This is a genomic window from Bradyrhizobium sp. HKCCYLRH3059 (assembly GCF_051168035.1).
In the GTDB taxonomy this organism is placed as follows: Bacteria; Pseudomonadota; Alphaproteobacteria; order Rhizobiales; family Xanthobacteraceae; genus Bradyrhizobium.
Genome location: NZ_JBNPUF010000002.1, coordinates 224,797 through 282,467, shown reverse-complemented (window position 1 = coordinate 282,467; position 57,671 = coordinate 224,797). Strand labels below are relative to the sequence as shown.

Sequence of the window (57,671 nt, the reverse complement as noted above, 5' to 3'; positions counted from 1 at the left end):
GCGCGGTGGCCGGCGAGAGCCGGGTGCAGACGGTGTGGGAGCGTTCGGTGGCGGCGCAGGCGCGCTCCAGCGAGGACGTCCAGTTCTGGGCCTCGATGGCGATGACAGCGGCGAGCGTCGCGAGCCAGTTCTGCAGCCTGCTGCTGGTCGTCGTCGGCGTGTTCCTGATCCTCGACGGCAAGCTCTCGGTCGGCGCGCTGGTGGCGGCCAACATGCTGTCGGGTCGCGTGCTCGGTCCGATCGCAGGCATCGCCGGCCTGATGACGCGCTTCACCCAGACGACGTCGGCGTTGCGCTCGATCGACCGGCTGATGTCGCTGGACCGTGAGCGTCCGCCGGAGAAGATCTACGTCGCGCGCGAGATCAACCAGGGCCGCATCCAGTTCAAGAACGTCAGCTTCTCCTATCCGGGAAGCCAGACCAAGGCGCTCGACAACGTCTCCTTCGACATCAAGCCCGGCGAGAAGATCGGCATCATCGGTCGCGTCGGCTCGGGCAAGACCACGGTCGGTCGCCTCGCCACCGCGTTCTATCCGCCGACGGAAGGCAGCATCCTGATCGATGGGATCGACATCCAGCAATACGACCCGGCCGATCTGCGCGCCGGCATCGGCTTCGTGCTGCAGGATACCGACCTGTTCTACGGCAAGCTGCGCGACAACATCACGCTCGGCCGTCCGGCGGCGACCGATGAGGAGGTGCTGGAGGCCGCGCGGCTCGCCGGCGTCGAGACCTTCATCGCCGGTCATCCGCAGGGCTACGAGATGATGATCGCCGAAGGCGGCCGCAGCCTGTCGGGCGGGCAGAAGCAGGCGATCGGGCTCGCGCGCGTCCTGATCCGCAAGCCGCGCGTGCTGTTCCTCGACGAGCCGACCGCACATTTCGACGTCCGCAGCGAGGGCGAATTCCTCGAGCGCCTGAAGTCGCTGGCCAAAGGCGAGATGTCCATCATCGTCTCGACCCACCGACCGTCGTTGTTGTCGCTGGTCGACCGCATCCTGGTATTCGACTCCGGCAAGATCGTCGCCGACGGGCCGACCGCGCAGATCCTCACCATGCTGCGTCCGCAGCAGCCCGCGGCGGCGCCGGCCGCGAGCCACGCGGTGAAGCCGGTCCAGGGGACGAGGTGACATGGCGCACAGCGATTTCGCGTTCTCCAACGACATCAGGGCTGCCGTCGAGCTGCGCACGCCGAAGACGGCGCGGATGCTGCTGCTCGCCTCGCTCGGCCTGTTCTTCACCTTCCTGATCTGGGCGCATTTCGCCGTGCTCGACGAGGTCAAGCGCGGCAACGGCAAGGTCGTGCCGTCGCGCCAGACCCAGGTGGTGCAGTCGCTGGAAGGCGGCATCATCGCCGACCTCCTGGTGCAGGAAGGCGCGATCGTCGAGAAGGATCAGCCGCTGGCGCGCATCGAGGACACCAATTTCGCCTCGCAGTTCGGCGAGATCCGCGAGCGCCGCGGCGCGATGGCGGCCCGGGTGATCCGGCTCGCGGCGGAGACCGAGGGCCGCAGCCCGGTCGAGTTTCCCGACGACCTCGTCGCCGACGCCCCGCGCGCGGTGCAGACCGAGCGCGCGGTGTTCGACGCCCATGCACGCAAGCTCGCGCAGGACATCGACGTGGTGCAGCAGCAGGAACAGCAGAAGAGCAAGGAGATCGACGAGCTCAGGGCCACCGAGAAGCGCTTCTCGGAGACGCTGGCGCTGCTCAATCGCGAGCTGGGACTGACCCGCAAGCTGTTCGACCAGAAGGTGGTGCCGGAGATCGAGATGCTGCGCGCCGACCGCCAGGCGACCGACATGCGCGGCCAGCTCGCGGTGGTGCAGGCGAGCATCGTGAAGACCGAGGCGGCGGTGCAGGAGGCGCGCTCGCGCCGGCTCAACATCGTCACCGCCTTCCGCGCGCAGGCCGAAGACGATCTCGCGAAATCCCGCGGTGATCTCGCCGTGCTCGACGAGAACATCAAGTCGGCCCAGGACCGGGTGCGACGCACCGAGCTGCGCTCGCCGGTGCGCGGCATCGTCAACAAGCTCAACGTCACCACCATCGGCGCGGTGGTCGCGCCGGGCGCCAGCCTGATGGAGATCACGCCGCTCGACGATACGCTGCTGGTCGAGGGCCGCATCCGTCCGCAGGACATCGCCTTCATCCGTCCCAACCACGAGGCGGTGGTCAAGCTCAGCGCCTATGATTCATCTGTGTACGGCTCGTTGCACGGGCGCGTCGAGCGCATCAGTGCCGACACGATCACCGATGAGAAGGGCGACAAGAACGAGCGCGGCGAGACCTTCTATCGCGTGATGGTGCGCACCGAGAAGAACCATCTCGGCACCGCCCAGCAGCCGCTTCCGATCCTCCCAGGCATGGTCGCGACCGTGGAGATCCTGACGGGCAAGAAATCGGTGCTGGACTATCTCGTCAAGCCTGCCCGCATGCTGCGTGACGAGGCGCTGCGCGAGCGCTGAGCAGGCGTCCGCGCGAGCGCACCGAAACCCGGGTTCTCCACGAAAGCGCGTGTGACCCAGAATGCCGCTGCGCTCATCCGGGGCGCCCCGTGCGGCGGACAGCGTTGCCAAAATCTGAATCGTTCAAATGCGACGCGATTTGGTCGGCCGTGATTAGTCGCGTTCGCAGCTTGGCGGCGAACATCACCGCGGTTTAACCGGCCCGCAGCAGCGCCGGCCCTATCCCTGATCCGATAACAACCGGGACAGGGATCGACGCGATGACGTCGGCCGATGCCCCGGAGCATACGGGGCGTCACTGATGTTGCGGATCGATCGGGCGCGGGTTCTCCCGCGCGCGCTGGGGCTTGCGCTTGTGTTGTCGGTCGTAGCCGGTTGTGCCGGCGCTGCGTTTGCCGAGACTTCAAATCGTAGATCTCCGCAAGGCACTGCGGATGGCGCGCTGCCGGTACCACCGCCCGTCCGTTTCTTCACCATCAATGCCGTGCTTGCCAAGCATGACGGCCTGCGTCGCTCCGCCTCCGCTGCTGTGGAAGTCGCATCGACCGACCCGGCCGGGCCTGCGGGATCAGTCAGCGACGCTCCGCAGGGACCCGCGGTCGCGACTCCCAGCGACGAGCCGTTCGGCCTGATGACGTTCCGCGCACCCGAGGGTGTGCTGTGGGTGAAGTGGCGCGGCATTCAGGGGGCGATGGCGAGCGAGCGGATCTCGGTCGAACGTTGCAACCGCGATGACGCGCGCTGCTCGGCCTCGGAGCGCCTCTTCGTCGCGCTGACCCGGTCGGCGTCTGCGGCGAGCGACGGCCGCACGCGCGCGGAAATGATCAATCGTGGCGTCAACCACGCGGTGCGCTACGTCAGCGACGATCAGCAACACGGCCTGCCGGACGTCTGGAGTTCGCCACTGCAGACCTTGCGCAGTGGACTCGGTGACTGCGAAGACTACTCGATTGCCAAATACGCGCTGCTGCTAGCGGCGGGGACGCCCGAATCGGATCTCAAGCTGCTGCTGGTCCGAGACCTCGCCGTGCGGCAGGATCACGCCGTCGTCGCCGTGCGGCTCGACGGCAAATGGTCCGTGCTCGACAACCGGCGGGCCGCTCTGATGGAAGGCCGCGATCTGCAGTCCTTCATGCCGTTGTTTGCCATCGATCACCGCGGCGTCAGCCTGTTCGCTGCGCCCTATGCCGAGCGGCTGCACCACGAAAGCGAGAGCGACGTCACGCCGGCGGCGGAGGCCGACATCGGCGGCGGGAATCCGGGGCGGCCGCTGCTGCTCTGAATGTCGCAGGTGAACGGCTTGTAGCCGAGGTCATTTGCGGTCTTAATGCGCGCAGGGAAGCTGGCGAGCAGGGGGCTGCGGTGAATATCAAGCAAGTCATGGTTTGCGGGGCATTGGCCTTGTCGGCGATCGGTGGATTCATCGGCGGTGCACAGGCTCACGCGGTGATGCTGCCGGGCGCTGCGTTTTCGATCGCCTGCGAGAATGGCGGCAGCTACGTGCTGCGCTCTCGTCCCGTGCTCGCGCCGGGCGAGATCGTTACCGCGCAACTCTACCTCCATCCTCACCGTGCGATTCCGGTCCGTCTCGTCCCGATGGGCGACGGCTATCGCTATGCGGGCCGCGGCGTGTGGCTCGATGGCATCGGTGACCAGGCATTGTTGTATTTCCGCAAATACGAACCGGTGGCCTGCGTGGTCAGTCGCATCTGAGGCAATCTGCCGCGACTTCGACGCTCCTCAAGAATAGTTCCTGCCTTTCGCAAATAATTCGCGAGAGGCCGGTTCCATTTCGGCCGTTTCATGGCGGCAAGCTTTTATTCCCAACAGCGTGCGTGTTGTTCCCCAAGTATTGTGTGATCGAATAACTGCCAATTAGCAGTAATTCTCCCGGCCCTGCCTCCATTTATTCTTGTCGTTCCGCCCCTGCCGCGCGGGGGACGGAAGCATAGGCACAGCCTTGTTTCCCTTCATAAATGCCGCTGCACTTGACTGCATTTACCCAAAGTCCCTAAAGTCCGATTAACAAGAACCGGTAATATTGACCCGTATTCTCGTTTAATAATAGTTTAACGATTAGAAATGGGGCGCCACCAAAACGCCCCATATTTGGAGGTTTTGGCGCATGAATGCTCCTGTCCTGCTGGCCCAGTTGACCGGCACGTCCACGCAGCCATCCAGCGCCTCGGCCAAGCACCTCAAGATCGGGAAACCGCCGGGCAACCAAGCCGTTACGATTCATCTCGACGGCCAGAGCCAGATCGATTTCAGCGATATCGCCAGCGAGCGGCTGACCTTCGTCAAGATCGGCGACCGCCTGATCATCCTGTTCGACAATCAGTCGACGGTCTCGATCGACCCGGTTTTCGACGCCAACGGCGCCCCGCTGAAGGACGTCAGCTTCGAAGTCGGCCCCGACCGAATCATCAATGGCGATCAGTTCGCCGAGTTGTTTCCGATCACCACCGACCAGTCGGTGCTGCCCGCCGCGGGTACGCCCGGTGCGCCCGGCGTGCCTGCCGGCGCGAATTTCGGGACGTTCAAGGTCGACCCGCTGACCGTCGGCACGCCGCTCGGGCTGCTGGGACCCGAGGACTCCACCACCAAATTCGGCGACAACCCGGTCACGCCGAATCCGACGCCAATCGCCGGCGTTGCCGACAGCGTGGTGCTCAACGAGGACGGCCTGTCCGAAGGCCGGCCCGGCGGCAGCGGCGACATTGGCGGCGCGGTGACGAGCTTCACCGGTTCGCTGAACGTCGACTTCGGCACCGACGTGATCGGCCGCGCCTTTGCGTTCGCGGCGTCACAGCCTGGTCTTGCCGGGCTGACGTCCGGCGGCCAGGAGGTGCATTTTGCGATCACCACCGTCAACGGCCAGCCGGAGCTGATCGGTTATATCGGCAGCGATCCCTCGATCGTCGCCAACCAGGTCTTCACCGTCACGCTCGACGCCAACTCGACGATCGCGGGGACCTACACGGTCACGCTGCTGCAGCCGCTCGATCATCCGGTCTTCGGCACCGAAGACACGCTGAATCTCACCATCAACGTCATCGCCATCGACGGCAGCGGCGACACCGCGCCGGTGACGATCGTGATCGGCGTCAACGACGATTCGCCGGTCGCCGGCACCGTCGAGGCGATCAATGTCGCCGAGCACACCGGCGGCGGAAGCGAAGGCGGCGGCGAGAGCGAGCTCTTCGGCAAGGTCGTGGGCGGCGACGGCTTCGAGCCGACCACCGCGAGCGTGGACCTCAACATCGGCTGGGGCGCCGACAACGGCAACAGCAAGGTCGATGGCGGCTCCAACGGCACCGTGGTCGACGGCGACCGCTCGCTGGTGTTCGATGCGTCCGAGATCGCGACCTTGCAGGCGCTGGGCCTGACCTCGAACGGCGAGGCCATCTCCTACACGCTGTCGGCCAACGGCACCGAGATCATCGCGACCGCAGGCGAGGGTGAGGGCGCACGCACCATCTTCACCGTGTCGCTGTCCGACACCGGCTCCGGCAGCGCCACCTTCACGCTGTCCGACAATATCGACCACAACGGCGCCAACGACGCCTCGCTGCCGCTGACCTTCAAGGTGGTTGCGACCGACGCCGACGGCGACCCCGTCAACAGCGCCTTCACCGTCAACGTCGCGGATGACGGCCCGAGCTTCGGCGAGAAGCCGAGCTATTCGGTGGTCGACGAAGACGGGCTCGGCAATGCCGGCAACAGCTACGCCGACGGCCATGATGCCTATGGCGAAGACCTGACGGTCACGGATACGCTCGGAATCCGCTGGGGCTCCGACGACGCCAACAACAATGTCGACGGCGGCATCAACGGAACGCCGGTCAATGGCGACCGCGCCGTCACCTTCGCCGCGAACGTGGCGGCCTCGCTCGAGGCAAAGGATCTGACCTCAGACGGCTTTGCCCTGCGCTACGAGGTGTCGGGGAACGGCACCGTGCTGACCGCCTATCGCTATGATGCCGCGCACGAGACCTATGTCGACGCCAACGGCAAGCCGCTGGAAGGCGAGGGCCTGTCGGGCGCCGTGGTGTTCACGGTGTCGCTGTCAGACCAGGGCCATGGCTCCTATACCTTCGCGCTGTCGGGCAACCTGGATCACCCGGTGCACGGCACCGAGGATGACATCACCCTCAACATCGGCTTCGTCGCGACCGATTCCGATGGCGATGCCATCACTGATACCTTCACGGTGAAGGTCAATGACGACGCACCGAGCTTCGGCGAGAAGCCGAGCTATTCGGTGGTCGACGAGGACGGCCTCGGCAACGCCGGCAACAGCTACAAGGACGACGGCGACGCCTATGGCGAAGACCTGAAGGTCACCGATACGCTCGGCATTCGCTGGGGCGCCGACAGCGCCAACAGCCATGTCGATGGCGGCATCGATGGCGCGCCGGTCAACGGCGACCGCGCCGTGACCTTCGCGGCCGACGTGGTGGCGACGCTCGACGCCCAGAATCTCACCTCGAACGGCTTCGGTCTCACCTACGTCGTGTCCGAGAACGGCACGCTGCTGACCGCCTATCGCTATGACGCCGAGCACGAGACCTATGTCGGCGCAGACGGCAAGCCGACGGATTCGGCCCACGCGACGGTGTTCACCGTGGCGCTGTCCGATCAGGATCACGGCTCCTATACGTTCGAGCTGAAAGGCAATCTCGATCACCCGGTGCACGGCACCGAGGACGACATCACGCTCAACATCGGCTTCGTCGCCACCGATTCCGACGGTGACGCAGTCACCGACAGCTTCACCCTGAAGGTCAACGACGACGCGCCGGTGTTCGGCGATGCGCCGAGCGCTGGCGTGGTCGACGAGGACGGACTCGGCAATGCCGGCGACAGCTATGCGCAAGGCAGCGACGTCGCCGGCGCCGATCTCACGGTGACCAAGACGCTCGCGATCCTGTGGGGTGCCGATAGCGCCAACAGCCATGTCGACGGCGGCATCGATGGCGCCCCGGTCAAGGGTGATCGCGCCGTCACTTTCGCCGCCGACACCGTTCCCTCGCTCGAGGAACTGGGGCTGACGTCGAACGGGATTGCGCTGAGCTATCAGGTCTCCGAGAACGGCACGCTGCTGACCGCCTATCGCTACGACGCCGCCCACGAGACCTATGTCGACGCGAACGGCAAGCCGACGGAGGACCTCGCCAGCGCCACGGTGTTCACCGTCTCGCTGTCGGATCAGGACCAGGGCTCCTACACGTTCAATCTCACCGGCAATCTCGATCATTCGGTCCACGGCAGCGAGGATAATCAAGGGCTGTATTTCGGCTTCGTCGCCACCGATTCCGACGGCGACGCAATCCACGGCAGCTTCAATGTCGAGGTCAACGACGACGCTCCGGTGTTTGGAGAGCGCGTCAGCTACTCCGTGGTCGACGAGGATGGTCTCGGCAATCCCGGCAACTCCTATTCGGACGGCAAGGACGCAGCCGGCGCCAATCTGACGGTGACCGATTTCCTCGGCATCCGTTGGGGCGCCGACAGTGCCAACAGCCATGTCGACGGCGGCATCAACGGTACGCCGGTCAATGGCGACCGCGCCGTCACCTTTGCCTCCGACGTGATCTCGACGCTCACCGGCCAGCATCTGACGTCGAACGGCGTCGCGCTGACCTACACCGTGTCCCCCGACGGCACGCTGCTGACCGCTTACCGCTACGATGAAGCGCATCACACCTACGTCGACGGCGAGGGCCATGCCACCGGTGATCCGGCCAAGGCTGCGGTGTTCACGGTGTCGCTGTCCGACCAGGGGCAGGGGTCCTACAGCTTCACGCTGATCGACAATATCGATCATCCGGCCCACAACACCGAGGACGACGTCACGCTCACCCTCGGCTTCGTCGCCACGGATTCGGATGGCGATGCGGTCTCCGACACCTTCACGGTCAAGATCAACGACGACGCGCCGGTGCTGAACCGGGAGATTGCGACCGGCGTGGTCGATGAGGACGGGCTCCCGACCGGGCTCGCGGGCGGGTCTGGCGACGTCCCCGGCCAGAACACCGTCGCAACGGGCGATCTCGGCATCTCCTGGGGCAGCGACAGCGCCAACAATCTCGGCAATGTCGGGATCACCGGTGCGTCCCCGGTGAACGGCGACCGCGCCGTCACCTTCGCGTCCGACGCCACCACCACGCTCGCCGCGCAGCACCTGACCTCGAACGGCGTCGCGTTGACCTACGACGTCAGCGAAGGCGGCACGTTGATCACGGCCTACCGCTTCGATGGACAGCATTACATCGACGGCAACGGCAACTGGACCGGCAACAAGGCCAATGCCGCCGTGTTCACAGTGAAGCTGTCCGACCTCGATTCCGGATCCTACAGCTTCACGCTGCTCGACAATCTCGACCACCCGGTGCCCAACACCGAGGACAGCATCGCGCTGACATTGAAATACGTCGCCACGGATTCCGACGGCGACCAGGTCAGCGGCACGTTCAAGGTCAGCGTCAACGACGACAGCCCGGAGGCGCATACCGGGACGGCCAAGAGCATCAGCGAAGCTGATCTCAACGCTGGCGGTGGCGATTGCGGCCCCGATTTCGGCGGTCACGATGGCGGCAGCCGCGATCCCCAGGTGACCGGCGCGCTCAACATCAAATGGGGTGCCGACAACAACGACAGCGGCGCCGCCGATCGCTCGGTTCGCTTCGCCAATACGTCCAACGCCGCCGACGACGTCCATGTGACCAACGGCAGCGACGTCGGCCTCAGTGGCCTGACGTCGGACGGTCAGCAGGTGAAATACGCCTTCGATCATGGCGCGCTGGTCGGCTACACCGGCAACAGCCTCAATTCCGGTCAGCGCGTGTTCGAGGTTTCGCTCGATGACGACGGCACCGGCACCTACACCTTCAAGCTGCTCGGCAATCTCGATCATCCGGCCGGGCAGGAGAGCAACGTCGTCAAGCTGACCTTCGATTACACCGCGACCGATTCCGACGGCGATTCGAGCAGCAGCACGTTCACCGTCACCGTGGTCGACGACGTCCCGACGATCGGACACGCCGAGAGCGAGACCGTCAGCGAAGCCAACCTGCCGACCGATCTCTATGACGTCCTGTTCCCGGATTCGCCGTACTCGACGGTGCAGACCGGCCGTCTCGCGATTTCCTGGGGCGCCGACGACAATGATTCCGGCGCGACCAACAACCGCTCGGTGGCGTTCTTCAACACGACCGCACCGGACGGGCTGACGTCGAACGGCTATGCGGTCAGCTATGTGGTCTCGTCCGACGGCACCACGCTGAGCGCGGTCACCACCGATCACCGCACCGTTTTCACCGTCACGCTGAGCGATGACGGCGACGGCAGCTACAAGTTCACGCTGCTCGACAACCTCGATCATGGCAAGTCGGGCACCGACAGCCTGGCGCTGAGCTTCGGCTTCAAGGCCACCGATTCCGACGGCGACAGCGCCGCGAGCAGCTTCACGGTGGCGGTGACGGACGACGTGCCGACCGTCGGCTGCGCCGAGGACGAGACCGTCAGCGAGGCCAGCCTGCCGACCGACGGCTACGACACCAGCCATCCGGATGCATCGAACTCGACGGTCCAGACCGGCCGCCTCGACATCTCCTGGGGCGCCGACGACAACAATACGGGTGTCGGGCACAACCGCGCGGTGGCCTTCACGACCGCCGCCGGCGCCACGGGCCTGACCTCCGACGGCTCGGCGATCAGCTACACGATCTCCGGCGACGGCACCTTGCTGACGGCGGTCACCGCGGATCACCGCACCGTCTTCACCATCCAGTTGTCCGACAGCGGCGATGGAAGCTACAAGTTCACGCTGTACGACAACATCGACCACCCGGCGTCCGGCCAGAACGATGACAGCCTGCCGCTGACGTTCGGCTTCAAGGCCACCGATTCCGACGGCGACAGCGTCACCAGCAGCTTCAAGGTCACGGTGCTCGACACCGCGCCGGTGGCGGCGGCCGGCGATGCCAGGACCGTCGACGAGGACGATCTGCCGGGCGGCACCGATGTCTCCAAGGAGCCGACCGCGATCAGCGGCGACCTCAACATCAGCTGGGGCTCCGACGACAGCAACAAGACCTCGGGCGGCGGGCTCGGCGACCGCTCGGTCAGCTTCCGCTACACGAGCGCAGGCGCGAATGTCGACGCCGAGGACAGCGCAGGCCGCAATCTGGCGCTGACGTCGGACGGCCAGACGGTGAAGTACAGCTTCGAGAATGGCGTGCTGGTCGGCTACACCGGCAGCGATCTCGCCCACGGCACCCGCGTGTTCGAAGTGTCGCTGAGCGACCAGAACGACGGCTCCTACAGCTTCAAGCTGCTCGGCACCCTCGATCATCCCGCCGGCAGCGGCGAGAACATCGTCAAGCTGTCCTTCAGCTTCACGGCGACCGATGGCGACGGCGACACGTCCAGCAACAGCTTCACCGTCTCGGTCAAGGACGACGTGCCGGTGCTCGGTTCGCCGACCGCAGCGACGGTGACCGAGAACACCACCGGATCCGCCGGGGCGGAGGTGTTCCAGACCCAGACCGCGGCCAGTGTCGCGCTCAACATCAATTGGGGCGCGGACGACAACAATTCGGGCGCGGCCAATCGCAGCGTCGCGTTCGATAGCGCGATCCATACCGGCGACGTGGTCAAGACCACCGGCGCAGGCAGCCCGACGCTGACGTCGAACGGCACGGCGGTGCAGTTCATCCGCGTGTCGGACACCGAGATCTGGGGCGTCGCCAACGACAATGGCGGCCAGCTCACGACGAACGACCGCAAGGTGTTCCACATCACGCTGTCCGACGACGGCTCCGGCAGCTACACCTTCGAGCTCCTGGACAATGTCGATCACGTCGGCTCGGGCCAGACCAATGCACTGTCGCTGAAGCTCGGCTTCACCGCGACCGATGCCGATGGCGATACCGCCTCCGGCGGCAACTTCACTGTCACCATCAATGACGACAACGGCCGGCCCGCGATCGGCACGGCTGATGCCGGGACCGTCGACGAGGATGGGCTTTCCGGCGGCAACACCGGAGCGGCCACCGGCGACGTCGCCGGTGCCAATGTCACGGCCAACGGCTCGTTGGCGATCTCCTGGGGCGCCGACGACAACAACAGCGGCAGCGTGAACCGCGCGGTCGCGTTCAGCGGCATCACCAACGGCCAGAACGCCACTTCGGACGCGGGCTCGCTGACGGTCGAGGGCGTCCAGGTCAAGCTCTGGGTCGTCGGCAATACGGTCTATGGCTACACCGGCAGCAATCCGACCAACGGCAACCCGCCGTCGGTGGCCAGCCAGGTGTTCAAGGTCTCGCTCGATGATTCCGGTGCAGGCAGCTACAGCTTCACGCTGCTGAAGCACGTCGATCATCCGGCCGGCCAGAACGAGAACGACGTCAAGCTGACCTTCGGCTTCACCGCCACCGATGCGGATGGCGACAGCGCCAGCTCGTCATTCGCCGTGACGATCGACGACGACACCCCCGTCGCGACCGCGACGGTGTTGAGAGCGGCGGTCTACGAGAGCGAGCTGCCGAACGGAACGGTAGTGACCGCGACCGGCAACCATGGCGGCGACCTCAACGGCAACGATTCCTACTTCACCGGTAATCTGAGCTCGCTGGTGTCGTTCGGCGCCGACAGGCCCGGCACCTATACGGTCGAGAAGACCAACCTCGCGCCCGAGCTGCTGTCGCTGACGTCGGGCGGCGTGGTGCTGACCTACAGCATCGGGGTCGACAACACGCTGATCGCCAAGGCTGGCAGCGTCACGATCTTCGAGTTCCAGGTCGATGCCAACACCGGCCAGTATTCGTTCCGTCTGAAGGGCGCGCTGGACCATGTCGGCACCGGCCATGACAACACGCTGACGCTCGACCTGTCGACGGCGGTGACCGCCACCGATTCCGACGGCGATTCCGTTGCGCTGCACGATCAGATCATCATCACCGTCAACGATGACAGCCCGCAGTCGCAGGACGTCGACACCGTCGCGATCTCGGAGGCAGCCGGCAGCGTCTCGACCGGCGCGGTCGATCTGCGCATCACCTATGGAGCCGATGGCGACAGCTCCGGTCCGTCGGTGACGTTCCTCGGCGCGTCGCCAGTGCGCGCCTACGATGCGGCCAACCACCAGCTCTCCGGGCTGACCTCGCTCGGCTTCGGTCTGACCTACGTCATGTCGGCCGATCACACCACGCTGACCGCCTATCGCATGAGCGGTGGCAGCTACATCGGCCAGAATGGTCTGGTGACGGGCAACGCGGCTGATGCTGCCGTGTTCACGGTGACGCTGTCGGAGGCTGGCACCGGCTCCTACAATTTCACCTTGCTGCAGCCGCTCGATCACCCCGCGCCGATCGGGACCTCGAGCGCCGCCGACCAGTATCTCGACATCAATTTCGCCTTCGCGGTCGAGGATCGCGACCACGACGTCTTCACCAACAATTTCACTGTCCGGGTCGATGCTGCCGGCACGGTGACGACGACTCGCTATGACGCGCCGAACTCGCCTGTGTTCGTCAATCTCGGCGACAGCTCGGCGACGGTCCTCGGCGAGACGGTCGGGGCTCACAGCGTGACCGACCGCGCCGCGGTGACCGACAAGGTGGTCGGCACCGACAAGCTCGGCGGCGTGACCGAGGCCCACGGCTCAAATGGCGACGACATTCTGGTCGGCGGCAACGGCGTGGGCGGCGATGTCCTGTATGGCGGCGCCGGCAACGACATCATCATCGGCGGAGGAGGTGGCGACCGGCTGTTCGGCGGCGCCGGCAACGACACCTTCCTCTACACGGTGGGCGACGGCAGCGACGTCATCGACGGCGGCTCGGAGTCTGGCACGACCTTTCCGAACTACGACGTGCTCGCGATCACGGGCGATGGAAATGCGCGCAATTTCACCATCGGCAAGACCTCGACCGGCACCGAGATCAATCCGACGCTGAACGATCCCTCCGCCAGCAACGCCACCGACATTCTGGTGCGCTATGACGGTCCGAACGGAGCGACCATCCGCGCCGACGAGATCGAGCGCATCACGATCACCGGCGGCACTGCCAGCGACACGGTGACGATCACCGATATCAGCGGCACCGCGATCGCGCCGTCGACCATCGTGTTCAACGGTGGCTCCGGCAACGACACGCTGGATCTCTTCCGGTTTGCCGGCAACACCAGCGTTGTGTCCGACGGCGGGTCTGACACCGACACCGTGAAGTTCGGCTTCAAGTTCGCCGAGGCGACCTACACCAAGGTGTTCGCCACCGACGGCGTGACGCTGATCGGCGTGCAGGTCACCCACAACGGCCTGACCGATACGTTCACGAACTATGAGAGCTTTGCCTTCACCGACGGCACGCGCACGCTGACCGGCGTCTTCAACACGCCGCCGGTGGCTCATGACGACGCGGTGCAAGCGAGCGAGGACAGCCCGCTCACGGTCAACGCGCTGCTCAGCCTGCTCAACAACGACACCGACGTCGACAACAACACCTTGACCGTCAGCGGCGTGTCGAACGCGACGCACGGCACCGTTTCGCTCTCCAACGGCAATCCGGTGTTCACGCCGGACAAGAACTTCTCGGGCGTTGCCGGCTTCGATTACACGGTCAGCGACGGCGATGGCGGGACCGCGACCGCGCATGTCACGGTCGACGTCGCACCGAAGGCGGACGCGCTGACGCTGGGCTTCATGGATCTCGGCCCGGCCTCGGGTGCCGAGGACACCACGATCAACCTGAAGCTCATCAGTGCCGCCGTCACCGACACCGACGGCTCCGAAAGCCTGCGGCTGCTTATTACAGGTTATCCGGCCGGCGCGACCTTCTCGGTCGGCCATGCCGGAACCGGCGCTGACGCCGGCAAGTGGGTGATCGACAGCGCCGCCGCGATCGCCGCGTTCGACAGCCATCCGCTGCAGATCACGCCGCCCGCGAATTACAACGGCACGTTCTCGCTGTCGGTGGTCGCGGAGGTTACCGACCAGGCTACGTTGTCGGACGGCAACGTCCACACCGACGTCGTCAACACCGCACTGCAGACGATCGATGTCACGGTGACCCCGGTCAACGACGCGCCGCAGATCCATGCGCCGACGCAGGTGACGACGAACGAGGATACGCCATTCGCCTTCACCGGCGCGAACGCGTTCTCCTTCTCCGATGCGGACGGCGATGTCGTCGAGTCCGTGAGGTTCGACATCTCCGGCGGCACGTTCGCGATACCGTCTCTCGGCGTCTACAACGCCAGCCAGACGCTCTCGATGAGCGGGTTCAAGATCAGCGACCTGAACACCTATCTGGCGTCGGCGGTGTTCACGCCATCAGCCGACAACGACGCGACGGGATCGGTCACGATCACCATCAACGACAACGGCAATGTCGGCGGCGGCAATCTGAGCGCGACGCAGACGATCACGATCAACATCAACCCGATCGAGGATGCTCCCACGGCCGTAGATGACACGGCCAGCGTGAACGAGGACACGACGCTGACCGTGTCCAATCCGGTGCAGGGCGTTCTGCACAACGACCGCGACCCGGATACGGGCGACACGCTGAGCGTGGTGGCGGGTGACTTCACGACGGCCAAGGGCGGCACGATCCATTTCAATGCCGACGGCACCTATGTCTACAAGCCCAAGGCCGACTTCTATGGCGCGGATACCGTGGATTACACGGTGCGTGATGCGGCCGGACAGACGGACACCGGCACGCTGACGATCAACGTGGCGCCCGTCAACGATGCGCCGGAGATCCATGCCCCGACGCATGTGACGGCCAACGAAGGCGCCTCGTTCGCTTTCACCGGAGCGAACGCGATCACCTTCTCCGACGCGGACGGCGATGTCGTCGAGTCCGTGAGGTTCGACATCTCCGGCGGCACGTTGTCCATTCCGTCGCTCGGCGTCTTCAACGCTGAACAGACGCTCTCGATGAGCGGGTTCAAGATCAGCGATCTGAACACCTATCTGGCCTCTGCCGTCTTCACCCCGAACAGCGACCATCCGGGGTCGGTCACGATCACCATCAACGACAACGGCAATGTCGGCGGCGGCAATCTGAGTGCCACCCAGACCGTCAGCGTCGAGGTCATCCCCGCCAACCACCCGCCGGTGGCGAACTCCGACACCCATGCGGTGCTGGAGGATGGCAGCCTCAACATCTCGGCGGCGAACGGCGTCATCCGCGGCTCGACCGGCGGCTCGGTGGCCGACAGCGACGTCGACAACCCCGTCAGCTCGCTCGTCGTGTCCGGCGTCGTGGCTGGCACCGGCAGCGTGACGCAGGGGGCGGGCGTCGGCACCTCGATCGAGGGCGCCTACGGCCATCTGACGCTGAATTCGGACGGCTCCTACACCTATGTCGCCGACAAGGCCGATGCGCTGGCGGCGGGCGTGCCCGCGGTGGACACCTTCACCTATACCGACAAGGATCCGTCGGGCGCGGTGTCGAACACCGCGACGCTCAAGATCACGGTCACCGGCGTCAACGACGCGGCCGTGATCAGCGGTGACGCCACCGGCACCGTCGCCGAGGAGGGCGGCATCGCCAACAGCCAGAGCAGCCCGCTCTACGGCATCGCCCGCGGCGACCTCAATGCGACCGACGTCGACGGGCACAACGATGTGTGGCAGGCGACGTCCTCGAACACGGCCAACGGCTACGGCTGGTACGACATCGGCAGCGATGGCAGGTGGACCTACGGCATCTATAACAACGACCCGAGAATCCAGGCGCTGAAGGAAGGCGAGACCACGCTGACCGACAGCTTCACCGTCTACACCGAGGACGGCACCGCCAAGACGGTGACGATCCAGATCATCGGCAACAATGACGCGCCGACCCTGCAGAACGCGCTGGCGGACCGCAGCTCGGCCGAAGATCAGCCGTTCAGCTTCACCATCCCGTCGAACACGTTTGCCGATGTCGATGGCCGCTTCGATGGCACCGCGAACCCGCTGACGCTGTCGGCGAACCTCAGCGACGGCAGCAACCTGCCGGCGTGGTTGCACTTCGACGCCACGACCGGCACCTTCAGCGGCACCCCGCCGGCCAATTTCGCAGGCACGGTCAACGTCACGGTCTACGCCAGCGACGGCGAATATGCCGTCTCGGACGCCTTCACGCTGACCATCACGCCGGTCAATGACGGCGCTGCGAGCGTGACGGTGTCGGGCACGGCGACGCAAGGTCAGACGCTGACCGCCAATCTCGGCAGCGATCCGGATGGTGCCGCGTCGAACGTCGTCTATCACTGGCTGCGCGACGGCGCCGTCATCAACGGCGCGACGGGCTCGACCTACACGCTGGGCTCCAACGACGTCGGCCACAAGATCTCGGCCAACGTCACCTACACCGACGGCCAGGGCTTTGCCGAGAACGTGACCAGCGGCCAGACCGGCTCGGTCACGGCGCCGAACCACGCGCCGACCTTCGGGGCGGGAACGACCACGGCAAGCGTCACGGAGGACGCCTCCTATGCGGCGCCGAGCGGCAACCTGATCCAGAACGGCTCGTTCGGCTACTACAACGGCAACTTCTACACGCTGGATGCGTGGACGGTCGGGGGCGCCCATGCCGTCACCGTCGTGGGCGGCCGCACGGACGGCGGCTCGGCCGATTTCTACGGCGCATCGAGCTCGATGAGCCAGACCATCAGCACCGTCGTCGGCGTGACCTATACCGTCGACTTCTACGTGATGACCTACGGCACGGCCGTGACATCAGCCGTTGATGGAACAACCCTTCTGACGACGAGCGCCTGGAACTTTGGCTGGACGGAGCAGACCTACCAGTTCACCGCGACCTCGACGTCGACCACCATCAAGTTCGCGAGCGGCGGCGGCGCCGTCATCGACGACATCTCGGTGCAGCCCAGCACGGTCGTGACACCGGGAGTGGAGCAGGCGTCCGGCGCGATCGCCTTCACCGACGTGGACGGCGATGCCCAGACCGTGACCTACACGACACCGGCCGGCAGCAACTACTACGGCTCGTTCAGCGCCACGGTCGACAATACCGGCCACAAGGTGAACTGGACGTTCGCCGTCAATGACGCCGACATCCAGTCGCTGCGCGCCAGCGACCATATCGATCAGACCTATACGGTGAAGATCGATGACGGTCACGGCGGGACGACGATGCAGACCGTCACCGTTACGGTGAACGGCGTCAACGATGCGGCGTCGATCGCGGGCATGGCAAGCGGTGCGGTCAAGGAGGACGGCACGCTGACGGCAGGCGGGACCCTGACGGTCACCGACGTCGATAGCGGAGAAGCCCAGTTCCAGACGCCGGCTTCGCTGGCGGGGACGTATGGCACCTTCATCTTCAATGCGGTGACAGGCGACTGGGGCTATACGCTGAACAATTCGGCTGCCAACGTGCAGGCGCTCAACAATGGCGACGTCAAGCATGACACGCTGACGGTGAAGTCGGTCGACGGCACGGCCAGCCAGGTCATCGACGTGACCATCAGCGGCACGAATGAGCCCGCGCCGCTGGCCGTGGTGGACACCACGAGCGCCGACGGACGCTATGCGCTGTCGAAGAACAGCGACTCGCCGAACGTGGTCAGCCTGGACGCGGCGACGCTGTTCTCGGGCGGAATGGGGACGGTCACCTACACCTACAGCCTCGTCTACAGCTCGACCGGCGACGACAGCTGGATCCACCGGACCGGCAATCAGTTCACCGGAGATCCGAGCAACAACGACGCGGGCCTGTATGTCTACAAGGTCACGGCCACCGACTCGGTATCGTCCGTATCGACCTATCTGGCCTTCAATGCGCTCGACAATGGTGCGCTCAACCTCACCATCAACTCGCTGTCGGACAAGTCGTGGGTGGTCGGTTCAGCCCCGTGGCTGTCCGGCTACAGCGCCAACGACGGCGACGCGATCACCGCCACGGTCGACAACCCGCTCGAGGCCAATGCCAACAACGGCTACGACGTGATGATCGGGTCGAGCGGCGGCAACAACTTCAACGGCGGTGCCGACGACGACGGCATCTACGGCCTCGGCGGCAACGACACGCTGCTCGGCGGCGCCGGCAACGACTACATCAACGGCGGCGCCGGCAACGACTCCATCCGGGGCGGCAGCGGCAACGACGTCACCATCGGCGGCTCCGGCAACGACACCTTCTATTGGGGCGTCAACGACGGCGTCGACACCGTCGACGGCGGCATCGGCACCGACACGTTCGTCATCGAGGGGACGTCGTCCCAGGATCTGATCTATGTCACGGTTGCCGGCGGCGTGATCACCGACGTCAACGGAACCAAGCTCAGCAATATCGAGGCCGTGACCGCCGATCTCGGCAGCAGCAGCAGCGATACCCTGACCTACATCACCAGCGAGGACGTGACGGTCAATCTCGGCGCCGGCACGGCCACCGGCTTCAGCTCGATCGCCAATATCGAGCGCGTGACCGGCGGCTCGGGCGACGACATCCTTATCGGCAGCAGTGCTGTCAACGCGATCAATGGCGGCGATGGCGACGACATCATCCGCGGCGGCGGCGGCAACGACACCATCGATGGCGGGGCAGGGATCGACCTGCTCGACTTCTCGGATGCGACGGCCGGCATCACCTTCACGCTGACGCAGAGCAGCAGCAACACTACCGGCCCGACCTTGTCCGGGATCGGCCAGGACACCTACAAGAACATGGAAGGCGTCATCGGCTCGGCCTATGACGACGTCATCAACGGTTCCTCGAGCAACGACGTCCTGATCGGCGGCGCCGGCTCGGATAAGCTGACCGGCAATGGCGGATCGGACACGTTCAAGTGGAACGCCGGTGATCTCGCCGGCGGCGGGCTCGACACCATCCTGGACTTCCAGACCGGCACATCCGGCGACGTCATCGACCTCTCGGGCCTCTTGGCCAGCGTGTCCGGCAACCATGCCGACGCGGTGCGCTTCGTCGACAGCGGCGGGCACACCAGCCTGGCCTCCGCCAACGGCAGCGGCGTGCTGAACAACGGCGACCTGACGCTGCAGATCAACGCCGGCTCCGGCTGGACCAACGTCGCGACGATCAAGGACACCGGCGGCAACCTCACGGCCGGCGACGACGTGATCAAGATGATCATCGACAACAGCCACGCCCAGACGCAGGTCCACGTCTGATCCGGTCGGCTTGGAACAGCAGAAGCAAAGGGCCGCCCATGAGGCGGCCCTTTTTCATGGCTGGAGGCGGCGGCGCGCCGATGCGCTTCGGCTCAGATCTTCTGCCCTGCCGGCCCGACGCCGACGTTGATCATGATCCGCTGCACTTCGGTGCGGCCCTGCGGGAACTTGACCTCGAGCGTCACCGTGTCGGTGCCGGCGAAGTCGGCCTTCGACTGATAGAAGGCGATGAAGCCCGGCACTTCCAGGGCGAGGCACTGCTTGTAGTTGGTGGCGCTGACCTTGCCGCGCTTGATCGTGACGGTGCCGTTGCCGGGCGGCGACACAAGGCGGATGGCGGGAAGGGGCCCGGATGAGCAGTCGGGCTGGACGTTGAGATAGATGCCGACCTGGATCGGCTTGCCGGCGACGCCCTTGGCGTTGCGCTCGACCGTGGTCTGAGCGGGACCGGGCGCGGGAGCAGGCGTCTGAGCTTGCGCCGAGGCTGCGGTGGCCGCCGCCAGCAGCGCCGCGACGGCTATTCCCGCGAACGCTCCCCGCCATTCTCCTCGCAACAGGTTCATCACCGTCCTCAGCCCCGCATTGTCCCTCAGCGTCGCCAGATTGCCGTATTCGAGCTGATCGTTCAACGGATTGCCGAACTTGCGGCCGACTTCAGCAAACTTCCTTCACGTCCGCCATAGCATCGCCCGCGCGGTGTCATCGGATGGGTCCGATGACGTCATGACTGTTTCCCGCTGTTGCCATCCGTGTCTGCGCAACTCGTCCGCCTCGAGGAATGCGCGGAGTGGACGACATTGGAACGCAGTCATCGGGCTGACATCGATGCCCTTCGGGCGATCGCTGTCGTCATCGTCATTCTCTTCCATCTGAGGATCACCGGCTTCGAGGCCGGCTATGCCGGCGTCGACATCTTCTTCGTCATCTCCGGCTATCTCATCACTGGGCAGATCCTGCGCGATGTCGCCGCGCGGCGCTTCTCGCTGTCGGACTTCTATCTGCGGCGGGCACGGCGCATCCTGCCGGCGCTGGTTGTGACCATTGCGGCCACGTTCGCGGTCGGCTGGCTGTTCCTGTCGCCGGAAGCCCTGCGCCAGCTCGCCAAGGAGGCGACACACGGCCTGCTCTCGATCGCAAACATCCAATATTGGCGCGAGGCCAGCGCCTATTTCGCGCCGAGCGCGGATCAGTTGCCGCTGCTGCACCTGTGGTCGCTGTCGGCGGAGGTTCAATTCTACGCGCTGGCGCCGCTGCTGCTGATGTGGCTCGGCACGCGCCGGCATGTGTTCGGTGCCATTGCCGCGATCGGGTTGTTGTCCCTTGCCGCGGCCACACTCTGGTCATCGCGCGATCCGGACGCCGTGTTCTTCCTGACGCCGTTCCGGGTGTTCGAATTCGCCCTCGGCGCGCTCGCCATTCCGCTCGAGGCCCGGCTGGCAGCGTCGCCGCGCGCACGCTCTCTCGCCGCCGCCTGCGGCGACGTTCTGTTGTTCGGCAGCCTTCTCCTCATCGGCTGCTATCAATTCCAGGCAGGCGTCGCCGCGCTGCTGCCCTGCATCGCCACAGCCGTCATCATCGCGGCCAATGCCCCGACGTCGCTGGTGATGGCTCGCCCGGTTCGCGCCGTCGGCGCTGCGTCCTATTCGCTCTATCTCGTGCACTGGCCCGTGATCTTCTTCGTCCGCTTCATCTTCGGCGATGCGGCGCAGACCGCGGCGGGACTGGCGGCGCAGCTCGCGCTGATGGCGGTGCTGACCACGCTGATGTTCGTCATCGTCGAGCGGCCGCTGCGGCGGCTGCCGTGGCCGAGGGGCGCGCAGGTGGCGAGCTTTGCGACCGTGCTCATCGTCGGTGCCGCGCTCACCCATGTGACGTTCCGCGCCAATGGCGTCGTGTCGCGGCTGCCCGACGATCAGCTCGCGCTGTTCCAGCTGCAGGGCTTCGGCCTCAACAAATGCGGTCGCACCGTCGGCCGTCTGTGCGCGTTCGGCGATCTCGAGGGCACGCGCGGCGTCGAGCTGCTCGGCGATTCCTATGTCCAGCAATATGTCGCCGCGCTCGATGCGACGCTGAAGGCGCGCGGGATGATCGGGCACGTGTCCACCATGAGCGGATGTCCCACCCTCGCGGGGCTCACCGCCGAGGGACCTCGCGCCCAGGTCTGCGCCGAGCTGCGCGACAGCGAGCTGCCGCGGATCCGGCAGTCGCAGGCCGATTTCGTCGTGATCGGGCAGGCGTGGCAGCATTATCTCGACCTCGGCGAAGGGCCGGCAGCGCGGGGCCGCAACGCCGCGGTCGCCGGTCATCTCGCCGAGACCATCCGTCTGCTCGACCGGCCCGGCCGGCATTTCCTCGTCGTCGGCGGCCAGGTCCGTCCGGTGAATTGCGCCTTCGATCAGTTGCGCATGCTGCCGGGGCCGCGCTGGCACGCGCCCGCCAAGCCGTGCGATGCCGTGCCGAAGAGCGAGGCGATCGCGACCAACCGCGTCATCGACGCCGTCCTGTCGGAGGCGATCAGGCCGCTCGCCAAGGTGACGCTGCTCAGGCCCTCGGAGGTCTATTGCGACCGGGATTGCCCGGTCGTGGAGGGGGGCGTGTGGTTGTTCCAGGATGCCGGTCATTTCACCGTGGCAGGGGCCCAGCGGATGGGCGAGCGCGCTGCGCCGGTGTTCGCGAGTTTCTTGTCGGACGATTAGGTGGCGCTATTCGCTGTCGGCTCCGGCGCTTGCGGCTGCGGCCAATGCCGGCGACGCCGCGACGATCCGTGCGCCTGCGAGCTCCGAGCCCTGCGCCGTGAGGTGACCATCGTCCCAGGCGAGCGGCGCGCCGTCGGAGGTCTGGAGCACGCAATCTCCCGCCGGACACAGCAGCGCGAGCGGCGACACGTATTCGGTCTGCGCCACGTTCGCCAGCAGCGTGCGCATGAAGTCGTCGACCTCGCCGAGCAGATCCAGCATGTGCCCGTCGGTCCCGACGCCAAAGCGCTTCGCCGCGATGAGCAAATGCGGCAGCGGACGATCGAATTGCGGGCTCGGCCCGACCACCACCACCTTGCTGCCGGTGTCCGCAATCGCGTTGATCGTGGCGAGCAGGCTGGCCTGTGCGGCCGGCGTCATCGCGGTGCGTGTCCAATTGCCCGACAGCACGACGATGTCGGGCGTGAGCTCGCGCACCAGCCGAGGCAGCCGGCGGTTGAAATCCATGCAGGCGGCGGACTGGCCCGCTTCGGCGTGAGGGACGCATTGCGCAAGGCTGGCGCGCAGCAGCGAGGCCTGGGGCAGGGCTCGCGTCAGGCCATGGGTGAGGTGAGCGGCGTGGCTGTCGCCCCACACCAGGATGCGCGGGCGCTGCCCTTTGGCAAGGCATGACGGCTGCAACGCCGCGAACGTCTGGCCCGGATCGAGGAAGCAGGTGCCGCTCTCGTAGGCGGACTTATGATCGTAGCTGATGAATTCCGCCAGCGCCCGCTCCTGCGGCGAGAAGCGGGCGGGAAAGCCGGCAAGTCCGATGATCGAGAGCGAGGCCAGCAGCACGACCGATGCGCTCGCGACCAGCGCGCGCGCGGCGATCGGCGACTGCGCACGCCTCGCCGGCTGCTCGATCAGATGGAAGCTCGTCAGCGCCAGCACGGTGCAGGCTCCGAGCAGCGCCAACTTGTCCGCGATCGAGCTCGGCGGACCCCAGACCGCCGTCGCCAGCGAGACGACGGGCCAGTGCCAGAGATAGAGCGAGTAGGACCACAGCCCGATTGTGATCATCGGTTTGACCGCGGTCAGCACGGCCTTGCTCGGGGGCGGATTGGCCCAGATCACGGCGGCGGCGCCGAGGCACGGCAGCAGCGCGGCCGTGCCGGGATAGGGCGTGTGCGGCGAGAACAGGTTGACGGCGGCGCCGAGCGCGATCCAGCCCAGTGCGGCCGCCGTGATCCTGAGCCATTGGCTTTGCGGCGCCGGCAGGGCTTCCACGGCCAGCAGCGCGCCGAGCGCGAGCTCCCAGACCCGGGCCGGCAACAGAAAGAACGCGGCGGCGGGCTGCAGCCCGGTCTGGATCACGCAGAGCAGGAACGAGGTCGCGCAGACCGTGGCGAAGCTCGCAAGCATCAGCGACCGCCGCAGCGCGAAGGCGGCGAGCGCCAGCGTCGGAAACAGCAGATAATACTGCTCCTCCACCCCGAGCGACCAGGTGTGCAGCAGCGGCTTGGTGATGGCGGCGGCGTCGAAATAGCCCTGCTGCGACCACAGCAGGATGTTGGAGCAGAAGACGAGGACGGCCAGCGCCTGCTGCGCCACGGACACCGCATCCCGCGGCAACAGGATCACGCTGGCGCCGAGCAGGGTCACGCACAGCATCGCGAAGGCGGCGGGCAGGATGCGCCGGGCACGGCGCCGGTAGAAAGCGGCGAACGAGAATGTTCCGCTCCGCACCTCCGCATGAATGATCCGCGTGATCAGGAAGCCCGAGATGACGAAGAACATGTCGACGCCGACATAGCCGCTGCGAAACGGCGAGATGTCGTAGTGGAACGCGATCACCGAGATCACTGCGAAGCCGCGCAGGCAGTCGATGTCGGGACGATAGTCGGTTGCGCTCAAGGGGGCTGTCCGGACGCTCGCATCTGGCGGCGGCCGTCAATCCCCGACGGTCACTGCACGCAGGCGACCCTGGTAGGCTCCGATTGCAACCGCATTGAGGGATTCCTGCGGCACCGTTGGTCGTGCAGACAGGACACAATGCCATCGAATTGACACCGCAGCGGGAATCCGCGGCTTGCCTTCACAGACTTGCCTCAATGGCGTGATGGCCTTGTCGGAGTTCATGCGTCGAGCGAGCGTGTCATGCGTACATTGGGGCGGAAGGCCGGCCGGGCCGGATTGTTATGCGGCGTTGTTCTATTTCAGGTTGCGGCTGGCGTTTCGCTTGCGCGAAGCGCCGAGCCGGGCGGCTCCTCACCATCCGCAGGCGAGGTGGCCAAGGATCAGGGCAAGGAGAGCGGGCCGTTCGGCGGATGCGAGCCGATCGGGTTGACGGCATCGGGCGAGCTGGTGTTCCCGCTGGAATGCAAGAAGCTGATCAAGAAGCCGGCCGGGGCGCCGGTCGCCGAGGACAAGACCCCAGCCGACGACAAGACCGCGTCGGTCAATCCCGCGCCGTCCGTTCCGAGCCAGGCGGCCAGCGCCGACATTTCGGCCGGTCCCGAGGTCAAGCCTGCCGCGGCTGCGGAGGCGGTTGCGACGACACCCGCCGCGTCGGCTGAGCCGAAGCAGGCCGCAGTTGCGGACACGCAGGATGCGGCTCAGAAGGTCGCCGTAGCAGAGCCAGTCGCCGGCAAGCCCTCCCTGACCAAGCCGTCCGTGAAATCGCCATCGGCGCTGGCGCCAGCGAACAAGCCGCCCTCTGCCAAGCCGTCCTCTGCCAAGACGGCCGCGGCCAATCCGCCTGGGACGACGCCATCGCCAGCCGGCGCCTCATCGGGCAAGCCGTCGTCCGGCAAGGCGGCCCAGGCGCAGGCCGTTGTGGTCGCCGCCAGGGATGCAGCGGTCAAGGATGCCGGGAGGACATCGCGCATGGTCGCCAGCCGGCCGATGATCGTGATCGCGAGGCCCGCCACCGCAACCACGGCCTCGGCCCGGCTGCAGGCGGAGGGCAGGCCGCGACTGCGCACCGCGGGACTGCCGGCCTGCGTCCAATTCCGCAGCTATAATCCGGCGACGCACAGCTATCGCGGCTTCGATGGCCACATCTATGCCTGCCGGTGAGGGCTGACGCTCGAGGGCCGGTTTAGTCTGGAGGGTGGCGAGTGACGTGACAGCCTGCCGCCCAAGGGCGGCAGCGAAGTCGGGCGGCGCGGCGCCGGAGCTGCTATAGAAGGTGAGTCCTCATCTCTGTTCCTCGCCGCGGTTGCTTCCGATTCGACATGGCAGAGCCTCAGTCCGACCTGTTCGAGATGCGCCGGCTGGAATCGCTCTCCAACACCATCTTCGGTGTTGCGATGACGCTTCTCGCCTACGACCTGCCGAAGCCCAATTTCGCGCATATGCCGGGTTGGATCGACCTGGTGCATACCTATTCCGGGCGGCTTGCCGGGCTGGTCCTCAGCTTCATCATCGCCGGCGTGTTCTGGATCAGCCACCACCGGCGGCTGGCCCGGCAGCCGTTCGCGGGCCGGCCCGTGGTCATCCTGAATCTGTTCTTCCTGTTGTCGATCGTGCTGCTGCCGGTCACCAATGGGCTCTACGGCGGCTACCGGCTGAGCAGCGCGGTGGCCGTCCTCTATGGCCTGCATCTGACGATCATTGCGTCGCTGAACGCCGCGCTGTGGTGGCTCGCGCTTCCAAGCGGCCGCCATGCCGAGATCGCCGGCGCGATCTTTCCCGTCATCGTGTTCGTGCCGGGCATCGTGATCGCAGCGCTTGCACCGGAGTATGTGCAGTATTTCTGGATGCTCGGCTTCGGCGGCTTCCTGGCGCGGCGGTTCGTCCGCAGCCCGGCGCCGTCGGCCGGCGAGCAGGCGGAGTTGCCATAAAAAAAGACGCGGCGGGCCGTGAGACCCGCCGCGCTTCCGTTCTTGAACTCGCTGGTCCAGGGCCGAGACCGCCCCGTTGCCGAGCCGCGATGGCGCAATCCGCTGACGAATCACGCCCTCAAACGTCGCTCATGAAGAGCCGCTCAGCGGGCGATCCCAGCGAGGTGACAGCGCTTGGTGAAAGACACTGGATCACCTCCTTTCGTTGTTGATGGTAACGCCAATATAGGACGGTCCGGGCGGCGAGGGTAGGGGGGCCGATTACGGAACCGGGCCGCTGCGGGCGTGCCGCGCCGCAGTCTCGATGTCGCGCGCTGCGATCGCTTCGGGCCGTTCCGTCAGGCCGGATCCGGCACCCATCCGCTTCGAAACCTCGCCCCGAAGAGGTTGAGACCCGCCGCGGACCATGTTAGGGAACGCCCAATGCGGGTGTAGCTCAATGGTAGAGCAGCAGCCTTCCAAGCTGAATACGAGGGTTCGATTCCCTTCACCCGCTCCAACGATTTCAGGCACTTGTCGCGCCGTCAGCTTTCCATTCGGACAAGCAGGCTGATGCTCATTCGGACAAATGTCCTTCCTTTGTTCGAGCTGCCCGCCGCTTTTTGGCGCCGTTGACGATCTGCCGCGTCGTGCGCTTGGTGTACTTTGGCAGCACCTTCACCGTCGTGTGCCGGCCCTGTGCCAGCATCTCGCGGTCAGTCAGTTCGGCGTCGCCACCTTCAGTAAAGCCGCCATGCCGGAACGATGTGAACGACAAATCATCGCGAAGGCCAGCAGCACGGATGACTTCTTTGACCTTGCGGCTCACGTGCGTGAAATCCGGCTGATCCGGCTTCGGCCATGTCGGCCATGGTCCGCGCTCGCCCCAATCCCGGCGCAGCATTAGGCCGCCGATGCGGTCGCGTTTGATGGCGTCGAGCTCCGCCATCAACTCGGGATAAACCGGTGCACCTGCATCGTCGAACAGCGGTATCCAGCCCTTCTGCCTAGTCTTCTCATCGATGATGCGGACCATATTCGGGCGCCCTTTCGGGCGATAATGCGACACGTCGAAAGTCGCAAAGATGTCTGTCTCGCGCTGGAGCCATTCCCAGCCGATCAGGGCAGCGGTCGCCAGCGACGGAAGCCCAAGCTCGACGGCCTTTGTACGGAAGGCGACCAGCTCCTCGTACGCCGCAGTCGGCGTCTCACGATTGGATGACCGAAGTCCCATCTGCGAGAATGGATTGACCAATGGCAGCCTGCCCGGGTGCCGGCGCGCGACCACGTTCCACGCGCGGCGGCATGACTTCATCGCGTGGTTGACCGTAGTGCGACGCTCGCGTTCGTTCACGTTTCCCACAGCGTCGGTGATCTTGAGGATCAACTTTTCATAGAGGTCGTCGGTCAGTGCCGTATCGATTGCGGTGAGGCGCTTCTCGCCCAGTCGCTTGCCATCTTTCAGGACGTAGCCGCCGACAAGCTTGAATCCGACCTCGTGATTTCGCTTGGACTTAGGATCGAGCTTGGCGTAGCGGCGATCAGAGCGGTATTCGGCAAACATCCAATCGAGCGTTCCGACCGCATGGGGAGGCGACGCTGCCAAGGCCTTGCCGCCGGTCCGCCACGCGTCGAAGTCGGGCAAGAGCACTGCTTCGGCGCGCAAAATCGCCGCTTTATAGTCGGTGCCGAGCCGTTCGCTATGCACAGTGCAACCTGCCTTCTTGGCCCACGACGGCACGTGGAAGAAGTAGCCTCAGCCGCCACTTTTGCGCGGCTTACGTTCAACATAGCGAGGTAGGGGTAGGGCACTGCGCGGCGGCTTCATAGCAGTTTTCTAATATCCTCAGACGCCTGTTCGTCGGGGTTTTGAGCGGCCTTCAATTCCGGCCTGCTCAGCTTAACGGCGGCAACGCTGCCATCAGAATGGTAGAACAGATGGGCAGCAAGTCCATATTTTGCTACGTACTTGCACACGCTCGCTTCGGGGTTCGCTTCGGCGCCTTTCTGGACATATGCACAGTCAACCTTCAGTCGAAGCTCATTCTGGAGACCGATTCAGAATCGAGCGTCAGATCGCCGCTCTCTCCTGCGCTTCTTCCAAATGGCTTCTTTAATTCTGGCTATCGACCCAACCTTCGACCACGCGCGCCACCTGTAGATTCGCTTCTTCTGGACTCATCTACAAGGACAATTTGCGGGCTTCAGTCTGTGGTCTTCGCGTACCCGCCAATCAAAGCAGGTCGGAGGACTTGTTCATCTGGAAATACTGCAATTTGCGATGCCTAAGCAAAATAGTCGTCGAAGGCACATCGTACAATTGGATGCTGCGGCAAGCAAAAAGGAAGGATCACCGACATTTTTCGCATTCGGCAATCTTGTCGATTTTCACCCTGCCGAATTTGCAGAACCTTCAGCAAGAGCCCCGCGGGGCGGTGCCGTTTGGCTGCCGAATTTATTGTTGCTTGTTCACCAAAGGTCGAACCTGCAACCAGACCATTATGAGCGGGAGGAGATTGAATAGGTTTATTGATTTTGCAGCATTTTTGCTCAATGTTGATAGCGCCTGTCGCGGTTTGTTCAGTTCGTTTCTGGTGCGAAAACTGGTGCGGCCGCGTTCGGAGGCATCGCCCTTTAAGGCAAGGCGGTTCGATAGGGGGAAGGGCAACGGCAAGCCGCTTGCCTTACACGCCGCTTCGATGAAGAGCCGAGCGGCTCAGGCGTACCAGCAAATTCGCTCGATAGCCGTACCCAATTGGGTTCGGTCGGCCTCAATTGAGCTCGGACACCGTCCTTCTCGAGCGATTTTCTGCGTTCCTTCAGCCCGATCCGAGATTGCAGTCCGGGTAGCCGTACCATGATGTAATATTTGCGCGCGCTGGTGTTTTATGGCCAAGCATCGCCGGCAAACAGCCCATCCAAAACGTGGATGGTCGGCTTTTGTCCACCATGAGTATTCCGGAAGTCACGACGAGCCATCCGCCGAAGTTAAAAGTCGGAGTTATGCTTGAAACTGTAAAGTCCGCGATCGATATCGACGTAGACGCCGCGCAAAACTCAGAAGACCGTCAACCCGATCCTCGTGTCGGCGATCTCGGGCGCAATTTTATGGCACTGATTTTCTGCACCGTGGAAATGCTTCCCAATAACCAGCAGTTCTTTGGAGGCGTCTTTTCAAATTTGCGAGTTGGTAAGGCGCGCCTCGCGACCGCTTGAGCAGTCGTTCCCCTTAAGCAGCCCGCAGCGCCTGGCGGAAAGCGTTTGCGCCGGATGCATGGCGACGGGGCCGTCATTGACCGTGTATCTCAGTTGCGCATGGCGATGGCGTGCCGCTACACCGCGAACCCCGCCCCGCCCCACGCGTCTCGGTCGCGGCGACCTCAGAAGCGCGCCAATTTGCAGGGCGCGAAGCGGCTTCCTCAGTCGGTCCTGGTTACATACTCGACCGGGAGATGCTTGAACGGCTTGCGGTGCTCACGCGATACGGCCCCGCCAATGATGATCCTGGAAAACGCATGGAGGTCGGCGAAGAAGGCCGGCTTCAGGCTGTCGAGCTTGCTCGCATCGGCGACCAGAATGCTTTCGATCGCCGTTGCGATGGCCGCCTGCTTGACCGCCGTCTCATGAAAGTTCGAGCAGCTCGCGCCCCTATTCGCATGTACGCCGCCCGCCGAGATGAAGGCCTTGTTGATGCCGAGCTTGCGCAAATAGGACTGGCCTTCCTCCGATGAGAAGGATTGCGACGAGGGATGATAGAGCCCGCCCATCAGCATCAGCTGCGTGGCGGGACGTCGCGCCACCAGCGCCGCCACGTTCATCGAATAGCAGATCACCGAGAGGGACATCGTCGAACGCAGTGTAGCGAATCATAGCGAGGAAACGGATCAGTGTAGCAAGGGTGCCGCCGGCGACAGATCGGGAGGGCTCCGCAGTTTTGATAGTTGGAGACTGAGGGCTTGGTCCGCGCTCTGTTCCGGGACGCAGGGGCTAGCCGAAGGCCTGACTGACGACGCCGTAGATCTTCGGCTGGTCGTTGCCGCGCAGGAAGGCACCCTTCACGTCGTTCCGCAGCGACATCGTGGTGACGGCATCGAAGAGAGCGAGCCCCGACCGCGCGAGAAAGTCGCGGAACTCTCCTGTCGCTCGATGAGTGTCGAGCCTGAGGAACTGGCCTTCGTGAGCTGCCACGTGCGGCGCCAACACGGCGATCGCGTCGCTGTCGCAGGATGCGACCACCGGCCCCGCGACATGTCCGCGTCCGAACCGCCGGCACATCGCGAACGTCTCCAGCCGCCCCGCGCGAAACAGCCCAAAGCTGCGCGACTGGTGAAACAGTCCGGTCATCAGCCCGGCTCGCCGGACGCCATAAGCAGCCGCGTCGAGTTCGATCAGCGCCGGCAGGTCTGCCTCCATCAGCACGCGAATATTTCCCGCTTCGGCCGGCGCCGCGTCCGAGGCAATCGCCTCACCCTGACACTGAAACAGAGTCTGCTCACGCTTGAAATCGAGAGATCGGTAGAGGCGATAGGCGGCGCGCGTGGCGTTGAGGCGCAGCGTCCGACCGCCGCATTCGGCCATCACCCGATGCATCAGCCATTGCCCGGTGCCAAGGGCCTGCAGCCGCGGCGAGGTGATGACCATCCCAACCGCAGCAAAGCCGTCGCTGTAGGGAAACCACATGGCGGATCCGAGGGCCCGACCGATCTCATCGAGCGCGACGACGCCGCGGCCGATGCTGCGCATGAATTGCCAATCCTCCTCCCGATGGGGCCATTGGACGGCGATCGACAAGGCGAGCAACTGCGCGAGGTCGACGCTGTCGATGTCGGCGAGGCGCATCTCGAACACGTCGACGATTCGCGATTCGACGTCCGGATTGTCCATGCACGCTGTCCCTGTCTTCGTTCCGCCCGCCACGCGTCACCCAGCCTCGATGAGGTCGAGAGCGACCATGCTGTCGTCACCTCCGCATATTGAGGCGCCTGCGGGCGAACTTCGCAACATTCTTCTCAATCCTGCCCTGTATTCGGCACGTAACGCAGGCCGCGACCGCCATGATCGGAGGCGCGACGAGCCAGATCGGCCGCTGGGATGACCGCATGACCTTCCTGTTCAACTCCGATGGCACGCGCGGCGCGATCTTTCGCGAGGTGCTTGCGCGTGAGATTCCGGATCTTCCGTTCGAAATCGATCCGGCGCAGGTCGATGCCGATGAAGTCCGCTACATGATCACCTGGCTGGTGCCGCCGGACCTCGGCGCCTATCGCAATATCGAGATCCTGTTCTCGATCGGCGCCGGCATCGATCAGTTCAGCGCCGCGTCGGTGCCGGCGAGCGTCAAGATCGTCCGCATGGTCGAGGACGGCATCGTGAGGATGATGCAGGAATACGTGACACTGGCCGTGCTGGCGCTGCACCGGAATTGGACCGTCTATTTCGATCAGCAGCGGCAGCAGCTCTGGCGCGCTATCCCGCAGCCGCAGGCACATGTGCGGCGCATCGGCGTGCTCGGCCTCGGGCTGCTCGGCCGCGCGGTGCTGGAGCGGCTCAAGCCGTTCGGCTTTCCGCTCTCGGGCTGGAGCCGCAGCCGGCACGCGATCGACGGCGTGACTACGTACCATGGCGCCGACGGCCTCGATGCGCTGCTCGCGGTGACAGACATCTTGGTCTGCCTGCTGCCGCTGACGGAGGAGACGCGCGGCCTGCTCAATGCCGAACTGCTCGCCAAGCTCCCGCGAGGCGCTTCGCTGGTGCAGACCGGCCGCGGCGCGCAGCTCGACCAGGCGGCGTTGCTCGGAGCACTTGACTCCGGGCATCTCGCGGACGCCGTGCTTGATGTGACCGATCCCGAGCCGCTGCCGACGGATCACCCGTTGTGGCGGCATCCGCGCGTCCTGATCACGCCGCATGTCGCCAGCGTCACGCAGCCGGAAGCAGCGGCGCTCGCGGTCGCCGCGAACATCAAGCGACACCGCGCCGGGCTCGATCCGGTCGGCCTCGTCGACCGCAGCCGCGGCTACTGATCGCGGTCGCGCCGTCACGGCTCAGCGGATCCAGTCCAGGGTCTTGTAATACGCGCCGACGAACGGCAGGAACCAGGGCTTGCCGTAATGGCCTGGCACGACCGGCCAGCCGGCGTCCTTCATCGGATTGCGGTCGGGCCGGCCGAGCATCGCATCGGCCATGATCATGCCGAGATGGGTCGAGAGCTGCGCGCCGTGACCCGAATAGCCCATCGCGTACCACAGCCCGTCCTGGCGACCGGCGCGCGGATAACGGTCGGCGGTCATGTCGACGAGGCCGCCCCAGCAATAGTCGATGTCGATGCCGGCAAGCCGCGGGAACATCCGCTCCATCGCCGCGCGCAGGATCGCGCCGCTCCTCGCATCGGACTGCTGATCCGATGTCGCCGAGAAGCGCGCGCGGCCGCCGAAGATCAGGCGATTGTCCGGCGACAGGCGGAAGTAGTTGCCGATGTTCATGGAGGTGACGTAGGTGCGGTGGCCCGGCAGCACCGAGGCCGCCTCGGCCTCCGTCAGCGGCCGCGTCGCGATGATGAAGCTGCCGACGGCAATGATGCGGCGGCGGAAATAGCTGAAGCTCGGCGGCGTGGTGGCGCCGGTGGCGAGCAGCACCTGCTCGGCGCTCACCGTCCCCTTGGCCGTGGTGAGGCGAAAGCGCTTGGTGTCCTGCACCCGTTCAGTGACGGCGGCTTGCTCGACAATGACGGCGCCGCGGCGGCTCGCGGCAGAGGCGAGGCCCGCGGCGAAGCGGCCCATGTGCATCATCGCGCTCTTCTTGAACAGCATGCCGCCGTGAAAGGGCGAGCCGATCTCGGATTTCAGCTCGGCCGGCGAGAGCAGCGCCGTGTCGGGATCGACCTCGCGGTGGATCGCTTCGAAGTTCGTCGCGATCCCCGCGAAATGGCCAGGCTTGGACGCCAGCTTGAGCTTGCCGGAGCGGCGGAAACCGCAAGCGATGTCTTCTTCCGCGATCAGGCGCTCGAGCGTGTCGATCGACTCGTCGAACGCTTTGTAGAGCGCGATCGCGCGCTGGGTGCCGAGCTCGGCCTTCGCGGCCGGATAGCTGTGCGCCAGCCCGTTGTTGAGATGCCCGCCATTGCGTCCCGACGCGCCCGAGCCGACCTGATCGGCTTCGAGCACGATCACCTTGGCGCCGGCCTTGGCGAGCTGCAGTGCCGCGCCGAGCCCGGTGAAGCCGCCGCCGATCACCGCGACGTCGTAATGCCCCTCCACGGGCCCGCTATGGCCGCCGGAAAATGCGGTCGCCGTGTCGCGCCAGTAGGAGACATATTTCATCGCGGGCACTCTGCTTACAGGCCGAACACGCCGGGCAGCTCGGAAATGGTCTTGATCTCGGTGTAGCCGTAATAGGGATTGGCCGGCTCGTGGCCGCGGTTGACCCAGACCTTGTTGGTGATGCCGAGATCGTGCGCGGTCATCAGGTCGTAGCGGAATGAGGAGGAGCAGTGCGTGATGTCCTCGGGGCCGCAGCCGAGCATGTCGAACATGTATTCGAAGGCGCGCATCCGCGGTTTGTAGGCCTGCGCCTGTTCCGCCGTGAACACGGCATGGAACGGCGCGCCGAGCCTGACGACGTTCGAGGGGATCTGCACGTTCATGGCGTTGGAGAGGATGACCAGCGGGATCTCCTTGGCCACCTTGGCGAGACCCGCCGGTACGTCCGGATGTGGACCCCAGGTCGGCACGCGCTGATACACCATCTCGGCATCCTCGGGCTTGAAGGGGATGCCGATCTTGCTGCAGCTGCGCGTCAGGGCGTTGCTGACGACCTCGGCATAGGGCTTCCACGCGCCGAGGACTTCATCGAGGCGGTAGGCCGAGAAGACCTTCACGAACTCCGTCATCGCCGACTCGGAGAGCTGTGCGCTGTAGAGATCGCGTGCGGCCTCGGCCATCTCGAAATTGATCAGCGTGCCGTGGCAGTCGAAGGTCACGTATTTCGGTCGAAAGCGGCTCATGGATCCTCATGCCGGTCGTGGTCTCGACGTCCGATGATAGGCCGCCCCGCCAGCATAAGATGCGGCTTTGCCCCGGTTCGGCGGCGGAAGATGTTGTCGGCATCATCGCCTTCAGACGATCTGCCGGGGGCCGCTCGCCCAGACTCCGGTGCAGATGGGAGTGCATGACATGACGTCCGACGCCGCGAGCTTCAGAGCTTTCAGCGGGGAGCACCTGGATGCAGCGACGCGGCTGTCGCAGCAGGTCCGCTGGCCGCATCGTCGCGAGGACTGGCAGATGGCGCTTGCGCTGAGCAAGGGCTGCGTGGCGGTCGCGGCGGACGGTCGCGTGATCGGCACCGTGCTGATGACGCCGTATGGCCAGGATGCCGGGACCATCAACATGGTCATTGTCGACGAGGCGGAGCGGGGGAAGGGGCTCGGACGGTGCCTGATGCAGCAGGCGATGGCGCTCGCCGGTGAGCGGCGGTTGCAGCTCGTCGCGACAGAAGATGGACTGCAGCTCTATGAGAAGCTCGGCTTCCGCCGCAGCGGTGAGATCGTGCAGCATCAGGGACATCTCGCGGAAGCTGTCGCGCAGCCCGACGCCGTGCGTGCGGCCACGCCCGACGACATCGCCGTCATCACGGCACTCGACATCGCGGCCTTTGGCGCGGATCGCCGCGACCTGATAGCCCATATCGCATCCATCGGAGAGTTCGCGGTGTTGGAGCGCCAGGGCCGTGCGGCGGGGTTCGCCGCGCTGCGTCACTTCGGCCGCGGTCTCGTGATTGGCCCCGTGGTCGCTTTCAGTAGCGAGGACGCCAAGTCGCTCGTCGCGCATTTCCTCGCTGGGCGACAGGGCAAGTTCATCCGCGTCGACACCGGCAGCGAGACGGGACTCGCACCATGGCTGGGCGGCTTGGGCCTCGATCATGTCGGCGGCGGCATCGTCATGCATGGGCCGGCCGCTGGTCACACGAGGCGGCGCGCCCCGACATCATTTGCCTTGGCCAGCCAGGCGTTCGGCTGAACCGGAGATCATCATGCTCAGCAACTCGCTCATCGAACTCGATCGCGCCCATCTGGTGCATCCGGTCGCGTCCTATCGCGGACACGAGGCCGCCGGCGCGCGGGTCCTGAAATCCGCCAAGGGTGCGATCGTGACCGATGCCTCGGGCCATCAACTGGTCGACGGCTTCGCCGGGCTGTGGTGCGTCAATGCCGGCTATGGCCATGAGAGCATCGTCGAGGCGGCGGCGAGGCAGATGCGCGAGCTGCCTTATGCCACCGGCTATTTCAGCCTCGCCTCGGAGCCGGCCATCCGGCTCGCGGCCGCGCTCGCCGAGCGCGCGCCGGGTGATCTCAACCACGTCTATTTCACGCTTGGCGGCTCGGACGCCGTCGACAGCACGGTCCGCTTCATCCATTACTATTGGCACGCGAGGGGGCAGCCGCAGCGCGATCAGTTCATCACGCTGCAGCAGGGCTATCACGGCTCGTCGACGGTCGGTGCAGGACTCACGGCGCTGCCGGCCTTCCACGCCAATTTCGGCGTGCCACTGAACTGGCAGCACAAGATCCCGTCGCACTATTCGTACCGCAACCCCGTTGGCAGCGATCCCGATGCCGTCATCGCGGCCTCGCTCGCGGCCCTCGAAGCCAAGATTGCCGAGGTCGGCGGTCCCGAACGGGTGGCCGCGTTCTATGCCGAGCCGATCCAGGGCTCGGGCGGCGTGCTGGTGCCGCCGGACGGCTGGATGAAGGCGATGCGCGAGCGCTGCCGGCAGCACGGCATCCTGTTCGTCGCCGACGAGGTGATCACCGGCTTCGGTCGTACCGGACCGCTGTTCGCCTGCACAGATGACGACATCGTCCCGGACTTCATGACCGTCGCGAAGGGTCTGACCTCCGGCTACGTCCCAATGGGCGCGGTGCTGATGTCCGATCATGTCTATGGCGTTATTGCCGATGGCGCAGGTTCTTCGGCCGTGGGGCACGGCTATACCTATTCGGCGCATCCGGTGAGCGCGGCGGTCGGCCTTGCCGTGCTTGATCTCTATGAGAATGGCTTGCTGGAGAATGGCCGGCGGGCGGGTGCGCGGCTGATGGCGGGCCTGCGCGCGCTGCAGGACCATCCGTTGGTGGGCGAGGTGCGCGGCCGTGGCCTGCTGGCGGCCATCGAGCTCGTGATCGACAAGGAGAAGAAGACGCCGCTGCCGGCGAGCGCCGAGCCGTCGCGCCGCATCTTCGATCGCGCCTGGGCCAACGGCCTCGTCATCCGTGCCTTCCCGACAGGGGTGCTCGGCTACGCGCCGCCGCTGTGCTGCAGCGACGCGGACATCGATGCCATCCTCGAACGCACCGCACGGACGCTGGATCAGACCCTGGCCGATCCGGACGTCCGCGAGGCCATGGCGTGAAGGTGGGCACGGGCATATCGGTGCGTGTGCAGCAGGGCCGATATGTCGGCGGCTCCTCCTATTCGCAATTTTCTGCCGTCGGGTCCTCGCAATTCGGAAGTTTTCGCCGGAACCCGGCTTCACACTAGGACCGATGACGCGGAAGGGCCTCACAGAATGACCAAGCTCGATCTTGCTCAATTCAGGTACCTAACCTTCGACGTAGTCGGCACGCTGATCGACTTCGAAAGCGGGATCGTCTCGAGCCTCGGCGAGATCGCGGCGGAAGCAAACAAGGCAATCGACGGTGAGCAGGCGCTGAGCCTGTACCGCGCGGCACGCTACGCGGCGGACGCCGACCGCTTTCCGGATGATCTCGTCCGGGTCTATGACATCATCGCACCACAACTCGATCTGCCCAGGCAGACCGCGCTCGGCGAGCGCTTCCGCGACTCCGCCGCACGCTGGAAGGCCTTCCCGGACAGCGCCGCCGCCATGGCGCGTCTCGCCCGGCGCTACAAGCTGATCGCGATGACCAATGCGCGGCGCTGGGCACTGGATCATTTCGAGCGCGAGCTGGGCTCGCCGTTCTACGCGAGCTTCACGGTCGACGACACCGGGACGGAGAAGCCGGATCCCGCCTTCTTCACTCAGGTGTTCGATTTCATCGAACGTGACGGCGGCTCGACGTCACAGATCCTGCATGTGGCGCAGAGCCAGTATCACGACATCGGCATCTCCCGGCAGCTCGGCGTCATCAATTGCTGGATCGAGCGGCGCCACGACAAGCAGGGCTATGGCGGCACCATCGCGCCGGCGTCCTTCACCAAGCCGGATTTCCACTTCCATTCGATGGCCGAGCTGGCCGACGCGGTGGACCAGGTGCCTGCCAAATGATGTGCGACTGACGATTTTCATTCTGCCGGATCGAACAGGGGACGGATGACATGAGCAAAGGGATCACCAACTGGACTCCGAGTGACGATGTGCTGGTCGAGGCGGCAATCCGGCGCGGCGCCTCGCGCCGGGATCTCCTGAAGATGATGCTCGCCAATGGCGTCGCGCTCGCTGCCGGCAGCACCATGCTCGGTCGCGCCGAGCGCGCATTCGCGGCCACGCCGAAGAAGGGCGGCTCGATCAAGGCGGCTGGCTGGTCCACCTCGACGGCCGACACGCTCGATCCGGCCAAGGCGTCTTTCTCGACCGACTATGTGCGCTGCTGCTCGTTCTACAATCGGCTCACCACGCTCGATAAGAGCGGCGCGGCGCAGATGGAGCTCGCCGAATCCGTCGAGTCCCAGGATGCGCAGACCTGGACCGTGAAGCTCAAGAAGGGCGTCATCTTCCACGACGGCAAGCCGCTGACGGCCGACGACGTCGTGTTCTCGCTGAAGCGGCATCTCGACAAGGCGACAGGCTCCAAGGTCGCCAAGATCGCGGCGCAGATGACCGGCTTCAAGGCGGTCGACAAGACCACCGTCGAGATCGCGCTGGCGAGCCCCAACGCCGACCTGCCGATGATCCTGGCGCTGCATCACTTCATGATCGTCGCTGACGGCACCACCGATTTCTCCAAGGGCAACGGCACCGGCGCTTTCGTCCGCGAGGCGTTCGAGCCGGGCGTCCGCTCCATCGGCGTACGCAACAAGAACTATTTCAAGGACGGCCCCTATCTCGATCAGATCGAGTTCATCGCGATCACGGAGGAGAACGCGCGCGTCAACGCGCTGCTCTCCGGCGACATCCAGCTCGCCGCCAGCATCAACCCGCGCTCGCTCCGGCTGATCGAGGGCAAGGAGGGGATCGCGCTGTCGAAATCGACGACCGGCAACTACACCGACCTCAACATCCGTCTCGACATGGCGCCGGGCAACAAGAAGGACTTCATCGACGGCATGAAGCACCTGGTGAACCGCGAGCAGATCGTCAAGTCGGTGCTGCGTGGCTTCGGCGTCGTCGGCAACGACCAGCCGGTCTCGCCGGCGAATTTCTTCCACAACCCCGACCTCAAGCCCAAGCCGTTCGATCCGGACAAGGCAAAATCGCTGTTCCAGAAGGCCGGCGTGCTCGGCACGTCGATCCCGGTCGTGACCTCGGAAGCGGCGAACTCGGCGATCGAGATGGCCATGGTGATCCAGGCCTCGGCGGCGGCGATCGGCCTGACGCTGGACGTGCAGCGCGTTCCCTCGGACGGCTATTGGGACAATTACTGGCTGAAGGCGCCGGTCCATTTCGGCAACATCAATCCGCGCCCGACGCCGGACATCCTGTTCTCGCTGCTCTATGCCTCCGAGGCGCCGTGGAACGAGAGCCGCTTCAAGTCCGAGAGGTTCGACAAGATGATGCTCGAGGCGCGCGGCCTGCTCGACCAGGCCAAGCGCAAGCAGATGTATGCCGAGATGCAGGCGATGATCGCGGAGGAGGCGGGCACCATCATTCCGGCGTACATCTCCAATATCGATGCCACCTCGTCGAGACTGAAGGGCTTGGAGCCCAGCCCGCTCGGCGGCATGATGGGATATGCCTTCGCCGAGTATGTCTGGCTCGATTCGTGAATGTTGTCTGAGTCGCGTGGCGCCGGTCACTCGGGTCGGCGCCGCGATGACCATGATCTGATCAGGCTCGCGGACCCAAAGTTTGAAACATCGGATCGCATCCCTCATCCTGGCCCGGCTGGCGATCGCGCTGGTCACCGCGATCATTGTCTCATTCGCCGTCTTCTTCGCCACCGCGATGCTGCCGGGCGACACCGCGACCATCTTGCTCGGCCAGGCCGCGACCCCCGAGGCGGTCGAGGGGCTGCGCAAGGCGATGCATCTCGATGATCCCGCCATTTTCCGTTTCCTGCGCTGGCTGGCCGGCGTCGTGCAGGGCGATCTCGGCGTGTCATATGCCAACAACATGCCAGTCGCGAAGCTGATCGGCGGGCGCCTCGTCAACACCCTCAAGCTCGCCGGCCTCACCGCGACCGTCGCGGTTCCGCTGGCGCTGACTCTCGGCATCACCGCGGCGATGCTGCGCAACACGCTGTATGATCGCTGTCTGACCATCGCCGTCATCGGCATCGTGTCGGTGCCGGAGTTCATGATCGCGACCCTCGCTGTGCTTTTGTTCGCTGTCTATCTTAATTGGCTGCCGGCGGTGTCCTTCATCAGCGAGATCCGCACCGCCTCTGATTTCGCCCGCGCCTATGCGATGCCGGTCGTGACGTTAACCATAGTGATCTCGGCGCAGATGATCCGGATGAGCCGGGCGGCCGTGATCGAGACCTTGAACACGCCCTATGTCGAGATGGCGCTCTTGAAGGGCGCCTCGCGCAGCCGTCTGGTGCTCCGCCATGCGCTGCCCAATGCGCTGGGCCCGATCGTGAATGCGGTGGCCTTGTCATTGTCCTATCTCCTGGGTGGCGTCATCATCATCGAGACCGTCTTCAACTATCCCGGCATCGCCAAGCTGATGGTCGACGCGGTGTCGACCCGCGACCTGCCGCTGATCCAGAGCTGCGCCATCATCTTCTGCTTCGGCTTCCTGCTGCTGACCACCACGGCCGACATCATCGCCATCCTGTCCAATCCGAGGCTGCGATGACGAGCGCCGCGAAATCCGCCTCGCGAACCCCGCGCTTCGGTTACCGCATCAACGCTGTCGGGGTTGCCGGGGCGCTGATCGTGGCGTTCTGGATCGTGGTGGCGTTCGTCGCGCCCTCCATCATTCCGCATCCGATCGGCGACATCGTCGACACCGATTATTTCGGCCCCATGAGCCGCGAGCTGTGGCTGGGCTCCGACTATCTCGGACGCGACATGACCTCGCGCATCCTGATGGGCGCGCGCTATACGCTCGGCATTTCGGTGGCCTCCGTGATCATCGCCGGCGTGTCGGGCGTCACGCTCGGCATGATTGCGGCGATCACCGGCGGGGTCGTCGACATGGTGCTGAGCCGGCTGCTCGACGCGTTGAGCTCGATTCCGAGCAAGCTGTTCAGCCTCGTCGTCGTCGCCGCGGTGGGCTCGTCGATCCCGGTGCTGATCCTGACCATGGCAGTGATCTACATTCCCGGCGCCTACCGCTTCGCCCGCGCGCTCGCGGTCAACATCAACACCATGGATTTCGTCACGGTGGCCCGGATCCGCGGCGAGAGCCTGTTCTATTTGATCCGCGCCGAGATCCTGCCCAATATCATCGGCCCGGTGCTGGTCGATCTTGGCTTGCGCTTCGTGTTCATCGTGCTGCTGCTGTCCGGAATGTCCTTTCTCGGCCTGGGCGTGCGGCCGCCTTATGCCGATTGGGGCGCGCTGGTGCGCGAGAACATCGGCGGGCTGCCCTATGCCGCGCCGGCCGTGATCTTCCCGTCGCTGGCGATCGCAAGCCTCACCATCGCCGTCAATCTCCTGATCGACAATCTGCCGACCAAGATCCGCGACCGGGGGGCGTCGTAGATGACGAGCCTGGTGCAGATCCGCGATCTTCGCGTCGAGGCGACCACCGATTCCGGCCGCACCATCGAGATCATCAGGGGCGTCGATCTCGACATCGCCGAAGGCGAGATCGTCGCGCTGATCGGCGAGAGCGGCTCCGGCAAGACCACCATCGCGATGAGCCTGATGGGCTATGCGCGGGCCGGCTGCCAGATCGTCGGCGGCTCGGTCACGCTCGATGGCGTCGACATGGTGACACTCTCGGAGAAGGACAAGGCGGCCGTGCGCGGCGCCAAGATCGCCTATGTGCCGCAGAGCGCCGCCGCGGCGTTCAATCCGGCAATCCGCATCATGGATCAGGTGATCGAGGTCGTGCGCATCCACGGCGTGATGCCGGTGGAGGAGGCGCGCAGCAAGGCCGCGGCGCTGTTCCGTGCGCTGTCGCTGCCCAACCCCGACACGATCGGCGAGCGCTATCCGCACCAGGTGTCCGGCGGCCAGCTGCAGCGGCTCGCCGCGGCGATGGCGCTGATCGCGAGCCCGAAGGTGCTGATCTTCGACGAGCCGACCACGGCGCTCGACGTCACCACCCAGGTCGAGGTGCTGCGCGCGTTCAAGTCGGTGATCTCCGCGCATCGCATCGCCGGCATCTACGTGTCGCATGATCTCGCCGTCGTCGCCCAGATCGCCGACCGCATCGTCGTGCTGCGCAATGGCGAGGTGCAGGAGAGCGGGACGACCGCCGACATTCTCGAGCGCGCGCAGCACCCCTATACGCGCCAGCTGCTCGCCGCCATCGCGCCGCATCATGAACCGCGAGCGGAGGCGTCCGCGGCGGCCGAGGCATTGCTCGAAGTGCACGAGGTGTCGGTCGGCTACGGTCCGCTGCGCTCGGACGGCCTGCCCGCGATCGTGGCCGTCGAGAACGTCAGCCTGCGCGTCGCGCGCGGACGCAATCTCGGCATCATCGGCGAATCCGGCTGCGGCAAGTCGACGCTCGCCCGTGCCATCGCCGGCATCCTGCCGCCGTTTGCGGGCGGCGTCGTGTTCGACGGCCGCGAGCTCGGGCGCAGCGCGCGCAGCCGCGATGCGGACCAGCTCCGCCAGGTGCAGATCGTGTTCCAGCATGCCGACACGGCGCTGAACCCGGCGCATACGGTCGAGGACATTCTGGGGCGGCCGCTGACATTCTATCACGGCATGCAGCGCCAGCATCGCAGCGCCCGCATCGATCAGCTGCTCGACATGGTGAAGCTGCCCCGCAGCCTACGGCTGCGCCGTCCGGGCGAGCTCTCGGGGGGACAGAAGCAGCGCGTCAACTTCGCCCGCGCGCTGGCCGCCGATCCCAAGCTCATCATCTGCGACGAGATCACCTCCGCGCTCGACACCGTCGTCGCCGCGGCGGTCATCGATCTGCTCAAGGAGCTGCAGCGCGAGCTCGATCTCGCTTATGTCTTCATCAGCCATGATCTGTCGGTGGTCGAGGCGATCTGCGACGACATCGTCGTGATGTATCGCGGCCGCAAGATCGAGCAGATCACGCCCGAGGCCATGGCGCGGCCGGAGCATCCCTACACGAAGCTCCTGCTGTCGTCGGTGCCGAAGCTCGATCCCGCCTGGCTCGACAATCTCCGCCAGGATCCCGAGCAGGTCCGCGAATACTGCCAGCGCTGACCGCGCGGCTACATCTGGAACAGGCTGGTCAGCGGCAGATAGGGCTTGACGATCGGCGACTTCAGCACGACGAAGCTGAAGTACTTCTCGATTCCGATGTCCATGTCGGTCAATCGCTCCATGATGGTCTGGTACTCGCCGATCCCCGCGGTGACGAACTTCATCATGTAGTCGTAGCCGCCGGAGACGAGGTGGCACTCGATCAGCTGGTCGATCTTCTCGACCGCGGCGAGAAAGCGGGCGAAGTCGATCTGGCGGTGGTTCTTCAGGGTGACCTCGGTGAACACGGTCAATGTCTGGCCGAGCTTGGAGGCGCAGATCTGCGCCGAGTAGCCCTCGATATAGCCTTCCGCCTGCAGCTTCTTCACCCGCATCAGGCAGGGGCTCGGTGACAGATTGACCAGCTCGGCCAGCTCCACATTGGTGACGCGGCCGTTCTTCTGCAGTTCATGCAGGATCTTGATGTCGATGCGATCGAGCTTCATGAAGCCGTGGTCCCGTGTGGCGCGAGGTCGGGTCCCCATTACAGCAGAAAATTCTGCGCTTGGCCCAACGAAATGTCCGTAAAGCAAGAATGGGGCCGTATCCGCCGGGATTATGCGATGCAAAACAATACGCCGGCGCTGCGCCGGCCGGCAGAATGATATGCCGTCCCGGCCGCGAATCCGGCGCCCGTGCGGCCTGATACCGCTCTAACCTGTCCAAGCCTACAGCCGGAGAGACCGCATGCCCGCACCGCTGGTGCACGTCGAGACATCGCCAACGCTGCCCGCGCGTGCAGATGCCGTGGTCATCGGCGGCGGCATCGTCGGCGTGTTCACGGCCTATTACCTCGCGCGGCGCGGGCTCGCGGTGGCGCTGATCGAGAAGGGCCGCATCGGCGCCGAGCAGTCCAGCCGCAATTGGGGCTGGTGCCGGCAGCAGAACCGCGATGCGCGCGAGCTGCCGATGGCGACGCTGAGCCTCGATCTGTGGGAGCGCTTCGCGGCCGAGAGCGGCGAGGCGACCGGCTTCTCGCGCTGCGGCCTGTTCTATCTCAGCAATGACGAGGCGGAGCTCGCCGGCTGGGCGCGCTGGGGCGAGTTCGCCAAATCCGCCGGCGTCACCACGCACATGCTCGATAGCCGTCAGGCCACGGAGCGCGGCGCTGCCACCGGGCGCAGCTGGAAGGGCGGCGTGTTCTCGCCGACCGACGGCACCGCCAGCCCCGCCGATGCCGCGCCCGCGGTGGCGCGCGCGATCCTGAAGCAGGGCGGCTCGGTGCACCAGATGTGCGCCGTGCGCGGCGTCGAGACCAGCGGCGGCCGGCTGTCGGCCGTGATCACCGAGCGTGGCACCATCCGCACGCCGGTCGCGGTGCTCGCCGCCGGCGCCTGGGCTTCGTCGTTCTGCCATCAGCTCGGTGTCGCACTGCCGATGGCCTCGATCCGCGCCTCGGCGCTCGCTCTGTCGCCGTCGGCGGAGCCGCTGCCCCCGGCGCTGCACACCGCCGCCGTCTCGATCACCCGGCGCGGCGACGGCGGCCATACCCTCGCGATCAGCGGCCGCGGCCGCGTCGATCCTACACTTCAGCAGCTGCGCTTCGCGCCGCACTTCCTGCCGATGTTCGCCAGGCGCTGGCGCAGCCTGCTGCCCGGCGGGCTCGAAGGCCTGCGCGCCGGCCACGAGACGGTCGGCCGCTGGCGGCTCGACGCGCCGACGCCGATGGAGCTGACCCGCATCCTCGATCCCCGGCCGGACCAGGCCACCATCCGCCTGACCCGGGCGCGCGCGGTCGAGCTGCTGCCGGCCTTGAAGCAGAGCCGCGTCACGGCGGCGTGGGCGAGCTACATCGATTCCACGCCCGACGGCGTGCCTGCGATCGGCGAGCTCGCCGCGCTGCCCGGCCTGATCGTCGCCGCCGGCTTCAGTGGCCACGGCTTCGGCATCGGGCCAGGTGCGGGCCATCTCATCGCCGATCTCGTGACCTCCGCCAAACCGATCGTCGATCCCAGGCCCTACGCTCCCGTGCGTTTCGCCCGGCATGAGTCCAAGGCGGTCGCAGACTTCTGAAGGTTACGTCTCCGGGACGTCAAGCCCCCGACTGCGCCAGACCGTTCGGTTCGCCGAATTCACCGGTTCGCCGCTCGGCGGCCCTTCGGTCTGCGGCTGACTTCGTCCAGTCCGTTTGGGGCCTGCTCTTGGAAGGCGTTGCAGAACAATGATGCCTTTTCCCCCAAACGAGTTCTCAACTCTCTGATTTTGTTGGTATTCGCTGACCATGCCCCTGGGGCTTAATCCAGTTTGAAGTTCGTTCTGGCCCAACGAGGACCAGAGCATGAAGCGCGGCCGCTTTACGGAAGAACAGATCATTGGGATTTTGAAGGAGCACGAGGCTGGCGTTCCGGTCGCCGATCTCTGCCGCAAGCATGGCGTGAGCGGCGCGAGCATCTACAAGTGGAAGGCCAAGTTCGGCGGAATGGACGTCTCGGAGGCCAAGCGGCTGAAGACGCTGGAGGACGAGAATGGCGCTGGTGGCCGACACTTCACTCTCGGGCGCCCCGGTCGCCCGGGAGCTGGACCGGCTGGTCGCCGAGCGCGGCAAGCCCAAGATGGTGGTGAGCGACAACGGCAGCGAGCTCACGAGCAATGCCATCCTGACATGGACCGATCAGAGCCGTGTCGCCTGGCACTACATCGCGCCGGGCAAACCCATGCAGAACGCCTTCATCGAGAGCTTCAACGGTCGCCTGCGGGATGAACTGCTGAACGAGACGCTGTTCACCTCGCTTGCTCAGGCCCGCGTCGCGCTCCGATGCTGGCGGACCGACTATAACGACGCTCGGCCGCACTCCCAGCTCGGATGGAAGACGCCATCCGAGTTCGCCGCCACCTGCAATCCGCGTCGGGATCTGGCGCTGCGCTATGCCGAGAGCTCCGCGCCAGCTCCCGCCGCTACGACCGCCCAGATGGGCACATCAAACCGCCCGAACGAACTCAGATCTGGATAAAACTTGGGGGCAAGGTCACTGCGGACGAGTCTGATGTTTTGGTAGCAAACGAAACCCGGCTCGCCTCAAAAATTCATCGCGCCGGATTTTCGGTCAAGGTTTGGTCGTAAAGTGAATTCGTCGGGTGGTTGACTGTTTGGCGGCCCGAACTGTGACCTCCTGCTTGCCAGCCGTCATCACCGCAGCATCAACGCCAGCCAGCATGACGCCGCATTCGATTTGGCCTGGTCGCTACTGACTCCACGTCAGCCCTTTAGCTGGTAGCCACTCTTCCCAATCCGGAGGCAGCTGGGAATAGCTCGCTTGTTTTCTGTAGCTCCCAACGACGGGTTTCAGGTTGTCGCAGGAGCAGAACCTGTCGACGACAGCCTCCTTGATGGCATGAGCGGCTCTATTTCCCAGTCTGGCTTCTTCGCTGCGGAACTTTCTCCAAAGCAAGACTTCGATGAACTCATGGACGAGAACGCTGTTGAAATCCAATCCCTTCATTTCCGGATAGCTTACGACTAATCGCGGCGCCATCGATGCGCCATTGTGCGACCCGCCCGGACCAAACTTGGTGACATGGACGCGCACGACCTTTGGCAACTGACGCGTAAGCTGCGCAACGAAATCGGAAGCAAATCGATCCTCCACCCGCCGCCATGACTGCACGACGCGCTCCAGACTGGCGCCCGGCAAGTCGTGACGCACGATCGCGTCGCGCAGTCTCTCATCTGAAAACTGAGCTATACCTTGCGCGATCTCCGCTTTGAGCGCATCTGGCCAAGTCACATCATATTTTTCGGCGCGAAAGAATTCGAGATTTCCAAGTTGGAAGCGGACGTGGGAGACCTCGTCTTCGATCGTTGAAGAAAAGCGAAACTCCATGATGGCTACCTTCATGAAACGCCAGTTGAACGACCGTCGACCGGAGCCGCCATGCCCCGATGCAAGGGTTCAATTCCCTATATTTCGAAGATTTCCAGCTCCGAGAAGCCGTTGCAGCGGCGGTCACATTGGCCGAATCGCCTAGTCGCACGAGACGCGATTACCCATCCGCCGGCACGTCCTGCCATCACTGAAATAGGTCGTGCTTCCGACCGTGTGCGACGACGTGCCATCGCTGTAGTAGGTGTGGTTGCCGATCTGCTGCGAGCTGCTGCCGTCGTTGTTGTAGGTGAAGCGCCCGATCTGCTGGGACGAGGAGCCGTCGCTCCAATAGGTGTTTTTGCCGATCCGCTGTCCCGACGTCCCGTCGTCGCACAGGATCTGGTTGCCGATGAGCTGGCAGGTCTCGGCCTGAGCTGCTGTCGCCGCCCACAGGCCGAACGCGATCGCGAGAGCGTGGCGCATGAAGTCGATTCCCTAAATTACAATATCCAATCGCAACCCACGCGCGAGCGCAACGGAAAACGATCCGTGATGATCTGTGCGGATCAACGTCCGGCGCCGCGCGTCCTGGTCTTGCCGGCGGCTCCGCCGACCCGGAACGCCCGCATCTGGCCGCTGAGAAAGCGCAGCAGATGGCTGGCGGCATGCGGCAGCTCGCGGCCGCGCCGGGTGATGACGCAGGCTTCGCTCGAGGCCAGCAGGCGGTTGTCCACCGGCACGGCGGCGAGGGAGCCGTCGGCAAGATCGGCGGCGATCGCGAAGGCCGGCAGGAGCGTCAGGCCGAGGCCGCTCCTGACGAAGTGGCGGAGCACGTTGATGGAGCTGGTGGTGAGCTTCGGCGACAGGGCGATGCGCTCGGCGGCCTCCGCCATTGCCACGACCTGACGCGTGCCGTAGCTCGGATGCATCAGTCCGAGGGGGTGATCGGCGAGCTCGCGCAAGCGCAAGGGACGGCCGAGCCGCGCGAGCGCATGATCCGGCGGCATGATCGCGCAGAGCGGCTGCCGGCTCGCGGTCGCGATCCGGATGCGCGGATCGGCTGATGGGTTGAACACCAGGCCGATGTGATGGCGATCCTCGGCGACGGCATTGACGACCTCGTTGGTGCCGGCCAGATCGAACGCCATGGTGAGGTTGGGATGGCGTTGCCAGAACTGGCCGAGCGGGCCGGACATCAGGTCGCTGACGAAACCCTCGCCGAGCACGATGTCGACATGGCCGCGTTTGAGCCCCTGCAATTCGCGCAGCTTGGCGACGGTGTCGGCCTGATCGGCCTGCCATTGCCGGAAGCGCTCGACCAGCAGCGCGCCGGCCTCGGTGGCGCGGATGCCGCGGCTGAGGCGCTCGAGCAAAGTGAGGCCGAGCTCCTTTTCCAGCAGCGCGATCTGCCGGCTGATCACCGACGCGTTGACGTCGAGCGCTTCGGCGGCGGCGCGCACCGAGCCGAGGCGGATCGCCTCGTGCAGATAGTGCAGGCGGTGGTGATCGAGCAGGGCGGACATGGCTTTGGAAGCTGTTGACCTGAGGTCAACACTAGCGGCGGGCGGCGCTGATGTCTGCCCCGGAATCGTGCGGCTACGCTGGCGAGGCAAATCTGGGCAGGAGGCCACGTGACCGCGATCGGCATCATCGGACTTGGCAACATGGGGCGCGGCATCGCGCTGACGCTGAAGGGCGCGGGCTTTGCCGTCACGGGCTACGACACGCTGGCCGCGACGCGCGCGGCGCTGGCGGCCGAGGGCATTGTGGTTGTCGACGGCATCGGCAGCGTGATCGCCGCCGCCGACATCGTGATCCTGTCGCTGCCGACCGCCGGCATCGTCGCCGATGTCGTGGAAGGCGCCGGCGGCATCCTCGCGCATGCCAGGGCCGGCGTCGTCATCGTCGACACCTCGACCTCGCATCCCGAGACCTCGCGCCGGCTCGCAGCCCTTCTCAAGGCGCGCGGCATGGGCTTCGTCGATGCGCCGGTCAGCGGCGGGCCGAAGGGCGCGGCGACCGGCACCATGACCATGGTGATCGGCGCCGACGGCGATGATCTCGCGCGCGTGCTGCCGGTGCTGGAGCGCGTGAGCGCCAAGCGCGTCCATGTCGGCGGCGTCGGCGCCGGCAACGTCGCCAAGATCGTCAACAATCTGCTCTGCGCCGCGCATCTGCTGACCGCCGCGGAGGCGCTACGCATCGCCGATGCGGCGGGCGTTGATGCAGTGCGGCTGCTCGAAGGGCTCAATGCCGGCTCCGGCCGCTCCGGCGTCACGATCGTCAACGTGCCCAACTGGATTCTCAACGGCGCCTTCGATTCCGGTTTCACCATGCAGCTGATGCGCAAGGACGTCAGGCTCGCGGCGCAGCTCATCGGGGAGCTCGGACTGTCGCTGCCGATGGCCACCGACACCGCGCGCATCTGGGCGGACAGCGCCGCCAGCATCGCCGACACTGATGATTTCAACCGCATCGTCGAGCTACAGCTCGGTCCGATGGCGAAGCCGTGAGCGTGCCGCCATGACCCATTTCATCGATCCCCGCCTGCGCGCCGCCACGCTGCCGTTCTGGCCTGACTTGGAGGCCGTTGGCTCCCATGTCGGCGGTGACCTGATCGTCGGCGATGGCGCGACGGTCTCGGTGAATGATCCCGCCACCGGCAGATTGCTGTTCACCTATGCCGATGCCGGTGCCGACGTGGCGGCCAAGGCGGCTGCTGCTGCGGGGGCGGGGCAGGCGGAATGGGTGAAGCTGACCGCCGCGGGCCGCGGCCGCGTGATGCAGGCGGTGGCGCGGGCGATCCTCGCCGCGGCCGAGCCGCTGGCGCATCTGGAAGCGCTGTCCGCCGGCAAGCCGATCCGCGACACCAGGGGCGAGGTCGCCAAGGTCGCGGAGATGTTCGAGTACTATGCCGGCTGGGCCGACAAATTCCACGGCGACGTCATCCCGGTGCCGTCGAGCCATCTCAACTACACGCGTCGCGAGCCGATGGGCGTGGTGCTGCAGATCACGCCGTGGAATGCGCCGATCTTCACCGCGGGCTGGCAGATCGCGCCGGCGATCAGCATGGGCAACGCCGTGCTGCTCAAGCCCTCGGAGCTGACGCCGCTGACCTCGCTGGCGCTGGCAGGCATCGCCGAACGCGCGGGCTTGCCGAAGGGCGTCGTCAACGTGCTCGCCGGTTTCGGCCACACCACGGGGCAGGCGGCGCTGGCGCAGCCCGCGGTCAGGAAGGTGGTGTTCGTCGGCTCGGTACCGACCGGGCGGCTGATCGGCGAGGCTGCGGCGCGCAGGCTGTTGCCGTCGGTGCTCGAGCTCGGCGGCAAGTCCGCCAACATCGTGTTCGCCGATGCCGATCTCGAACGCGCCGCCGTCGGCGCGCAGGCCGCGATCTTCGGCGGCGCCGGACAGAGCTGCGTCGCCGGCTCCAGGCTGCTGGTGCAGAGCGCGGTCTATGACCGCTTCGTCGATCTGGTCGCAAAAGGTGCAGCGAAGATCAGATGCGGCGATCCGCTGTCGGCGGACACCGAGATCGGTCCGATCAACAACGCCAGGCAATATGATCACGTGCTGTCGTTGATCCGGGAAGGCGCGGCGGAGGGGGCGGAGATCGTCGCTGGCGCAAATGGCGTGGCGCAGGACGGCGGATATTTCGTCAAGCCGACCGTGCTCAAGAACGTCACCAACGCCATGGGTATCGCGCGCAAGGAGGTGTTTGGTCCGGTCGTCGCCGTGATCCGCTTCGACACCGAGGCGGAGGCGATCGCGATCGCCAATGACAGCGAGTTCGGCCTCGCGGGCGCGGTGTGGACCAGGGATGTCGCGCGCGCGCATCGCGTCGCAGCACAGGTCAAGGCCGGGACGTTCTGGATCAACGCCTACAAGACCATCAACGTCGCCTCGCCGTTCGGCGGCTACAACAACAGCGGCCATGGCCGCTCCTCCGGCATCGAGGCGCTGTACGAATACACGCAGGTGAAGAGCGTGTGGGTCGAGACCGCGGCCGAGCCGGCCGTGGCGTTCGGCTACGCGCCGGGCTTGCGCGACTGAGCGGGCATGGCATGATCGGTGCAAGAGCTGCGCGCCACGGAACGACCACTTAGTTCCGAAATAAGGAACGGAAACATGCCGCGCTTCGTCAACGTCGCCATTGGTCAGCTCGGCCCGATTGCCAAGAGCGAAACACGGACCGCGGTGGTTGCGCGACTGATGGCGTTGATGCGGCAGGCGCACGCCAATGGCTGCGACCTGATCGTTTATCCCGAGCTCGCGCTGACGACGTTCTTCCCGCGCTGGTACATGGCCGATCAGGCCGAGATCGACCTCTATTTCGAGCGCGAGATGCCGGGGCCGGAAACGCAGGCCTTGTTCGCGCTCGCGAAGGAGCTGCGCATCGGCTTCTGCCTGGGCTATGCCGAGCTGGCGCTCGAGGGCGGCATCGTGCACCGCTACAATACCGCCATTCTCGTCGACAAGACCGGCGCGATCGTCTCGAAATACCGCAAGGTGCATCTGCCGGGACATGCCGAGCACGAGCCGTGGCGCAAGTTCCAGCACCTGGAGAAGCGCTATTTCGAGCCCGGCAAGCGCTTCGGCGTCTCCAGCGCCTTCGGTGGCGTCATCGGCATGGCGATCTGCAACGACCGCCGCTGGCCGGAGACCTATCGCGTGATGGGACTGCAGGGCGTCGAGATGGTGCTGATCGGCTACAACACGCCGGTGCACAATCCGCCCGCGCCGGAGCATGACGATCTCTCGCTGTTCCACAACCGCCTCGTGATGCAGTCCGGTGCCTATCAGAACGGCACCTGGGTCATCGGCGTCGCCAAGGGGGGCATCGAGGAGGGCATCGACCACATCGCCGGCAGCTGCATCATCGCACCCTCCGGCGAGATCGTCGCGGCCTGTGCCACCAAGGGCGATGAGATCGCGCTGGCGCGCTGTGACCTCGATTTGTGCAGATCCTACAAGCAGACGGTCTTCAACTTCGACGTCCATCGCCAGCCGCAGGCTTACGGCATGATCGTCGAGCGCAAGGGCGAGACGCTGATGGCCGACGGCTCGCCCGTCACAAAGCAGGCGTGACGCACGATGTTGCTGCACGGCACTTTCCGTAGCCCGCATGAGCGAAAGCGACATGCGGGTTCGCATGAACTGTGCCGGAGAACCCGGAGTCGCTGCGCTCGCCCGGGCTACGCAAATGCTTGCGCCCCGTGCCTCATTTGCGTTCAAATGAATGCACTCCACGTGCATGGCATGGGCCTTGCTTACAAATTCGGCAATTGAACTTGGCGTGTTGCATCAGGAGAGAACATGGATCGCAGGACGGTATTGAAGGGATTGGCGGGCGCGGGTGGTCTGGCGCTGACGGGGATTGCGGCGCCGGCGATCGCACAAGGCGCTGCCGCACGCACCTTGCGTTTTGTGCCACAGGCCAATCTCGCCAATTTCGATCCGATCTGGGGCACGCAATATGTCGTGCGCAACGCGGCCGCGATGGTGTGGGACACGCTGTACGGCATCGACGACCAGTTCGTGCCGCAGCGCCAGATGGTGGAATCCGAGCAGGTGTCCGACGACGGCCTGACCTGGACCTTCAAGCTGCGCGCGGGACTGAAATTCCATGACGGCGAGCCGGTGCTCGCCAAGGACGTCGTCGCCAGCCTCACGCGCTGGTCGGCGCGCGATCCGATGGGCCTGATGCTGAAGGCGCTGCAGAACGAACTGACGGCCGTCGACGACAAGACCTTCAAATGGGTGTTGAAGCAGCCCTATCCGAAGATGCTGTTCGCGCTCGGCAAGGGCAATGCGCCCTGCGCCTTCATCATGCCCGAGCGCATTGCGCAGACCGACCCGTTCAAGCAGATGTCGGAATATGTCGGCTCTGGCCCGTTCAAATTCGTCAAGGGCGAGTGGGTGCCGGGCGCCAAGGCCGTGTTCGAGAAGTTCACCGACTACGTGCCGCGCCAGGAGAAGCCGGTGTGGCTCGCCGGCGGCAAGCAGGTGCTGGTCGATCGCGTCGAATGGGTGATCATGCCGGATCCTGCGACCGCGGCTGCCGCGCTGCAGAACGGTGAGGTCGACTGGTGGGAGAACCCGATCACCGATCTCGTGCCGGTGCTGAAGGGCAACAAGAACATCGGCGTCGACATCGGCGATCCCCTCGGCAATGTCGGCTCGTTCCGCATGAACCACCTGCATGCGCCGTTCAACAACGTGAAGGCGCGCCAGGCGATCCTCATGGCGATGAGCCAGGAAGATTATATGCGCGCGCTGGTCGGCGACGACAACGCGCTGTGGAAGCCGCTGCCCGGCTTCTTCACGCCGGACACGCCGCTCTATACCGAGGCGGGCGGCGACATCCTCAAAGGCAAACGCGATTTCGCGGCGGCCAAGAAGCTGCTTGAGGAGGCCGGCTATAAGGGTGAGCCGATCACCTGCGTCGTCGCGCAGGACCAGCCGATCACCAAGGCATTCGGCGACGTTACCGCCGATCTCCTCAAGAAGCTCGGCATGACCGTCGACTTCGTCGCCACCGATTGGGGCACCGTCGGCGCCCGCCGCGCGCAGAAGACGCCGCCTTCGCAAGGCGGCTGGCACATGTTCCACACCTGGCACGCAGGTGCCGATTGCATCAACCCGGCCGCCTACACCGCGCTACGGGCCAATGGTGACAAGGCCTGGTTCGGCTGGCCGACCAGCGAGCCGGTGGAAAAGGAGATCACCAACTGGTTCAACGCCAAGTCGCTCGACGAGGAGAAGGCGGTCGCCGGCCGCATCAACAAGGCGGCGATCGACGACGTGGTGTTCGCACCCACCGGGTTCTTCCTCGGCTATACTGCTTGGCGCAAGAATGTCTCGGGCGTGACCAAGGGGCCGATCCCCTTGTTCTGGGGCGTGTCGAAGACCGCATAGGGCGAAAGACCTCCCATGCTCACCTATGCGCTCCGCCGAGTCCTGTCGACGCTGCCGGTGATGGCGATCGTCGCGCTGTTCGTCTTCAGCCTGCTCTACATCGCGCCGGGTGATCCGGCCGTTGTGATCGCAGGCGACCAGGCGAGCCCGGCCGACGTCGAGCGTATCAGAGCCAATCTCGGACTGGACCAGCCATTCCTGGTCCAGTTCGGCAGCTGGGTTTGGCGTCTGCTGCACTTCGATCTGGGCACCTCGATCTTCACCAACCTGCCGGTGTCGGCATTGATTGCCCAGCGTATCGAGCCGACGCTGTCGCTGATGATGGTCACCCTGGTCCTCACGATCATCATCGCCGTGCCGCTCGGTGTCATCGCGGCCTGGAAGGCGGGCACCTGGATCGATCGGATCATCATGGCCTTCGCCGTGTTCGGTTTCTCGGTCCCGGTGTTCGTGGTCGGCTACATCCTGGCCTACGTCTTCGCGCTGAAGTTCGATTGGCTTCCGGTGCAGGGCTACACGCCGCTGGCCCAAGGGTTCTGGCCGTGGCTGCAGAACCTGATCCTGCCGTCGGTCGCGCTCGGCTGCGTCTACATCGCGCTGATCGCGCGCATCACCCGCGCCGCGATGCTCGAGGTGCTGCAGCAGGACTACATCCGCACCGCGCGCGCCAAGGGCCTGGGGCAGGACGGCATCCTGTTCATTCATGCGCTGAAGAATGCCGCGGTGCCGATCGTCACCGTCGTCGGCATCGGCATCGCGCTCCTGATCGGCGGCGCCGTCGTCACCGAGAGCGTGTTCGCCATTCCGGGCCTTGGCCGGCTCACCATCGATGCCATCCTGCGCCGTGACTATCCGGTCATCCAGGGCATCGTGCTCTTGTTCAGCTTCGTCTACGTGCTCGTCAATCTCCTGATCGACGTCACCTACACCCTGGTCGACCCGAGGATCCGCTATTGACCGCCACCTCCATATCGCCGCCGCCAGGCCTCGTCCTCGCGCCTGTTCTGCCCGACCTGATGGTCGCGCCGAAGATCCGGCGCGGCGCCATCGGCTTCCTGCGCAACCATCCGACGGTTGCGATCGGCGGCGCGCTCCTGCTGCTGCTCGTCATCATCGGCGTGTTCGCGCCATTCCTCTTCACCGTCGATCCCACCGCGATCGCGCCGGCCAAGCGCACGCGGCTGCCGTCGGCGGATTTCTGGTTCGGCACCGATGCGCTCGGCCGCGACATCTATTCCCGCGTGCTCTATGGCACCCGCGTCTCGCTGACGGTCGGCCTCGCGGTGGCGCTCGGCGCCTCCCTGATCGGCCTTACCATTGGTCTCGTCGCCGGCTTCCTGCGCTGGGCCGATGGCGTCCTGATGCGCTGCATGGACGGGCTGATGTCGATACCGCCGATCCTGCTCGCGGTGGCGCTGATGGCGCTGACGCGCGGCAGCGTCGGCAACGTCATCCTCGCCATCACCATTGCCGAGATCCCGCGCGTCGCGCGGCTGGTGCGCGGTGTCGTCCTGAGCTTGCGAGAGCAGCCCTATGTCGATGGCGCGGTCGCCTCGGGCACGCGCACGCCGATGGTGATCCTGCGCCACATCCTGCCCAACACCATGGCGCCGATGCTGGTGCAGGCGACCTACATCTGCGCCAGCGCGATGATCACCGAGGCGATCCTGTCCTTCATCGGCGCCGGCACGCCGCCGACCATCCCGTCCTGGGGCAACATCATGGCCGAAGGCCGCGCGCTGTGGCAGGTCAAGCCCTTCATCGTGTTCTTCCCCGCCGCGTTCCTCTCGGTGACCGTGCTCGCCGTCAACCTTGTCGGCGACGGCCTCCGCGACGCGCTCGACCCGCGCATGGCGAAGAGCCCATGAGCAGCGCAGTCAGAGATCGCCGGGAGCTCAAATGATGCCGCTGCTCGAGGTCGAGAATCTCCAGGTCCATTTCCGCACACCGACCGGCATCAACCGTGCCGTCGATGGCGTCTCCTTCCACGTCAACCCCGGCGAGACGCTCGCCATCGTCGGCGAATCCGGCTGCGGCAAGTCGGTGACGTCAATGTCGATGATGCGGCTGATCCCGGAGCCGCCGGGCAAGATCGCGGGCTCGATCAAGCTCGAGGGCAGGGACATTCTTAAGCTCTCCGACCGCGAGATGCGTCAGCTCCGCGGCAACGACATCTCGATGATCTTCCAGGAGCCGATGACGAGCCTCAACCCGGTGCTGACGGTCGGCCGCCAGATCGGCGAGACCCTGCGGTTGCATCAGGGGCTCGATCAGGCGCAGGCCGAGGCGCGCGCGGTGGAGATGTTGACGCTGGTCGGCATCCCCGAGCCGGCACGCCGCGTGCGCGAATATCCGCACCAGCTCTCCGGCGGTATGCGCCAGCGCGTGATGATCGCGATGGCGCTGGCCTGCAACCCGAAGCTCCTGATCGCGGACGAGCCGACCACCGCGCTCGACGTCACCATCCAGGCGCAGATCCTCAAGCTGATGCTGGAGCTGAAGCAGCGCGTCGGCGCCGCGATCATCCTGATTACCCACGATCTCGGCGTCGTGGCCGAGGTCGCCGAGCGCGTGATGGTGATGTATGCCGGCCGCAAGGTCGAGGAAGCGCCGGTCAGGGAGCTGTTCCGCTCGCCGCGCCATCCCTATACGCAGGGCCTGCTCGGCGCGCTGCCCAAGCTCGGCTCGTCGCTGTCGGGCGAGACCAGGCGTCTCGCGGAAATTCCCGGCCAGGTGCCGGACCTCAAGCAGCGCATCGAGGGCTGCGTGTTCGCCGGCCGCTGCGCGCTTGCCACCGACGTCTGCCGCCAATATGCGCCGGGGCTGGAGCAGAAGGCCAAGCATCACATCGCCGCCTGCCATTTCGCTGCCAAGGAGCAGGCCGCCGCATGACCATGCCGCTGCTCCAGGTCAACGACCTCAAGAAGCATTTCCCGATCCGCAGCGGCCTGTTTGGGCGAGCCAAGAGCCGGGTGCACGCCGTCGACGGCGTGTCGTTCGAGATCGCGCGCGGCGAGACGTTGTCGCTGGTCGGCGAATCCGGCTGCGGCAAGTCCACCGTCGGCCGCGCCATCCTGCGCCTGTTCGACATCACGGCCGGCCAGATCGTGCTCGACGGCACGCGGATCGACGATCTCGGCCCGGGCAGCCTGCGCGACATGCGCCGCCGCGTGCAGGTCGTGTTCCAGGACCCGTTCTCCAGCCTCAACCCGCGCATGCGGATCCGCGACATCCTGGCTGAGCCGATCAACAATTTCGGCCTCGCCAAGACTGCGGCCGAGCGCGATGCGCGCATTGCCGAGCTGATGGAGATCGTCCGGCTGCCGCGCGACGCCGTGAACCGCCGCCCGCACGAATTCTCCGGCGGCCAGCGCCAGCGCATCGGCATTGCGCGGGCGCTCGCCGCCAAGCCCGACCTGATCGTCTGCGACGAGGCGGTCTCCGCGCTCGACGTCTCCGTCAAGGCGCAGATCGTCAACCTCCTGCAGGACCTGCAGCGCGAATTCGGCCTCGCGCTGCTGTTCATCAGCCACGACCTCGCCATCGTCGAGCACATGACGCACCGCGTCGCCGTGATGTATCTCGGCCGCATCGTCGAGCTCGCCCCCAGACGGCAGATCTTTGCGTCCCCCGGCCATCCCTACACCAGGGCGCTTCTCTCAGCCGTCCCAATTCCCGAACCCGGCGCCGAGCGCACCCCGATCATTCTCAAGGGCGACGTTCCCAGCCCCGTCAACCCGCCCAAGGGCTGCCGCTTCAACACCCGCTGCCCTCTCGCATTCGACCGCTGCCGAATGGAGGCGCCCGAGCTGCGTCTGAAGGGCGAGGACCAGTGGGTGGCGTGCCATCTGGAGAATGCGTAGTTGTAGTAGCGTAGGGTGGGCAAAGGCGCTACGCGGCGAAAGCCGCGAAGCGACCTGCCCACTGCGCCCGGTGCGAATGACAGCTTGACGCACGAGACTGCCGCGCCAATCCTCATTGCGAGCGCAGCTCGCAATGAGGGAGGAGAGATGGTGCGTTTCTCGCGCGGATATGGGCGCAGCGCGTAGCCCGCATGAGCGACAGCCGGCGCGCGGGACGCGTGTCGGCGCCAGCGGTCTTGCGTGCCGTGTCGGCGAACCCGGATGTTGCTGCGCTCGTCCGGGCTAGGTGGCGACCGAACGAAACTTCGACGGCATGCGGCATCGCTGCGCCGCGCGTCGTCGCTGCAGATCATGTCTTGAGGAATGGTACCGCAGCCGCGCCCGGTTGCGACCAGGCGTCGGCTCACCGGGGCACGGCCTCGCCCGCTTCAGGCTGCGGGCGACCGA

At 65.5% G+C, this 57,671-nt stretch carries 37 protein-coding genes, 1 tRNA gene and 1 pseudogene (1 of these 39 running past the window's edge); 28 read left to right on the top strand and 11 right to left on the bottom strand.

Annotated features, from left to right (window positions below; genetic code table 11):
- The 5 genes from ACQR13_RS08200 to ACQR13_RS08180 all read left to right on the top strand — a co-directional run.
- On the top strand, positions 1–1,130 hold the 3' portion of the coding sequence (locus tag ACQR13_RS08200) for a type I secretion system permease/ATPase (RefSeq protein WP_315749497.1). 1,054 nt of this gene lie to the left of the window's left edge; only the last 1,130 of its 2,184 coding nucleotides appear in the window; its start codon lies beyond the left edge, outside the window; the stop codon is at positions 1,128–1,130.
- Position 1,131: 1 nt separating this feature from the next.
- Positions 1,132–2,466, top strand: coding sequence for an HlyD family type I secretion periplasmic adaptor subunit (locus ACQR13_RS08195; protein ID WP_315749499.1), 1,335 nt, complete (start codon positions 1,132–1,134; stop codon positions 2,464–2,466).
- A gap of 631 nt (positions 2,467–3,097) precedes the next feature.
- Positions 3,098–3,748, top strand: coding sequence for a transglutaminase-like cysteine peptidase (locus tag ACQR13_RS08190; RefSeq protein WP_316202813.1), 651 nt, complete (start codon positions 3,098–3,100; stop codon positions 3,746–3,748).
- A gap of 119 nt (positions 3,749–3,867) precedes the next feature.
- Positions 3,868–4,179: a hypothetical protein gene (locus ACQR13_RS08185; protein WP_315749503.1), complete on the top strand. Its 312-nt coding sequence runs from the start codon at positions 3,868–3,870 to the stop codon at positions 4,177–4,179.
- Between the two features lie 412 nt (positions 4,180–4,591).
- On the top strand, positions 4,592–19,624 hold the full coding sequence (locus ACQR13_RS08180) for a VCBS domain-containing protein (protein ID WP_434862728.1): 15,033 nt from the start codon (positions 4,592–4,594) through the stop codon (positions 19,622–19,624).
- 92 nt (positions 19,625–19,716) lie between these two features.
- Here ACQR13_RS08180 and ACQR13_RS08175 read toward each other — a convergent pair whose 3' ends face one another.
- Complete coding sequence (locus ACQR13_RS08175) at positions 19,717–20,187, bottom strand: hypothetical protein (protein WP_315714971.1); 471 nt, start codon at positions 20,185–20,187, stop codon at positions 19,717–19,719.
- Positions 20,188–20,421: 234 nt separating this feature from the next.
- On the opposite strand from ACQR13_RS08175, the gene ACQR13_RS08170 reads away from it, so the two are divergent.
- The gene (locus tag ACQR13_RS08170) at positions 20,422–22,320 is read left to right on the top strand and encodes an acyltransferase family protein (protein WP_316202811.1); all 1,899 of its coding nucleotides are present in this window, start codon (positions 20,422–20,424) and stop codon (positions 22,318–22,320) included.
- Between the two features lie 6 nt (positions 22,321–22,326).
- Here the strand turns inward: ACQR13_RS08170 and ACQR13_RS08165 are convergent, their stop codons facing one another.
- Complete coding sequence (locus ACQR13_RS08165) at positions 22,327–24,216, bottom strand: acyltransferase family protein (RefSeq protein ID WP_315749508.1); 1,890 nt, start codon at positions 24,214–24,216, stop codon at positions 22,327–22,329.
- 372 nt (positions 24,217–24,588) lie between these two features.
- On the opposite strand from ACQR13_RS08165, the gene ACQR13_RS08160 reads away from it, so the two are divergent.
- The 3 genes from ACQR13_RS08160 (at position 24,589) to ACQR13_RS08150 (ending at position 26,646) form a co-directional block, all read left to right on the top strand.
- A complete protein-coding gene (locus ACQR13_RS08160) occupies positions 24,589–25,380 on the top strand; it encodes a hypothetical protein (protein WP_315749510.1) in 792 nt (263 codons plus the stop codon).
- A gap of 158 nt (positions 25,381–25,538) precedes the next feature.
- Positions 25,539–26,147, top strand: coding sequence for a TMEM175 family protein (locus tag ACQR13_RS08155; protein ID WP_315714627.1), 609 nt, complete (start codon positions 25,539–25,541; stop codon positions 26,145–26,147).
- A gap of 425 nt (positions 26,148–26,572) precedes the next feature.
- A tRNA-Gly gene (locus tag ACQR13_RS08150) sits at positions 26,573–26,646 on the top strand.
- Between the two features lie 57 nt (positions 26,647–26,703).
- Here ACQR13_RS08150 and ACQR13_RS08145 read toward each other — a convergent pair.
- A complete protein-coding gene (locus tag ACQR13_RS08145) occupies positions 26,704–27,834 on the bottom strand; it encodes a hypothetical protein (RefSeq protein ID WP_315749511.1) in 1,131 nt (376 codons plus the stop codon).
- Between the two features lie 1,241 nt (positions 27,835–29,075).
- Here ACQR13_RS08145 and ACQR13_RS08140 point away from each other — a divergent pair.
- Positions 29,076–29,342, top strand: coding sequence for a hypothetical protein (locus tag ACQR13_RS08140; RefSeq protein WP_315749512.1), 267 nt, complete (start codon positions 29,076–29,078; stop codon positions 29,340–29,342).
- 203 nt (positions 29,343–29,545) lie between these two features.
- On the opposite strand, the gene ACQR13_RS08135 is transcribed toward ACQR13_RS08140, so the two are convergent.
- A complete protein-coding gene (locus ACQR13_RS08135) occupies positions 29,546–29,983 on the bottom strand; it encodes a hypothetical protein (RefSeq protein ID WP_434862808.1) in 438 nt (145 codons plus the stop codon).
- A gap of 130 nt (positions 29,984–30,113) precedes the next feature.
- Entirely contained in the window at positions 30,114–31,010 is an 897-nt protein-coding gene (locus ACQR13_RS08130) for a GNAT family N-acetyltransferase (RefSeq protein ID WP_315749513.1), read from the bottom strand.
- Between the two features lie 215 nt (positions 31,011–31,225).
- Here ACQR13_RS08130 and ACQR13_RS08125 point away from each other — a divergent pair, with 215 nt between their 5' ends.
- A complete protein-coding gene (locus ACQR13_RS08125; RefSeq protein ID WP_315749515.1) occupies positions 31,226–32,149 on the top strand; it encodes a 2-hydroxyacid dehydrogenase in 924 nt (307 codons plus the stop codon).
- Positions 32,150–32,170: 21 nt separating this feature from the next.
- Here the strand turns inward: ACQR13_RS08125 and ACQR13_RS08120 are convergent, their stop codons facing one another.
- Both ACQR13_RS08120 and ACQR13_RS08115 read right to left on the bottom strand, forming a co-directional pair.
- Positions 32,171–33,445: an NAD(P)/FAD-dependent oxidoreductase gene (locus tag ACQR13_RS08120; RefSeq protein WP_316191175.1), complete on the bottom strand. Its 1,275-nt coding sequence runs from the start codon at positions 33,443–33,445 to the stop codon at positions 32,171–32,173.
- Between the two features lie 14 nt (positions 33,446–33,459).
- A complete protein-coding gene (locus ACQR13_RS08115; RefSeq protein ID WP_316170228.1) occupies positions 33,460–34,128 on the bottom strand; it encodes a haloacid dehalogenase type II in 669 nt (222 codons plus the stop codon).
- 169 nt (positions 34,129–34,297) lie between these two features.
- Between ACQR13_RS08115 and ACQR13_RS08110 the strand changes: the two genes are divergently transcribed.
- The 7 genes from ACQR13_RS08110 to ACQR13_RS08080 all read left to right on the top strand — a co-directional run bounded on the left by ACQR13_RS08110 (position 34,298) and on the right by ACQR13_RS08080 (position 42,601).
- Complete coding sequence (locus ACQR13_RS08110; RefSeq protein WP_316170227.1) at positions 34,298–35,140, top strand: GNAT family N-acetyltransferase; 843 nt, start codon at positions 34,298–34,300, stop codon at positions 35,138–35,140.
- A gap of 13 nt (positions 35,141–35,153) precedes the next feature.
- Positions 35,154–36,530, top strand: coding sequence for an aspartate aminotransferase family protein (locus tag ACQR13_RS08105; protein ID WP_316170226.1), 1,377 nt, complete (start codon positions 35,154–35,156; stop codon positions 36,528–36,530).
- Between the two features lie 156 nt (positions 36,531–36,686).
- Positions 36,687–37,406 carry an HAD-IA family hydrolase gene (locus ACQR13_RS08100; protein WP_315714617.1) on the top strand — a complete coding sequence of 240 codons (720 nt, stop codon included), beginning with the start codon at positions 36,687–36,689 and terminating at the stop codon, positions 37,404–37,406.
- Between the two features lie 50 nt (positions 37,407–37,456).
- Positions 37,457–39,064, top strand: coding sequence for an ABC transporter substrate-binding protein (locus ACQR13_RS08095; protein ID WP_434862727.1), 1,608 nt, complete (start codon positions 37,457–37,459; stop codon positions 39,062–39,064).
- Positions 39,065–39,146: 82 nt separating this feature from the next.
- On the top strand, positions 39,147–40,097 hold the full coding sequence (locus ACQR13_RS08090; RefSeq protein WP_434862726.1) for an ABC transporter permease: 951 nt from the start codon (positions 39,147–39,149) through the stop codon (positions 40,095–40,097).
- Positions 40,094–40,948 (top strand): ABC transporter permease, encoded by an 855-nt coding sequence (locus tag ACQR13_RS08085; RefSeq protein ID WP_434862725.1) that lies wholly within the window; start codon positions 40,094–40,096, stop codon positions 40,946–40,948. The genes ACQR13_RS08090 and ACQR13_RS08085 overlap by 4 nt, the downstream gene beginning before the upstream one ends.
- Positions 40,949–42,601 carry an ABC transporter ATP-binding protein gene (locus ACQR13_RS08080; RefSeq protein ID WP_434862724.1) on the top strand — a complete coding sequence of 551 codons (1,653 nt, stop codon included), beginning with the start codon at positions 40,949–40,951 and terminating at the stop codon, positions 42,599–42,601. It begins immediately after the preceding gene.
- A gap of 8 nt (positions 42,602–42,609) precedes the next feature.
- Here ACQR13_RS08080 and ACQR13_RS08075 read toward each other — a convergent pair whose 3' ends face one another.
- Positions 42,610–43,086, bottom strand: coding sequence for an Lrp/AsnC family transcriptional regulator (locus tag ACQR13_RS08075; RefSeq protein ID WP_434862723.1), 477 nt, complete (start codon positions 43,084–43,086; stop codon positions 42,610–42,612).
- Between the two features lie 241 nt (positions 43,087–43,327).
- Here ACQR13_RS08075 and ACQR13_RS08070 point away from each other — a divergent pair, with 241 nt between their 5' ends.
- A complete protein-coding gene (locus ACQR13_RS08070) occupies positions 43,328–44,653 on the top strand; it encodes an NAD(P)/FAD-dependent oxidoreductase (RefSeq protein WP_434862722.1) in 1,326 nt (441 codons plus the stop codon).
- Positions 44,654–44,918: 265 nt separating this feature from the next.
- Positions 44,919–45,591 (top strand): annotated as a pseudogene (locus ACQR13_RS08065) (integrase core domain-containing protein).
- A gap of 231 nt (positions 45,592–45,822) precedes the next feature.
- On the opposite strand, the gene ACQR13_RS08060 reads toward ACQR13_RS08065, so the two are convergent.
- The 3 genes from ACQR13_RS08060 to ACQR13_RS08050 form a co-directional block, all read right to left on the bottom strand.
- Positions 45,823–46,476 carry a hypothetical protein gene (locus ACQR13_RS08060; RefSeq protein ID WP_316186813.1) on the bottom strand — a complete coding sequence of 218 codons (654 nt, stop codon included), beginning with the start codon at positions 46,474–46,476 and terminating at the stop codon, positions 45,823–45,825.
- A 126-nt stretch (positions 46,477–46,602) separates the two neighbouring features.
- The gene (locus ACQR13_RS08055) at positions 46,603–46,926 is read right to left on the bottom strand and encodes a hypothetical protein (protein ID WP_316186812.1); all 324 of its coding nucleotides are present in this window, start codon (positions 46,924–46,926) and stop codon (positions 46,603–46,605) included.
- A gap of 83 nt (positions 46,927–47,009) precedes the next feature.
- Entirely contained in the window at positions 47,010–47,966 is a 957-nt protein-coding gene (locus ACQR13_RS08050; protein ID WP_316186811.1) for a LysR family transcriptional regulator, read from the bottom strand.
- A 108-nt stretch (positions 47,967–48,074) separates the two neighbouring features.
- Between ACQR13_RS08050 and ACQR13_RS08045 the strand changes: the two genes are divergently transcribed.
- From ACQR13_RS08045 to ACQR13_RS08010, 8 genes are all read left to right on the top strand, one after another.
- Positions 48,075–48,956, top strand: a complete 882-nt coding sequence (locus ACQR13_RS08045) for an NAD(P)-dependent oxidoreductase (protein ID WP_316202194.1) — start codon at positions 48,075–48,077, stop codon at positions 48,954–48,956.
- Positions 48,957–48,966: 10 nt separating this feature from the next.
- The gene (locus ACQR13_RS08040; protein WP_316202193.1) at positions 48,967–50,496 is read left to right on the top strand and encodes an aldehyde dehydrogenase family protein; all 1,530 of its coding nucleotides are present in this window, start codon (positions 48,967–48,969) and stop codon (positions 50,494–50,496) included.
- A 75-nt stretch (positions 50,497–50,571) separates the two neighbouring features.
- Entirely contained in the window at positions 50,572–51,531 is a 960-nt protein-coding gene (locus ACQR13_RS08035) for an N-carbamoyl-D-amino-acid hydrolase (protein ID WP_316172068.1), read from the top strand.
- Positions 51,532–51,759: 228 nt separating this feature from the next.
- The gene (locus tag ACQR13_RS08030) at positions 51,760–53,361 is read left to right on the top strand and encodes an ABC transporter substrate-binding protein (protein WP_316202192.1); all 1,602 of its coding nucleotides are present in this window, start codon (positions 51,760–51,762) and stop codon (positions 53,359–53,361) included.
- Positions 53,362–53,376: 15 nt separating this feature from the next.
- Complete coding sequence (locus tag ACQR13_RS08025) at positions 53,377–54,318, top strand: ABC transporter permease (RefSeq protein ID WP_316202191.1); 942 nt, start codon at positions 53,377–53,379, stop codon at positions 54,316–54,318.
- Between the two features lie 59 nt (positions 54,319–54,377).
- Complete coding sequence (locus tag ACQR13_RS08020; RefSeq protein ID WP_410051823.1) at positions 54,378–55,229, top strand: ABC transporter permease; 852 nt, start codon at positions 54,378–54,380, stop codon at positions 55,227–55,229.
- A gap of 34 nt (positions 55,230–55,263) precedes the next feature.
- Entirely contained in the window at positions 55,264–56,253 is a 990-nt protein-coding gene (locus ACQR13_RS08015; protein WP_315714968.1) for an ABC transporter ATP-binding protein, read from the top strand.
- Positions 56,250–57,224 (top strand): ABC transporter ATP-binding protein, encoded by a 975-nt coding sequence (locus tag ACQR13_RS08010; protein WP_316172066.1) that lies wholly within the window; start codon positions 56,250–56,252, stop codon positions 57,222–57,224. Before ACQR13_RS08015 ends, ACQR13_RS08010 begins: the two co-directional genes overlap by 4 nt.
- Positions 57,225–57,671 lie beyond the last annotated feature (447 nt).

Coding starts and splice junctions, on each gene's coding strand:
- ACQR13_RS08195 (WP_315749499.1), top strand. CDS start 1,132: ATGGCGCACAGCGATTTCGCGTTCTCCAACGACATCAGGGCTGCCGTC.
- ACQR13_RS08190 (WP_316202813.1), top strand. CDS start 3,098: ATGACGTTCCGCGCACCCGAGGGTGTGCTGTGGGTGAAGTGGCGCGGC.
- ACQR13_RS08180 (WP_434862728.1), top strand. CDS start 4,592: ATGAATGCTCCTGTCCTGCTGGCCCAGTTGACCGGCACGTCCACGCAG.
- ACQR13_RS08175 (WP_315714971.1), bottom strand. CDS start 20,187: ATGAACCTGTTGCGAGGAGAATGGCGGGGAGCGTTCGCGGGAATAGCC.
- ACQR13_RS08155 (WP_315714627.1), top strand. CDS start 25,539: ATGGCAGAGCCTCAGTCCGACCTGTTCGAGATGCGCCGGCTGGAATCG.
- ACQR13_RS08140 (WP_315749512.1), top strand. CDS start 29,076: ATGAGTATTCCGGAAGTCACGACGAGCCATCCGCCGAAGTTAAAAGTC.
- ACQR13_RS08130 (WP_315749513.1), bottom strand. CDS start 31,010: ATGGACAATCCGGACGTCGAATCGCGAATCGTCGACGTGTTCGAGATG.
- ACQR13_RS08125 (WP_315749515.1), top strand. CDS start 31,226: ATGACCTTCCTGTTCAACTCCGATGGCACGCGCGGCGCGATCTTTCGC.
- ACQR13_RS08120 (WP_316191175.1), bottom strand. CDS start 33,445: ATGAAATATGTCTCCTACTGGCGCGACACGGCGACCGCATTTTCCGGC.
- ACQR13_RS08115 (WP_316170228.1), bottom strand. CDS start 34,128: ATGAGCCGCTTTCGACCGAAATACGTGACCTTCGACTGCCACGGCACG.
- ACQR13_RS08110 (WP_316170227.1), top strand. CDS start 34,298: ATGACGTCCGACGCCGCGAGCTTCAGAGCTTTCAGCGGGGAGCACCTG.
- ACQR13_RS08105 (WP_316170226.1), top strand. CDS start 35,154: ATGCTCAGCAACTCGCTCATCGAACTCGATCGCGCCCATCTGGTGCAT.
- ACQR13_RS08100 (WP_315714617.1), top strand. CDS start 36,687: ATGACCAAGCTCGATCTTGCTCAATTCAGGTACCTAACCTTCGACGTA.
- ACQR13_RS08095 (WP_434862727.1), top strand. CDS start 37,457: ATGAGCAAAGGGATCACCAACTGGACTCCGAGTGACGATGTGCTGGTC.
- ACQR13_RS08085 (WP_434862725.1), top strand. CDS start 40,094: ATGACGAGCGCCGCGAAATCCGCCTCGCGAACCCCGCGCTTCGGTTAC.
- ACQR13_RS08080 (WP_434862724.1), top strand. CDS start 40,949: ATGACGAGCCTGGTGCAGATCCGCGATCTTCGCGTCGAGGCGACCACC.
- ACQR13_RS08075 (WP_434862723.1), bottom strand. CDS start 43,086: ATGAAGCTCGATCGCATCGACATCAAGATCCTGCATGAACTGCAGAAG.
- ACQR13_RS08070 (WP_434862722.1), top strand. CDS start 43,328: ATGCCCGCACCGCTGGTGCACGTCGAGACATCGCCAACGCTGCCCGCG.
- ACQR13_RS08060 (WP_316186813.1), bottom strand. CDS start 46,476: ATGAAGGTAGCCATCATGGAGTTTCGCTTTTCTTCAACGATCGAAGAC.
- ACQR13_RS08055 (WP_316186812.1), bottom strand. CDS start 46,926: ATGCGCCACGCTCTCGCGATCGCGTTCGGCCTGTGGGCGGCGACAGCA.
- ACQR13_RS08050 (WP_316186811.1), bottom strand. CDS start 47,966: ATGTCCGCCCTGCTCGATCACCACCGCCTGCACTATCTGCACGAGGCG.
- ACQR13_RS08040 (WP_316202193.1), top strand. CDS start 48,967: ATGACCCATTTCATCGATCCCCGCCTGCGCGCCGCCACGCTGCCGTTC.
- ACQR13_RS08035 (WP_316172068.1), top strand. CDS start 50,572: ATGCCGCGCTTCGTCAACGTCGCCATTGGTCAGCTCGGCCCGATTGCC.
- ACQR13_RS08030 (WP_316202192.1), top strand. CDS start 51,760: ATGGATCGCAGGACGGTATTGAAGGGATTGGCGGGCGCGGGTGGTCTG.
- ACQR13_RS08025 (WP_316202191.1), top strand. CDS start 53,377: ATGCTCACCTATGCGCTCCGCCGAGTCCTGTCGACGCTGCCGGTGATG.
- ACQR13_RS08020 (WP_410051823.1), top strand. CDS start 54,378: ATGGTCGCGCCGAAGATCCGGCGCGGCGCCATCGGCTTCCTGCGCAAC.
- ACQR13_RS08015 (WP_315714968.1), top strand. CDS start 55,264: ATGCCGCTGCTCGAGGTCGAGAATCTCCAGGTCCATTTCCGCACACCG.
- ACQR13_RS08010 (WP_316172066.1), top strand. CDS start 56,250: ATGACCATGCCGCTGCTCCAGGTCAACGACCTCAAGAAGCATTTCCCG.